The 56,367-nt window shown below is 66.4% G+C and carries 58 protein-coding genes (1 of these 58 only partly in view); 21 read left to right on the top strand and 37 right to left on the bottom strand.

Annotation, left to right across the window (positions count from 1 at the left end):
* Positions 1–436, bottom strand: the 5' portion of a protein-coding gene (locus HF877_RS19650) for a DUF6319 family protein (protein ID WP_169622880.1). 398 nt of this gene lie to the left of the window's left edge; only the first 436 of its 834 coding nucleotides appear in the window; it begins with the start codon at positions 434–436; its stop codon lies beyond the left edge, outside the window.
* A 137-nt stretch (positions 437–573) separates the two neighbouring features.
* On the opposite strand from HF877_RS19650, the gene HF877_RS19645 reads away from it, so the two are divergent.
* The 4 genes from HF877_RS19645 to HF877_RS19630 all read left to right on the top strand — a co-directional run bounded on the left by HF877_RS19645 (position 574) and on the right by HF877_RS19630 (position 5,169).
* Positions 574–1,662 (top strand): adenylate/guanylate cyclase domain-containing protein, encoded by a 1,089-nt coding sequence (locus HF877_RS19645; RefSeq protein WP_346765248.1) that lies wholly within the window; start codon positions 574–576, stop codon positions 1,660–1,662.
* Positions 1,663–1,762: 100 nt separating this feature from the next.
* Positions 1,763–3,280 (top strand): MFS transporter, encoded by a 1,518-nt coding sequence (locus HF877_RS19640; protein ID WP_346765247.1) that lies wholly within the window; start codon positions 1,763–1,765, stop codon positions 3,278–3,280.
* 117 nt (positions 3,281–3,397) lie between these two features.
* Positions 3,398–4,330 carry a diiron oxygenase gene (locus HF877_RS19635; RefSeq protein WP_169622879.1) on the top strand — a complete coding sequence of 311 codons (933 nt, stop codon included), beginning with the start codon at positions 3,398–3,400 and terminating at the stop codon, positions 4,328–4,330.
* A 59-nt stretch (positions 4,331–4,389) separates the two neighbouring features.
* Complete coding sequence (locus tag HF877_RS19630; protein WP_169622878.1) at positions 4,390–5,169, top strand: SDR family oxidoreductase; 780 nt, start codon at positions 4,390–4,392, stop codon at positions 5,167–5,169.
* A 55-nt stretch (positions 5,170–5,224) separates the two neighbouring features.
* Here HF877_RS19630 and HF877_RS19625 read toward each other — a convergent pair whose 3' ends face one another.
* Positions 5,225–6,094, bottom strand: a complete 870-nt coding sequence (locus HF877_RS19625) for an IclR family transcriptional regulator (protein WP_240952787.1) — start codon at positions 6,092–6,094, stop codon at positions 5,225–5,227.
* Between the two features lie 398 nt (positions 6,095–6,492).
* Here HF877_RS19625 and HF877_RS19620 point away from each other — a divergent pair, with 398 nt between their 5' ends.
* Positions 6,493–7,806: a bifunctional o-acetylhomoserine/o-acetylserine sulfhydrylase gene (locus HF877_RS19620; RefSeq protein WP_169622877.1), complete on the top strand. Its 1,314-nt coding sequence runs from the start codon at positions 6,493–6,495 to the stop codon at positions 7,804–7,806.
* A 91-nt stretch (positions 7,807–7,897) separates the two neighbouring features.
* Here HF877_RS19620 and HF877_RS19615 read toward each other — a convergent pair whose 3' ends face one another.
* The 5 genes from HF877_RS19615 to HF877_RS19595 form a co-directional block, all read right to left on the bottom strand.
* Positions 7,898–8,266 (bottom strand): hypothetical protein, encoded by a 369-nt coding sequence (locus tag HF877_RS19615; RefSeq protein WP_206037392.1) that lies wholly within the window; start codon positions 8,264–8,266, stop codon positions 7,898–7,900.
* Positions 8,263–8,967: an ABC transporter ATP-binding protein gene (locus tag HF877_RS19610; RefSeq protein ID WP_169622875.1), complete on the bottom strand. Its 705-nt coding sequence runs from the start codon at positions 8,965–8,967 to the stop codon at positions 8,263–8,265. Before HF877_RS19610 ends, HF877_RS19615 begins: the two co-directional genes overlap by 4 nt.
* Complete coding sequence (locus HF877_RS19605) at positions 8,964–9,707, bottom strand: ABC transporter ATP-binding protein (protein WP_169622874.1); 744 nt, start codon at positions 9,705–9,707, stop codon at positions 8,964–8,966. Before HF877_RS19605 ends, HF877_RS19610 begins: the two co-directional genes overlap by 4 nt.
* A complete protein-coding gene (locus HF877_RS19600) occupies positions 9,700–11,970 on the bottom strand; it encodes an ABC transporter permease (RefSeq protein WP_169622873.1) in 2,271 nt (756 codons plus the stop codon). Before HF877_RS19600 ends, HF877_RS19605 begins: the two co-directional genes overlap by 8 nt.
* Before the next feature lie 64 nt (positions 11,971–12,034).
* Complete coding sequence (locus HF877_RS19595) at positions 12,035–13,453, bottom strand: ABC transporter substrate-binding protein (RefSeq protein ID WP_169622872.1); 1,419 nt, start codon at positions 13,451–13,453, stop codon at positions 12,035–12,037.
* Between the two features lie 266 nt (positions 13,454–13,719).
* Between HF877_RS19595 and HF877_RS19590 the strand changes: the two genes are divergently transcribed.
* Positions 13,720–15,384, top strand: a complete 1,665-nt coding sequence (locus tag HF877_RS19590) for a class I adenylate-forming enzyme family protein (RefSeq protein ID WP_169622871.1) — start codon at positions 13,720–13,722, stop codon at positions 15,382–15,384.
* On the opposite strand, the gene HF877_RS19585 is transcribed toward HF877_RS19590, so the two are convergent.
* Both HF877_RS19585 and HF877_RS19580 read right to left on the bottom strand, forming a co-directional pair.
* On the bottom strand, positions 15,381–16,307 hold the full coding sequence (locus HF877_RS19585) for an amidohydrolase family protein (protein ID WP_169622870.1): 927 nt from the start codon (positions 16,305–16,307) through the stop codon (positions 15,381–15,383). The two genes, HF877_RS19590 and HF877_RS19585, sit on opposite strands and share 4 nt — an antisense overlap.
* 52 nt (positions 16,308–16,359) lie before the next feature.
* Positions 16,360–16,884 (bottom strand): ribonuclease H, encoded by a 525-nt coding sequence (locus tag HF877_RS19580; protein ID WP_169622869.1) that lies wholly within the window; start codon positions 16,882–16,884, stop codon positions 16,360–16,362.
* An 87-nt stretch (positions 16,885–16,971) separates the two neighbouring features.
* On the opposite strand from HF877_RS19580, the gene HF877_RS19575 reads away from it, so the two are divergent.
* From HF877_RS19575 to HF877_RS19565, 3 genes are all read left to right on the top strand, one after another.
* Entirely contained in the window at positions 16,972–17,907 is a 936-nt protein-coding gene (locus tag HF877_RS19575; RefSeq protein ID WP_169622868.1) for a DNA-3-methyladenine glycosylase 2 family protein, read from the top strand.
* Positions 17,908–17,998: 91 nt separating this feature from the next.
* The gene (locus tag HF877_RS19570) at positions 17,999–18,472 is read left to right on the top strand and encodes a MarR family transcriptional regulator (protein ID WP_169622867.1); all 474 of its coding nucleotides are present in this window, start codon (positions 17,999–18,001) and stop codon (positions 18,470–18,472) included.
* Positions 18,473–18,553: 81 nt separating this feature from the next.
* Positions 18,554–19,063, top strand: a complete 510-nt coding sequence (locus HF877_RS19565) for an acyl-CoA thioesterase (RefSeq protein ID WP_169622866.1) — start codon at positions 18,554–18,556, stop codon at positions 19,061–19,063.
* 37 nt (positions 19,064–19,100) lie between these two features.
* Here the strand turns inward: HF877_RS19565 and HF877_RS19560 are convergent, their stop codons facing one another.
* The 4 genes from HF877_RS19560 to HF877_RS19545 all read right to left on the bottom strand — a co-directional run bounded on the left by HF877_RS19560 (position 19,101) and on the right by HF877_RS19545 (position 23,718).
* Positions 19,101–20,249, bottom strand: coding sequence for an acyl-CoA dehydrogenase family protein (locus tag HF877_RS19560; RefSeq protein ID WP_169622865.1), 1,149 nt, complete (start codon positions 20,247–20,249; stop codon positions 19,101–19,103).
* Between the two features lie 76 nt (positions 20,250–20,325).
* Positions 20,326–21,843, bottom strand: a complete 1,518-nt coding sequence (locus HF877_RS19555) for an acyl-CoA synthetase (RefSeq protein WP_169622864.1) — start codon at positions 21,841–21,843, stop codon at positions 20,326–20,328.
* 62 nt (positions 21,844–21,905) lie between these two features.
* The gene (locus tag HF877_RS19550; protein WP_169622863.1) at positions 21,906–22,691 is read right to left on the bottom strand and encodes an enoyl-CoA hydratase; all 786 of its coding nucleotides are present in this window, start codon (positions 22,689–22,691) and stop codon (positions 21,906–21,908) included.
* A 55-nt stretch (positions 22,692–22,746) separates the two neighbouring features.
* The gene (locus HF877_RS19545; RefSeq protein ID WP_169622862.1) at positions 22,747–23,718 is read right to left on the bottom strand and encodes an LLM class F420-dependent oxidoreductase; all 972 of its coding nucleotides are present in this window, start codon (positions 23,716–23,718) and stop codon (positions 22,747–22,749) included.
* A 38-nt stretch (positions 23,719–23,756) separates the two neighbouring features.
* On the opposite strand from HF877_RS19545, the gene HF877_RS19540 reads away from it, so the two are divergent.
* The 3 genes from HF877_RS19540 (at position 23,757) to HF877_RS19530 (ending at position 25,508) form a co-directional block, all read left to right on the top strand.
* Positions 23,757–24,533 carry an MOSC N-terminal beta barrel domain-containing protein gene (locus tag HF877_RS19540; RefSeq protein ID WP_346765246.1) on the top strand — a complete coding sequence of 259 codons (777 nt, stop codon included), beginning with the start codon at positions 23,757–23,759 and terminating at the stop codon, positions 24,531–24,533.
* 85 nt (positions 24,534–24,618) lie between these two features.
* Positions 24,619–25,260 carry a hypothetical protein gene (locus tag HF877_RS19535; RefSeq protein ID WP_240952783.1) on the top strand — a complete coding sequence of 214 codons (642 nt, stop codon included), beginning with the start codon at positions 24,619–24,621 and terminating at the stop codon, positions 25,258–25,260.
* A complete protein-coding gene (locus HF877_RS19530; protein ID WP_169622859.1) occupies positions 25,260–25,508 on the top strand; it encodes a helix-turn-helix domain-containing protein in 249 nt (82 codons plus the stop codon). Before HF877_RS19535 ends, HF877_RS19530 begins: the two co-directional genes overlap by 1 nt.
* A 7-nt stretch (positions 25,509–25,515) precedes the next feature.
* Here HF877_RS19530 and fahA read toward each other — a convergent pair whose 3' ends face one another.
* The 9 genes from fahA to HF877_RS19485 all read right to left on the bottom strand — a co-directional run bounded on the left by fahA (position 25,516) and on the right by HF877_RS19485 (position 34,455).
* Positions 25,516–26,703: a fumarylacetoacetase gene (fahA, locus tag HF877_RS19525; RefSeq protein WP_169622858.1), complete on the bottom strand. Its 1,188-nt coding sequence runs from the start codon at positions 26,701–26,703 to the stop codon at positions 25,516–25,518.
* Positions 26,700–27,581, bottom strand: coding sequence for a hypothetical protein (locus HF877_RS19520; RefSeq protein WP_169622857.1), 882 nt, complete (start codon positions 27,579–27,581; stop codon positions 26,700–26,702). Before HF877_RS19520 ends, fahA begins: the two co-directional genes overlap by 4 nt.
* Entirely contained in the window at positions 27,578–28,780 is a 1,203-nt protein-coding gene (locus HF877_RS19515; RefSeq protein ID WP_169622856.1) for a homogentisate 1,2-dioxygenase, read from the bottom strand. Before HF877_RS19515 ends, HF877_RS19520 begins: the two co-directional genes overlap by 4 nt.
* 115 nt (positions 28,781–28,895) lie before the next feature.
* Complete coding sequence (locus HF877_RS19510) at positions 28,896–29,423, bottom strand: MarR family winged helix-turn-helix transcriptional regulator (RefSeq protein WP_169622855.1); 528 nt, start codon at positions 29,421–29,423, stop codon at positions 28,896–28,898.
* Between the two features lie 99 nt (positions 29,424–29,522).
* Positions 29,523–30,854 (bottom strand): MFS transporter, encoded by a 1,332-nt coding sequence (locus HF877_RS19505; protein ID WP_169622854.1) that lies wholly within the window; start codon positions 30,852–30,854, stop codon positions 29,523–29,525.
* 34 nt (positions 30,855–30,888) lie between these two features.
* Positions 30,889–32,343 carry an FAD-dependent oxidoreductase gene (locus HF877_RS19500; RefSeq protein ID WP_169622903.1) on the bottom strand — a complete coding sequence of 485 codons (1,455 nt, stop codon included), beginning with the start codon at positions 32,341–32,343 and terminating at the stop codon, positions 30,889–30,891.
* A complete protein-coding gene (locus HF877_RS19495) occupies positions 32,343–33,140 on the bottom strand; it encodes an SDR family oxidoreductase (RefSeq protein WP_169622853.1) in 798 nt (265 codons plus the stop codon). The genes HF877_RS19500 and HF877_RS19495 overlap by 1 nt, the downstream gene beginning before the upstream one ends.
* Positions 33,133–33,963: an SDR family oxidoreductase gene (locus HF877_RS19490; protein WP_169622852.1), complete on the bottom strand. Its 831-nt coding sequence runs from the start codon at positions 33,961–33,963 to the stop codon at positions 33,133–33,135. The genes HF877_RS19495 and HF877_RS19490 overlap by 8 nt, the downstream gene beginning before the upstream one ends.
* Before the next feature lie 57 nt (positions 33,964–34,020).
* Positions 34,021–34,455, bottom strand: a complete 435-nt coding sequence (locus HF877_RS19485; protein ID WP_169622851.1) for a nuclear transport factor 2 family protein — start codon at positions 34,453–34,455, stop codon at positions 34,021–34,023.
* 169 nt (positions 34,456–34,624) lie between these two features.
* Between HF877_RS19485 and HF877_RS19480 the strand changes: the two genes are divergently transcribed.
* From HF877_RS19480 to HF877_RS19465, 4 genes are all read left to right on the top strand, one after another.
* Complete coding sequence (locus HF877_RS19480; protein ID WP_169622902.1) at positions 34,625–35,287, top strand: helix-turn-helix domain-containing protein; 663 nt, start codon at positions 34,625–34,627, stop codon at positions 35,285–35,287.
* A 133-nt stretch (positions 35,288–35,420) separates the two neighbouring features.
* A complete protein-coding gene (locus HF877_RS19475; RefSeq protein WP_169622850.1) occupies positions 35,421–36,764 on the top strand; it encodes a DUF3533 domain-containing protein in 1,344 nt (447 codons plus the stop codon).
* A 187-nt stretch (positions 36,765–36,951) separates the two neighbouring features.
* Positions 36,952–38,511 carry a bifunctional 3'-5' exonuclease/DNA polymerase gene (locus tag HF877_RS19470; protein WP_169622849.1) on the top strand — a complete coding sequence of 520 codons (1,560 nt, stop codon included), beginning with the start codon at positions 36,952–36,954 and terminating at the stop codon, positions 38,509–38,511.
* Between the two features lie 140 nt (positions 38,512–38,651).
* Complete coding sequence (locus HF877_RS19465; RefSeq protein WP_169622848.1) at positions 38,652–39,098, top strand: nitroreductase/quinone reductase family protein; 447 nt, start codon at positions 38,652–38,654, stop codon at positions 39,096–39,098.
* A 39-nt stretch (positions 39,099–39,137) separates the two neighbouring features.
* On the opposite strand, the gene HF877_RS19460 is transcribed toward HF877_RS19465, so the two are convergent.
* The 5 genes from HF877_RS19460 to HF877_RS19440 form a co-directional block, all read right to left on the bottom strand.
* Positions 39,138–40,355, bottom strand: coding sequence for a lipase family protein (locus HF877_RS19460; RefSeq protein WP_240952806.1), 1,218 nt, complete (start codon positions 40,353–40,355; stop codon positions 39,138–39,140).
* 158 nt (positions 40,356–40,513) lie between these two features.
* Positions 40,514–41,371 (bottom strand): DNA-3-methyladenine glycosylase 2 family protein, encoded by an 858-nt coding sequence (locus HF877_RS19455; protein ID WP_169622846.1) that lies wholly within the window; start codon positions 41,369–41,371, stop codon positions 40,514–40,516.
* The gene (locus HF877_RS19450) at positions 41,368–41,955 is read right to left on the bottom strand and encodes a methylated-DNA--[protein]-cysteine S-methyltransferase (protein ID WP_169622845.1); all 588 of its coding nucleotides are present in this window, start codon (positions 41,953–41,955) and stop codon (positions 41,368–41,370) included. The genes HF877_RS19455 and HF877_RS19450 overlap by 4 nt, the downstream gene beginning before the upstream one ends.
* The gene (locus HF877_RS19445; protein WP_169622844.1) at positions 41,952–42,467 is read right to left on the bottom strand and encodes an RNA polymerase sigma factor; all 516 of its coding nucleotides are present in this window, start codon (positions 42,465–42,467) and stop codon (positions 41,952–41,954) included. Before HF877_RS19445 ends, HF877_RS19450 begins: the two co-directional genes overlap by 4 nt.
* Complete coding sequence (locus tag HF877_RS19440; protein ID WP_169622843.1) at positions 42,454–42,966, bottom strand: methylated-DNA--[protein]-cysteine S-methyltransferase; 513 nt, start codon at positions 42,964–42,966, stop codon at positions 42,454–42,456. Before HF877_RS19440 ends, HF877_RS19445 begins: the two co-directional genes overlap by 14 nt.
* A gap of 90 nt (positions 42,967–43,056) precedes the next feature.
* Here HF877_RS19440 and HF877_RS19435 point away from each other — a divergent pair, with 90 nt between their 5' ends.
* Positions 43,057–43,806 (top strand): ribulose 1,5-bisphosphate carboxylase large subunit, encoded by a 750-nt coding sequence (locus HF877_RS19435; RefSeq protein ID WP_346765245.1) that lies wholly within the window; start codon positions 43,057–43,059, stop codon positions 43,804–43,806.
* Between the two features lie 16 nt (positions 43,807–43,822).
* On the opposite strand, the gene HF877_RS19430 is transcribed toward HF877_RS19435, so the two are convergent.
* The 5 genes from HF877_RS19430 to HF877_RS19410 form a co-directional block, all read right to left on the bottom strand.
* A complete protein-coding gene (locus HF877_RS19430; protein ID WP_169622842.1) occupies positions 43,823–44,560 on the bottom strand; it encodes an SDR family oxidoreductase in 738 nt (245 codons plus the stop codon).
* A complete protein-coding gene (locus HF877_RS19425) occupies positions 44,557–45,585 on the bottom strand; it encodes a phosphotransferase family protein (RefSeq protein WP_169622841.1) in 1,029 nt (342 codons plus the stop codon). Before HF877_RS19425 ends, HF877_RS19430 begins: the two co-directional genes overlap by 4 nt.
* A complete protein-coding gene (locus HF877_RS19420; protein WP_169622840.1) occupies positions 45,582–46,799 on the bottom strand; it encodes an acyl-CoA dehydrogenase family protein in 1,218 nt (405 codons plus the stop codon). Before HF877_RS19420 ends, HF877_RS19425 begins: the two co-directional genes overlap by 4 nt.
* A gap of 87 nt (positions 46,800–46,886) precedes the next feature.
* Positions 46,887–47,513 carry a TetR/AcrR family transcriptional regulator gene (locus tag HF877_RS19415; protein WP_169622839.1) on the bottom strand — a complete coding sequence of 209 codons (627 nt, stop codon included), beginning with the start codon at positions 47,511–47,513 and terminating at the stop codon, positions 46,887–46,889.
* 48 nt (positions 47,514–47,561) lie between these two features.
* Complete coding sequence (locus tag HF877_RS19410; RefSeq protein ID WP_169622838.1) at positions 47,562–48,689, bottom strand: NDMA-dependent alcohol dehydrogenase; 1,128 nt, start codon at positions 48,687–48,689, stop codon at positions 47,562–47,564.
* A gap of 148 nt (positions 48,690–48,837) precedes the next feature.
* Here HF877_RS19410 and HF877_RS19405 point away from each other — a divergent pair, with 148 nt between their 5' ends.
* The 3 genes from HF877_RS19405 to HF877_RS19395 all read left to right on the top strand — a co-directional run bounded on the left by HF877_RS19405 (position 48,838) and on the right by HF877_RS19395 (position 50,740).
* On the top strand, positions 48,838–49,281 hold the full coding sequence (locus HF877_RS19405; RefSeq protein ID WP_169622837.1) for an SRPBCC family protein: 444 nt from the start codon (positions 48,838–48,840) through the stop codon (positions 49,279–49,281).
* Positions 49,282–49,423: 142 nt separating this feature from the next.
* Positions 49,424–50,086: an enoyl-CoA hydratase/isomerase family protein gene (locus HF877_RS19400; protein ID WP_169622836.1), complete on the top strand. Its 663-nt coding sequence runs from the start codon at positions 49,424–49,426 to the stop codon at positions 50,084–50,086.
* Positions 50,087–50,128: 42 nt separating this feature from the next.
* Positions 50,129–50,740, top strand: coding sequence for a TetR/AcrR family transcriptional regulator (locus HF877_RS19395; protein ID WP_169622835.1), 612 nt, complete (start codon positions 50,129–50,131; stop codon positions 50,738–50,740).
* 12 nt (positions 50,741–50,752) lie between these two features.
* Here the strand turns inward: HF877_RS19395 and hppD are convergent, their stop codons facing one another.
* Positions 50,753–51,958: a 4-hydroxyphenylpyruvate dioxygenase gene (gene hppD / locus HF877_RS19390; protein WP_169622834.1), complete on the bottom strand. Its 1,206-nt coding sequence runs from the start codon at positions 51,956–51,958 to the stop codon at positions 50,753–50,755.
* A 180-nt stretch (positions 51,959–52,138) separates the two neighbouring features.
* On the opposite strand from hppD, the gene HF877_RS19385 reads away from it, so the two are divergent.
* The gene (locus HF877_RS19385) at positions 52,139–52,675 is read left to right on the top strand and encodes an Lrp/AsnC family transcriptional regulator (protein WP_169622833.1); all 537 of its coding nucleotides are present in this window, start codon (positions 52,139–52,141) and stop codon (positions 52,673–52,675) included.
* A 111-nt stretch (positions 52,676–52,786) separates the two neighbouring features.
* Here the strand turns inward: HF877_RS19385 and HF877_RS19380 are convergent, their stop codons facing one another.
* The 4 genes from HF877_RS19380 to HF877_RS19365 all read right to left on the bottom strand — a co-directional run bounded on the left by HF877_RS19380 (position 52,787) and on the right by HF877_RS19365 (position 56,138).
* The gene (locus HF877_RS19380) at positions 52,787–53,314 is read right to left on the bottom strand and encodes a polyketide cyclase (RefSeq protein ID WP_169622832.1); all 528 of its coding nucleotides are present in this window, start codon (positions 53,312–53,314) and stop codon (positions 52,787–52,789) included.
* Between the two features lie 82 nt (positions 53,315–53,396).
* A complete protein-coding gene (locus tag HF877_RS19375; RefSeq protein WP_346765244.1) occupies positions 53,397–54,239 on the bottom strand; it encodes an SGNH/GDSL hydrolase family protein in 843 nt (280 codons plus the stop codon).
* 335 nt (positions 54,240–54,574) lie between these two features.
* Positions 54,575–55,333, bottom strand: a complete 759-nt coding sequence (fabG, locus tag HF877_RS19370) for a 3-oxoacyl-ACP reductase FabG (RefSeq protein WP_169622830.1) — start codon at positions 55,331–55,333, stop codon at positions 54,575–54,577.
* 43 nt (positions 55,334–55,376) lie between these two features.
* Positions 55,377–56,138, bottom strand: coding sequence for a glucose 1-dehydrogenase (locus tag HF877_RS19365; protein WP_169622829.1), 762 nt, complete (start codon positions 56,136–56,138; stop codon positions 55,377–55,379).
* Positions 56,139–56,367 lie beyond the last annotated feature (229 nt).

Here is a 56,367-nt window from a genome sequence, read left to right as displayed (position 1 = left end):
GGGCACCACGCACCGGAGGAGCAGGCCTCGACGCGGGCTTGGCGGCAGCGGGACCGGCGGCGCCAGGCTGGGGTGCAGCAGGCTTGGTGGCAGCAGGCCTCCCGGCAGAAGGGGTCACAGCCGGGGACGTCGACGCTGCCGCCTTCGCGGGAGCGGACTTCGTGGCCGCCGTCTTCTTCGCAGGCGCCCCGGCGGGTTGCCGCGTCAGGCGCAGTTCGTCGGACTCGAAGGGCAACTCGTCGTCGACCCCTTTCGGCCGCACCATGACGGTGGTGCCGGAAACGGACACCACCCGCGCCGACGCGCCGGGTTCGATGCCGAGGCTCGGAATGCCGTCGATGAGATATACAGTCGCGCGACGACCCTCCGCGAGTGCATTACTCAGCTCGCCGAGTTGCTCCTCCGTCAGATGGTCCGCGCGTGTGCGGGGCGGCATGCCATGTCCTTTCTCGGCTCGCTGGATTGTCCGGCGCTTTTTCGACGCCCACTGTCGCACATGTGTACGACACGACACCGAGCGCCGGTGGCGGAATCTACAGCCTCGCCAACCGAAGTACAGGTAAGGATGGTCTCGTGACCCCGCCCGATGAACGGTCGCAGGCCACCCCCGAGGTGCTTGCGACGATCCGCGCCGAGCTCGAACGCACCCTGCTCGGCGTTCGCCGCTACACCTTGCGCGAGGTCGCGGACCTCGCCGGGCTGGAGCCGACCCGTGTCCGCCAGTTGTGGCAGGCCCTGGGATTCACGGTCGACCCCGACCCGGGCGCGGTCATGTTCACCGACGGGGATCTCGGCGCCCTGCGCAATCTCGCGGCGATCCTCGGCAGCGGCGCCATCGACCCCTCCGCCGAGATATCCGCGGCGCGTTCGCTGGGACAGTCGATGTCGCGGCTGAGCGAATGGCAGTTCGCCCTCTTGAGCAGCCACGTCGTCTCCCAGCTCTCCACCGCGTACGGCACGGCATCGGCACCCCCGGAAGAAGAGGAGATCCGCGAGTTCGTCGACGACATCCTCCGCCGCGTGGCGAACCGTGCCGAGAGCCTCCAGGGTTACATGTGGCGTCGGCACCTGGTCGCCACGACCAACCGCACCGCCGTCCGCGTCCAAGGGGACGCACAGACCCGTCCGCTCGTCGTCGGATTCGCCGACATGGTGGGTTACACCCAGTTGACCCGGCGTATCGACGCCGACGAACTCAACGTGTTGCTCGATCACTTCGAGGCCGCGGTATCCGGCGTGATCACCCGCCACGCCGGCTGGGTGATCAAGACCGTCGGCGACGAGGTGATGTTCGCCGCCGAGGATGCGGTCGACGCCGCGCGGATCGCGCTCGAACTGCAGCAAGCGTTCGCCGCGTTCGAAGACACACCCGCCCTGCGGATCGGTCTGGCCTCGGGCCCGGCACTGGCCCGTTTCGGCGACCTGTTCGGATCGGTGGTCAACATCGCCGCACGGTTGACCGGTGCCGCTCGCCCCGGTTCGATCCTGATCGACCAGCAGCTCGCCGCGGAACTCGAGGACCACCCCGAATTCCGGCTTCATGTCGTGCGGAACCTGCGGGTCAAGGACTTCCGTCACTCGCGCGCGTACGTGCTGCGCCGAGGGCGGGACACGGAGGCGCGCACGGAGACCCCCACGGCCCCACCCGACCCCGCGGCCTGACGCGGCCGGGGTCGCGGTGACCGGTCCCGCACCGCCGGTTCGGCTACGATGCCGACAGTCTTTTTCCTACTCCGGCACCACGTTCGTCCGGAAGGCGCCCGTGTCCGAATCAGCTTCGCTCGCCGCGCAGAAGACCCGCATGACCGGGTCTCAGTTATGGCTGCTCACCGTCGCGTGCGCAGCGGTCGCCGCCGTCATCGCGGCAATGGCGTCGCTCAACACGGCACTACCGGATATCGCGGTCGAGACCGGCGCGACCCAGGCCCAGCTCACGTGGATCGTCGACGGATACACGCTCGCCCTTGCGGCACTGCTGCTCCCGGCGGGCGCGCTCGGAGACAGGTTCGGCCGGCGCGGAGTCATGCTGGCGGGCCTGGTCGTCTTCGGGATCGGGTCGGCGCTTCCCCTGTTCCTGTCCGATCCGAACTGGGTGATCGCGGCGCGCGCCGTGGCCGGGGTCGGTGCGGCGCTCGTCATGCCTGCGACGCTGTCCCTCATCACCGCGGCGTTCACCGAGGAGCATCGTTCCCGGGGCATCGGGATCTGGGCGGGGGTCGCCGGATCCGGCGCGGTCATCGGCATGCTCGGGTCGGGCGTCATTCTCGAATACGGGTCGTGGAAGCTCATCTTCGCCGCGTTCGCCGTGATCTCGGCCGTGCTCGTCGTCGCGGGCGCCACGATCATGTCCTCCCGCGCGGCGGAACCGGCGCGGTTCGACATCGTCGGAGCCGTGCTCGTCGTGGCGGCGGTCGGGCTGTTCGTCCTCGGCGTGATGGAGGGCCCGCAGCGCGGATGGATCGACGCACTCACCGTCGGCGCGCTGGTCACGGGAGTGGCCGCAGGAGTGGCGTTCGTGCTCGTCGAGCGGCGCTCACCAGCACCCCTGCTCGACGTACGGCTGTTCTCCCAGCGCGCCTTCGCGGTCGGAGCAGGCGGCCTCACACTGCAGTATCTCGCCGGATTCGGCGTCTTCTATCTCATCGTGCAATACCTGCAACTCGTGCTCGGGTATTCGCCGCTGATGTCGGCCGTGGCCCTCACCCCGATCTTCCTGGTGGTGATGGTGCTCTCGGTCGGGGTGCCGATGTTGTTGCGGTGGTTCGGACTCCGTGTCCTCATGAGCGTCGGGCTCGCCCTGATCGGGGTGTCGATGATCGTCATGAGTCTGCTGGACGCGGACTCGTCGTACGCCGACGTCGCCATCGCGATGTCGATCGCCGGTATCGGGATCGGTGTCTGCACCGCGCCCGCGACCCACGCGATCGTCACCAACACGCCGGAGGACCAACTGGGTGTCGCGTCGGCCGTCAACGACGCGACTCGCGAGGTGGGCGCTGCTATCGGCGTCGCCCTCGCGGGCAGTGTGCTCGCGGCCGCGTACGGGCACCGGATCGATCCGATCGCACCGTCGATTCCCGAACCGGCACGAGGCGCAGTGCAGGATTCGCTGGCCGCGGCAGTCGAGGTCGCCGAACAGGCGGGTCCCCAGGGCGACGTGCTCGCGGAGTTCGCGCGGGACGCGTTCCTGGCAGGCATGCAGCAGGGCTTGTGGGCGATGGCCGCGATTCTGCTGGTCGGCGCGATCGCATCGGCACTCTGGGCACCCGCGCGCTCGTAACTGTCGCGGAACTCCTCCCTGCGTCCGACACGGAGTCGGACGCAGACGTTGTGCTGTGCGCGCGATCACGCTAACCTCACTTAACAGTTACCCGTCGTCACACTAAAAGGTGGAGACATGACCGCATCGCTCACCCGCGAATCCAGCAAGGGTTTCGTACCCGGCATCCGGCTTTCCGATCGTGAGGAAACTGCCGGTCGCCTGCTCGCTTCGTCCGCCCGCAAGTCGTACGACCCCGTCGTCGAAGTGGACTGGGTGGCCCCCGTCCCCGACGACAAGTTCGGCATGACCCCCGAGTGGAGCACGCTCTACGGCACCGCCCTGTGGGACGAACTCACCGACGAACAGCGCATCGAACTCACCAAGAACGAAGCCGCGAGTGTGTCCAGCACCGGCCTGTGGTTCGAAATCCTGCTCATGCAGATGCTTCTGCGCGACGTCTACGATCGCGACAAGCACAGCCGGCACGTCCAGTTCGCGCTCACCGAGATCGCCGACGAGTGCCGCCACTCCGTGATGTTCGCCCGGGCCGGCGAACGGCTGAACATGCCCAGCTACGGGCCGCCCCGCTACATCCACCACCTCGGCCGCCTGTGGGGCCACTTCTTCAAGGGCGCCAACGCGTACGCCGCGGTCATGGCCGCAGAAGAAATCCTCGACATGATGCAACGCGACTTCATGCGCGACGAACGCGTCCAGCCCGTCACACGTGCGGTCTCGAAGATCCACGTCCTCGAGGAGGCGCGCCACATCCGGTTCGCCCGTGAAGAAGTGGGACGCCGACTGAACGGTGCGAGCCGCCTGCGGCTCGCAATCGAACGGATCAACACCGCGGTCGTCGTGTTTTTCGTCGTCAAGAGCATGATCCACCCGGACGTCTACGCCAACGCGGGCCTCGACACCGAGCGCGCCCTCGAAGAAGCCCGGAACAACACGCACCACCACGACCGGGTGCGCAAGTCCGGCGCCAAGCTCATGACCTTCCTCGACAACGTGGGCCTGATCGGCGGACCGTCGAAGATCCTCTACAAGAAGGTGCACCTGCTGTAGGCACCTGCTGAGCGGGAACGTCGGGGCACCGGCGCACATTTCGTCATAGTCTCCGCGGCATGTTCTTCGACAATCCTGCCGATTTCACCGGTCGCGCGGTCCTCGTCACCGGCGGCACCAAGGGCATCGGGTACGTCATCGCCGAGACCTTCCTGGCCGCCGGCGCGGACGTACTCGTATGCGGTCGCACCGCGCCCGACACGCTGCCCACAGTGGATTCCCGTTCCGCCGCGTTCACCGCTGCCGACATCCGCGATGCCGGGCAGGCGAAGTCTCTCGTCGAGACGGCCGTCGAAAAATTCGGCCGTCTCGACGTTCTCGTGAACAACGCCGGTGGGTCGCCCGATTCTGACGCCGCGACCGTCTCGACACGCTTCTTCGACAAGATCGTCGCACTCAACCTGCTCGCCCCGTTCTACGTCGCCCAGGCGGCGAATGCCGTCATGTGCCGGCAGGACGACGGCGGGTCGATCATCAACATCGGGAGCGTGTCGGCACACGACCCGCAGCCCGGTACCGCCGCGTACACGGCCGCGAAGGCAGGACTGCTCGCGCTGACGAAGGCGCTCGCCCTCGAGTGGGCTCCGGCAGTGCGGGTCAACCACATCACCACCGGCCTGATCCGGACCGAAGCCGCAGCGGAGGTGTACGGGGCAGACGGCGGTGCCGCCGTGACGAAGACACTGCCGATGCAGCGCATGGCCGTGCCCTCCGACATCGCGGGTGCATGCCTGTTTCTCGCCGGCCCGCTGGCGTCGTACGTGAACGGAGCGGACCTCGCCGTGCACGGCGGCGGAGAACTGCCCGCGCGGTACATGGCGCTGCACCCGGAACGCTGACGTCGCCCGCCCGCCTTCCGCGGCGAAGTCGCCCTTCCGCCCGGAGTTCTCTGCCCTACCGGCTTCCGGCAGCTTTGGCGACGACCCGGTCGAGCGAGCCTGACGCCGGCAGTGCCGTGCCGGGCGTCTCTTCCCGGTCGTGATCCGGAAAGAGGGTGCGGGTGATCTTGCGGGCCGCGTCGGCGACGATCGGCGCCACCCATTCGAGGCGGGTCGAACGTGCGTCTGCGGCCAGGGACAGCGCCGCGACAGGGCCGTCGACGCCGCGCAGCGCTACGCCCACACATCCGATGCCGGACGCGGCTTCCTCGCGTTCGAAAGCGACACCCCGGCGCTTGCGGATGCGGTTCAGTTCCTGGTGGAGCGTCGCGTTGTCGCCGATGGTGCGATCGGTGCACGGCGGCAGACGCTTGCCGTAGAGAGCGTCGACGCGCTCGGGCTCGAGCCAGGCGAGGATCGCTTTGCCGGATGCGGTGGCATATGCGGGAAAACGTCCGCCGACACGCGACGGGACACTCGACGCGAATTGCCCCCCGACCTTGTCGAGGTAGAGGACCTCGTTGCCGTCGAGGACGGTCAGATGCACGACCGCGCCCGTCTGCAGCGCGAGTTCATGGAGATGCGGCGCTGCCGCCTCTCGGATACGCCGATGCCCTGTGTCGCTACCGCCGAGTCCGAGCGCGCGTGCTCCCAGGCAGTATCCGAACGACGCGTGGTCGATCCACCCGCGCCCGACCAGCTGGTCGAGGATGCGGTGCACCGTCGAGCGGGGAAGCCCCGAACGGCAGGTGACCTCTTCGAGCGTGAGCGCTCCCCTGCTGTCGAAACTCTCGAGGATGAGCGTCATCCGATCGATCATCGAAGGTGGTAGTTCGCGCTTCGCGGGAGTGGGTGCATGCCCGAGCGAGAAGTCGACGGCGGTCAAATTTACCTCCAAAAGCACTGGCCACGACCCTGCGCGCCCCACGAAACTAGAATCTGTTCCAGCACGTTAGCAGGATCACACACGGCTCCGAAAGGGCAACACACAGGCTGTAGGTAGCGTTCACCGGCCACACCCCCTGACCTGCCCCCGGTTTCCTATGGGCCTGGTCGGAATCGTCGCCAGCCGTTATTGTCGAAGCCGTGAGCAAGACGTACGAGCGGTCGGCACAGCGACCGCACCGTCATGCCTGTCGCCTGTGTATGTGCGGGTGCCCGGCCGGCTGACCGCCCGCACCCACCCCGGCCCCCGCGGACCGCATTCGACGGCGTCGCGCGCGGAGCCGCAAGGTCAGCGTCACGACGACCCGTTCACCTCACCGAATCCGGAGCAGTAGACCCATGAGTGACAACACCCCCGAAGCAGTCGATCCCAGCGCGTCGTGGAGCTTCGAGACCAAACAGATCCACGTCGGTCAGCCTGCCGGGGGCGACACCAAGGCCCGCGCGCTGCCGATCTACCAGACCACCAGCTACACCTTCGACAACACCGATCACGCGGCAGCGCTCTTCGGTCTCGCCGAGCCGGGCAACATCTACACGCGCATCATGAACCCGACCCAGGACGCGGTCGAGCAGCGCATCGCCTCGCTGGAAGGTGGCGTCGCCGCGCTGCTCCTGTCCTCCGGGCAGGCTGCCGAGACGTTCGCGATTCTCAACCTCGCCGGCTCCGGTGACCACATCGTCTCGAGCCCGTACCTGTACGGCGGCACCTACAACCTCTTCCACTACACGTTGCCCAAGCTCGGGATCGAGGTCTCGTTCGTCGAGGATCCTGACGATCTCGACCAGTGGCGCGACGCCGTGCGTCCCACCACGCGGGCGTTCTACGGCGAAACCATCGCCAACCCGAAGAACCACATCCTCGATATCTCCGGCATCTCGGGCGTCGCCCACGACAACGGCCTGCCTCTGATCGTGGACAACACGGTCGCGACCCCGTACCTGCTGCGTCCCCTCGAGCACGGCGCCGACATCGTCGTGCACTCGGCGACCAAGTACCTCGGCGGTCACGGCACGGCAATCGCCGGCGTCATCGTCGACGGCGGCACCTTCGACTGGACGCAGGGCCGGCACCCCGGTTTCACCACGCCCGACCCCAGCTACCACGGTGTGGTCTTCGCCGATCTCGGCGCTCCCGCGTACGCCCTCAAGGCACGCGTGCAGTTGCTGCGCGACCTCGGCTCGGCGGTCTCGCCCTTCAACGCGTTCCTCATCTCGCAGGGCATCGAAACCCTGAGCCTGCGGATGGAACGCCACGTCGCCAACGCGCAGAAGGTCGCCGAGTTCCTCGAAGCCCGGCCCGAGGTCACCTCGGTGGCATATGCGGGCCTGGAGTCCTCGCCCTGGCACGATCGGGCCGAGCAGCTCACGCCGAAGGGGCCCGGCGCCATCGTGGTGTTCGAACTCGCGGGCGGTATCGACGCCGGTAAGAAGTTCGTCAACGCGCTGACCTTGCACAGCCACGTCGCCAACATCGGCGACGTCCGTTCGCTGGTGATCCATCCGGCATCCACCACCCACTCGCAGCTCACCGCTGAAGAGCAGCTGGCAGCGGGCGTCACCCCCGGCCTGGTCCGCCTGGCCGTCGGCATCGAGAACATCGACGACATCCTCGCCGACATCACCACCGGCCTCGAGGCAGCGGGTTCCTGACACCCTCCGCTCGAACCCACGGCAGGCCCGGCCTCGACGAACCGAGGCCGGGCCTGCCGTTTCGGGCGCCGGGTGTGCCCGGCTCACCGCGTCAGATCTTGTCGCGCGACATGGCCTCGACGATTCGCTCGGTCTGCGCGTTGCCCTCCAGGAGCTGACGCACGAGCCACAACCTCAGAACCTTTGCAACCACCGACGCCACGTAGACAGCCGCGCCGACCAGCGTGAGCGCGATGAATCCCATGCTCAGCAGCTGATACGAGGCGATGTCTCGCAGGTCCGACAGCGTCAGCGACGCGATGTAGACGACGAATGCGGCTGCCACCCCGATGATCATCAGCACCATGCCGGCAATCCGGCCCTTCCCGCCGGATCCGTTGCTCGTGGTGCCCAGCCCCAGGGCAGCCACATCCTGCTTGAATTGCTCACGTCGTTCGTCGACCGCAGTGGTCATCGTCATCCTCCTAGGTAGCTGGTAGACAGTTCTTCTTCGATCTCCGCCGGATCGCCCGCGCGCACCACGCGTCCCTGCAGCATCAGCGCGGCGCTGGTGGCGATGGGCAGGACGGCCCGAGCGAACTGTTCCGCAACGAGAATCGAGACCCCTTCCGCCGCAAGCTCCCCCACGATGTCGTAGATCTGCGAGACGATCCGGGGTGCTAGGCCCATGGACAGTTCGTCGAGCAGCAACACCGTGGGATTCGTCCCGAGCGCCCGCGACAACGCAAGCATCTGCTGTTCTCCGCCCGACATCGATCCCGCCAGCTGAGTCCGGCGTTCACCGAGAATGGGGAACCGTGCGTAGGCCACGTCCTCGAGTTCGGCGAGCGTGACACCCGTGCCGGTGGCGATCCACAGGTTCTCTCGCACCGTCAGGTTGGGGAAGACCCCTCGCCCCTCCGGAATCGAGCAGACCCCCAGGCGGGCCAACTCGGCTGCCGATGCCCCGTTCACGACATGTCCGCCGAGCCGGAACTCACCGGACGACACCGGGTGGATGCCGGAGCACACCTTCAGCGTCGTCGTCTTGCCGCCACCGTTGGGTCCGAGCAGCGCGACGACCGCTCCCGGTGCGAGGGCGAGGTCCACACCGTGCAGGACCTCGATGGAACCGTATCCCGCACGTACACCGATCAGTTCGAGCAAGGGTTCGGGACTCATACCGCCTCCTTCTCGGTTCCGATGTAGGCGTTGATCACCGCGGGATCGTTCTTGATCTCGTCGGGAACCCCACTTGCCAGCACTGCGCCGTAATCGAGCACATGGATCGTGGAGCAGATCTTCATCACCAGCGGAATGTCGTGTTCTACCAAGCAGATCGCGAGCCCGTCGTCGGCCAGACCGGTGAGCAACGCGGCGAACTCCTCGGTTTCCTGCTCCGTCTGACCGGATGCCGGTTCGTCGAGCAACAGGATCTGCGGATCGGTCATCAGTGCCCGCGCCACCTCGACGACACGAGCCCGCCCGGTGGGGATGTCGGACACATCCTGATCCGCGATGTCGCTCAGACCCGTAAGTCGAAGCAGCCGACCGGCTTCCGCTTCTACGTCGATCCGCCCGCGCGAGTTCGCATTGTGGATGTCGCCGGCCACCCGCAGGTTGTCCCGCACCGACAGCGACACGAACAGTTCGAGACGCTGGAAGGTGCGCGCGAGCCCCATTCGTGCCCGCTTGTACGGCGGCAGGGTGGTCACATCGCGACCGTCGACGAACACTCGGCCCGCGGTCGGCTTCTGCAGGCCGGTGACGGTGTTGAACAGCGTGGTCTTGCCGGCGCCGTTCGGTCCGATCAATCCGGTCACGGTGCCGCGCCCGATTTCGATACTCACGTCCTTCACGGCGACGTGGCCACCGAATCGGACGGTGATACCGCGTGTTTCGAGGATCGGCGTGTCAGCCATTGGTGACCAGCTCCTTGTCCGCCCGGACAGGCGGGGTCGACAGGTAATCCGAGATCCCGAGTTCACGATCGATCTCGTCACGTGCCTCGGCGCTGTACGGCTCGTCGACACCCACCCGTTCCGGGATCAGCGGGCGGCGTCGCGCGGCTTCTTCTTCACCGAGCACCGCTTCGGGCATCAACCACTGCCCCATCACCGGGAGCATGAACACCGTCACGATCGTGATCGACGCGAACCACCAGTTGTCGAGCACTCCCACAAGGGCGAGCAGGTACGACACCAGGACCACCGCGGCGCCGCCCACCAGGACGGGTTTCGCATTGGCGAGATGGCGGTAGCCCTCGACGACCTGGTGGACACTGCCGCTGGGATTGGCCGCGACACCGATGCCGATCAGCGCCGGGCTCACCGCCGCGACGTGGCCGAGGAACGTCCACATTCCCGCGAGTTCCGGTTGGTCTGCCGCGAGATTCGCGAACGAGGTCATGATGACCGCGAATCCGACCCCCGACATCAGGCCGCCGAAGAGGGCCCCCGATACGTAGCCGATACCGGCCACCACGGTGAGCATCAGCAACGACAGGCTGACCATGATCGAGAAGCTCTCGTTGGACACCGATCCCATCGCGCTCGCCATGAACAGGCCACCAAGGCCGGCGATACCGGCCGAGAGCGTGAACACACCGAGCTTGAGCCGGACGAGGCTCTGGCCGAGCATCGCCGACGCGGCGGGACTGTCCTTCATCGCGGCGAGCCGACGACCGTAACCGCTGTTGCGCAGAGCGATGACGCCGACGCCGAGCACCGCGAAGATCACCGTGACCGTCATCAGGAAGGTGGTGTCGTCGCGCAGGTCGAGCGGCCCCACCTTCAGCGGCGGAATAGCGATGTTCCCGTCCGTGAAGATGGAGAACTTGATACCGAACAGCTCGTGCACGGTGGTGTCGCGCAGCACCATGTTGGAAAGGAACACCCCGAACGCCATGGTGGCCAATGCCAGATAGAGTCCCCGGAGCCGCAGGGCCGGCAGGGCGATGAGGCCGCCGACCACCGCCGTCGCCGCGACACCGAGGGCGATGCCCCACAGGTTCAGATGGGCGGCGAGCCCGCTGCCGGAAATCCCGAAGTGGAAGGCGACGATGGTGGCGATCGCGCCGAAGGACACCGGTGCCAGGTTCATCTCGCCTGCGTAGCCCGTCAGCAGGGTCAGCGACAGCGCGATGATCGCGAAGGTCATGCCGATCGTGAGCGTGGTGATCGCCGACGTGACCATCAGAAGCCGGATCGCGTAGACGATCACCACCAGAGCCACCGCCCACGCGACAGCCTTGCGGACCGACGGCACGTGGTAGCGCTCCCTGGTTCGGGTGACCGCTCCGCGCAGACGGTCCTGCGGCAGCACGATGAGCACGACGAACAGCGCGATCATGGGCAGGGACACCCGCAGGTTCGACGTCCACGTCCACGCCGTCGGGAAGTACGCGAGCACGTAGGTCGCGGCCAGGCCGAGGAACAGAGCACCGGCGAAGGTCCGCGGAATACTCCGCAACCGGCCGAACATCGCGGCGGCGAACGCATCGATCACCAGCAGCGTCAGCATGTTCGCCTCGAGGGTGCCGCCGTTGATCGGGGTCACCAGGATGCCGGCGAGCACGGCGAGCGTCGAGCCCAGCATCCACGACAGTGCGGCGAGCCGGTCCGGGTCGTGTCCGTTGAGCCGCAACAGATCCGGATCGTCGACCACGCCGCGCATGGCCACACCGGAGCGGGTGCGGGTGAACATGACCCGCAACCCGATCGCGATGAGGACAGCGACCGCGATGCAGATCAGTTCGTGGTATCGGATTCCCACCCCGAAGATGTCGATCTTGGCTTGGTCGCCGAAGAACATCGTCATCGTCCGGGCTTGCTCGGGATGCCAGAACCAATGTGACACCGACAGCATGCCGAGCAGAATCGAGACCGTGACGACGATCTTGGTGACCTCTGCCGTGTTGCGCATGCCGCGCATGATGAGGACGTAGAGCGCCAGCCCCATCAATGGTCCGAGGACTCCGAGCACGAGAAGCAGCGCCACCGGGGTGGGCAGTCCCCAGCCGTAGCGGAATTGCCAGTATGCGAACGCCCCGAGCATGGCCTGCGCACCGTGTGCGAAGTTGAAGATGCCCGACGTGTTGTAGGTGAGAACGAGGCCCGACGCGGCGATGGCGTACACCGATCCGAGCACCAACCCCACGATCGTGAAGGTCAGGAAGGTATCCATGCAAGTACCTCTGCTCGAGGGTACCGGCGGTCGCGAATCACGCCGCCGGCACCGGTCGAACGGATCAGGCGGTCGGCCTGATGACGTTCGGGTTCAGGTATTTCGTGGAGATGCGGTCCGGGCCCAGGTCGGTGCCCCATGTCTTCGCGTCGGTGGCGACGAGATACCGGTCGTCACATTTGAATTCGGCGGCTTCCGCGGGGAACGCCTGTGAGTACTCAGCGCCCTTCAGGGACACGACGAGACCGCACGTGGCGGGCATGTTGTTGCCCGGATCGGTGACGGCGTGCAGCCCGCCGCCGTCCCACTCGTGGATCTGCGAGAGTTGGTCGACCATGCACTGGCGGGTCAGGTCCGATCCGCATTCCTTCGCGGCCGTCGCCCACAGCAGGAACGACGAGGTGGCCTGCATACCGAGGAGTGCGGTCTTGCCGCCGGCTTCGGCGACGAGTTCGGTGTACTTCTTCACCGCCGGGACGGCGTCCGTGTTCTCGAGCATCTGGAACGTCATGCCGGCATGCATGTTGTCGAGCAGTCCGGTCTCACCGTTCCAGGTGGGAACGGCATTGGCGTACCAGGTGGCCTCGCCGAGGAGGATCGGATCGATGCCGACCTGGTCGAGCGCCTTGACGAAGTTGAACTCGGCGGGCACCGGCGAACGTGAGGTCCACAAGCCCTTGGCACCGCACTGCTTGATCTTCTCGGCGAACGGGACGTAGCTCGATTCGCCGTCGTAGTTGAGGGTGACACCGCAGTTCTTCAGCGTGAATCCGGCCGCTGCGGCGATCGAGCGAGCCTTGGTGTTCGCGGTGATGATCGTGGGCATCGTGCTGTCGATGACATCGAATTCACCGACGAGTTCGGGGTACATCTCCGCGATCTGGAACCACTGCGACCCGTTCGCGTAGTCGACGGGGAACGGAACACCCTGATAGGTCATCGGTCCGTTCGCCGCGTCGGGCGAGACGGTGAATGCCGGGACGGCCGCGAGGTTGCAGGCGACCCGGGTCTGTTCCGAGGTCTGATCCATCGCGAACCCGTGGCCCACCAGCATGAACTCGGAGGCGCATGCGTTCTGCATGACAGCGTTGGCCTGCGTCATCGCGGCATCGAAATGGGTGCCCACGATCCGGCGGCCGTTGATGCCGCCCTGCTCGTTGCACCAGTCGATCATGGCGGCGACGGCGTCGCCCATCTCCTTGTTCAGGCCGGGGCTCTTCGCGAACCCACGGTCGTCTCCGTAACCGATACGGATTTCGGTATCGCTCACACCCTGGTCGGTGGACCCGCCGGCATCACCTGCACCACAGGGCGATTCGAGAGTTCCGAAGGTCGCCTCCGATGCCGCGGCCGACTGGCCGGCGACAGTAGGCGATCCGGCGGACACGACTGCCTCGCCTTCCCGGTCGGAGGCACAGGCGGACGTCACCACCATCGCGGCCGCCAAGGCCGCCACCAGTTTCGTAGTAGAACTGCGTTTCACTGCGAGGTCTCCTTGGTCTCGACCGAGCCCCGCTCGAATACAGTGGACGGCGAGGGCCGAAGCATCACATCGGCGTGTCGGGTGACGCGAAGGTAGCCAGCGCATCGTGCCCGACCTCGGGCACTCCCGGTGAGTGAGACCTGATAGTGACCGTCACCACAGGTCCATCCACTCAGTGGTACGGCTCACTTCCGGGAAGGTGGGCGGCGTGGCATCTTGTGCGTCACGTGACACGAGTAGTCGTCGGCAACCGGAAAGGCTCGTCCATGACAGCACCCGCAGATCTCCAACAGATGCTGATTCAAGTCACTTCGAAACTCACCGGGCCCGGTGGACGATTCGAGGTCGTCGAAGAGAACGTGCGCGGAAACCGGATGCCGGTGATCCGGAATCGGGACCGGAAGGTCGGCGATCTCGTCGCCGCGTCGAGGGCGTGGGGTGACCGGGACTACCTGATCACGCTCGATCGACGGATGTCGTTCGCCGAGCACGCCGACGCTGTGGCGGCGGTGGCCACCGCGATGCGCGACGAGTACGGCGTCGGCAAAGGCGACCGGGTCGCGCTCCTCGGCGCCAACTCCCCCGAGTGGATCGTCGCCTTCTGGGCGTCGCAATGCCTGGGTGCCGTCGCCGTCGGCCTCAACTCCTGGTGGACGGCGTCCGAACTCGCCTACGGTGTCGACCTCGTGCGGCCGAAGGTCGTCGTGACGGACGCCAAGCGTGCCGACGTGCTCGCCCAGACGGGCCTGTCGGGGTTCACGGTCCTCACCGTGGAAGACGACCTGCCACGGCTGGTCGCCGAGCGGACCGGAGCAGAACTTCCCACGTCCGACGTCGACGAGGACGACCCCGCCGTCATCCTGTTCACGAGCGGGACGAGCGGACGCCCCAAGGGAGCTCTGCATTCTCAGCGCAACCTGCTGGCCGTGGTGGACTACCACCGCTACTCGGACGCGATGGTCGCGCACATGTACGGCCGGACCTACGACGACTCCGTGCCCAGCGACAACCGGTATCTCCTGACCTCGCCGTTGTTCCACATCGCGAGCCTCCACAACCTCGCGGTGCCCAGGCTGGCCACGGGCAGTGCCGTCGTGATGACCGAGGGCCGCTTCGACGTCGATCAGGTCTTCGGGTTGATCGAGCGCGAGAAGGTCACCAACTGGGGTGCGGTGCCGACCATGGCCGCACGCATGCTCGAGCACAAGGACACCGACCGTTACGACCTGTCGTCGCTGTCTGCGTTCGCACTGGCCTCCGCGCCCTCGTCGCCGGCGTTCAAGAAGCGGCTGCGCGAGAAGTTCCCGTTTGCGGACCAGGCTCTGGTGGACAGCTACGGCCTCACCGAGTGCAGCACCGCGGTCGCCGTAGCCACCGCGGGTGAGCTCGAGGCGTTCCCCGGGACCCTCGGACGACCGATCCTCACCGTCGCGATGGAAATCCGCGATCCTCTCGGTGATGTGGTGCCCGAGGGCGTCGAAGGCGAAGTCTGCGTTCGCAGCCCGTTCGTGATGCTGGGGTACTGGGAGGACGAGGCGGCGACCGCCGCGGCGATCACGCAGGGCGGCTGGTTGCGCACCGGAGACTTCGGTGTACTCGAGCAGGGACGACTGAGGCTGACCGGCCGACGCTCGGATCTGATCCTTCGCGGCGGGGAGAACGTGTACCCCACCGAGATCGAGCAGGTGCTCGACGAGCATCCCGCAGTCCAGGAATGCGCGGTGGTCGGCGTCGATCACGAGGATCTGGGGCAGGAGGTGGCGGCAGTGGTCGTGCTCCGTCCGGGCTCCGACGTCAGTGAACAGGACCTGCGCGACTTCTGCGCGGAACGGCTCTCGTACTACAAGGTGCCCGCACACTGGCGGATCACCGGCGACGCACTCCCCCGAAACGCGACCGGGAAGATCCGGAGACGCGATGTGACCGTCTAGGAACGGGACGGCCGGCCACGGTCACCCTGCCCCGGCGAGCGGCCGCGTTGTTCGATTCCGAACAGCGCGGCCGCGTTGTCGTGGCACACCGCCCGAAGCCAGTCCGAATCCGGTGCGACACGTGCGAGTGCCTCCAGTTGATGGAGATACGTGTAGGGAATATTGGGGAAGTCGCTTCCGAGAAGGATTTTCGACCGCAGGACGTCGAGCCTCGGCAGAGCCTCCCGAGGAAACGGCGTGTCCTCCTCGACGAAGTCGGTGAACGCCATCGTGGTGTCCAGGTGGACCCGCTCGTACCTCTCCGCGAGATCGAGGAAGTCGACGTATTCGGGTAGCCCCATGTGCGCCACGATCACCGTGAGTTTCGGGTGCCGCCGCAACAATTCCGCCATCGGCCCCGGTCCCGTATGGGTGCCGGGCGCCGGTCCCGACCCGCAGTGCACCACGATCGGCACCTCGGCGTCCTCGAGCAGGCCCCACACCTCGGTCAGCAGCGGATCGAAGGGTGTGTAGTCGCCGACCTGCAGGTGCGACTTGAACACCTTCGTCCCCGCGTCGAGCGCGGAGGTGACATACGCGCCCGCCTCTGGTTCGGGATAGAAGGTCGAGGTATGGAGGCAGCCGGGAGTGCGGGCGGCGAAATCGGCTGCCCACGAGTTGAGCCACGCCGCCATGTCGGGCTTGTGCGGGTACACCATCGAGGTGAAGCACCGCACCCCGAACGCCCGCAGTCGCTCGACCCGCTCTTCTTCGCTGGTCCGGTACGAAATCGGCCAATGCCGGCCCACCAACGGCCCGGCCGAGTCGAAATATGCCCACACCTTGTCCATGACGCTGGTGGGCATGAAGTGGGTGTGCACGTCGACGAGTTCGTCGAGGCCGTGTTCCCGCCGGAACCGCGCGATCTGATCAACCTCGCTCATGCCGCGACCGTACCCGAGCGGCCTCGAGCGACGTGCCGGGCCGCACACCTCGTCAGAAGAGCGTGAGTTCGACGTCTCCGGCTCTGGCCGTCTCTGCCCGCGCCACCGCGCGCGGCAGCGGATCGGGTACCTCGATGGGCCCGGGCCGGGCCGCGACTTCCCGGGCCGCCTCGCCGGCGAGCGTGTCGGCGACTTCGTTGAAGTGGTTGCCGACATGACCGCGTACCCAGCGGAACCGCACCGGTCCGGCGCGTTCGACGAGTTCGCGGTCGATGGCACGCACGAGTTCGATGTTCTTCACCGGCGATCCCGTGGACGTCTTCCAGCCCTTGCGTTTCCATCCGGGCAGCCACTCGGACGCACATTTGATGGCGTACTGCGAGTCGGATTCGATGATCATGGGTTCGGTACCGGGATGCGCACGCAGTGCCTCGAGCACCGCACGGAGTTCGGCGATCTGGTTGGTACCGGAGCGTTCACCCCCCGATGCACTCGGTCCTTCGTGATTGACCCACGCCCATCCGATGGCGCCACCTGGATTACGCAGGCAGGATCCGTCGGTGCTCACGATGATCATGTCGCCGACCATAGCCTTTCCGTCCGACACCGGGAAACCGTCGCGGCCGTCACAGAAGTCCGACCGCTACAGAGGTACGGTAGGTCGGTGACCGCGTCCGTCAACGATGCCGCACCTGTCGACACTCTCGTGAGGGTGCCCGGGCCCGTCGACGTCGCACAAACCCTACGCCCGCTGCAGCACGGACCCCGCGACCCCTGCCACCGCCGTGACGGAAGTGCCCTCTGGCGTGTGTCGCGCATGGAGACGGGTCCTGTGACCTACCGGATCACGCAGGCCGGGACCGATTCCGTCCGCTGCCTCGTGTGGGGCCCCGGCTCCGGGGAACTGCTCGATCGGCTTCCCGCTCTCCTCGGCGCCCACGACGACCCGTCCGGATTCGCTCCCGCTCACCCTGCGCTCGCCGAGGCGCACCGCCGCATGCCCGGTCTGCGTATCACCCGCACGGGCCGCGTACTCGAAGCACTCGTCCCCGCCGTCCTCGAGCAGCGGGTGCACGGCATCGCGGCGTTCGCCTCCTGGCGTCACCTGGTCACCCGCTTCGGGGAGCCCGCACCCGGTCCCGCACCGCAGGGCATGCGGGTGCCGCCGAGCGCGGAGTCGTGGCGGCGGATCCCCTCGTGGGAGTTCCATCGCGCGAACGTCGACCCCGCAAGGGCCAAGACGATCGTGCGGTGCGCCCAGCTGGCCGACTCGCTCGAGCGTCTCGTCGACGACGATCCAGCGCGAGCGCGTCGCGCGCTGCGTTCGGTGCCCGGCATCGGGGTCTGGACGGCCGCCGAAGTCGCGCAGCGGGCCTTCGGCGACGCCGACGCCCTGTCTGTCGGCGACTATCACCTCGCCACGGTCGTCGGCTGGGCACTGCTCGGTTCGCCGCTCGACGACGCCGGCATGGTCGAGTACCTCGAACCCCTTCGGCCGCATCGGTATCGAGCCGTGCGGCTGCTCGTCGAATCCGGAGGATATTCGAGCGTCCCGCGGCGAGGCCCGCGTACCGCGGTCACCGATCACCGCCGTCACTGATCGTCAGCGCTGTCACAGCCGCCACGACCACAGCCGTCACCGATCGGCACGATTCCCGCCGCCAGATTGCCGACCTCAGGGAGGTGTACGAATGTCCGACCCCGACAACTATCCCGTGCCGACCCGGCTCGACCATCTCCCGAGCTTTCTGCTGACGCAGTCCGCCATGCGGGTGCACCGCGTGGTGTTCGACCGTCTCGATGCGGCCGGCGCACGCGGCCATCACTACCGGATGCTCTCCGCCCTCGACGAATTCGGCCCGTCCAGCCAGGTCGAACTCGGACGCCGATGTGGTCTCGACCGGAGCGACGTCGTTGCATGCATCGACGCACTGGCCGACCGCATGTACGTCCGGCGCGCCTCCGACCCCAAGGATCGCCGGCGCAACATCGTCAGTCTCACGCGGAAAGGCCGCGACCGCCTGGCAGAACTCGAACGCGTGCTCACCGCCGTGCAGGACGAAGCTTTCGCGCCGCTCGACGCCGACGAACGCGAGCAACTCGTCGCCATGCTGACGAAGATCATCGACCACCACGTCCACCTCACATCCGAGCGGCGGCCGTAGGCGCGCACACCGGCGACAGTCGTACGCTGGATAGGTGCGATCGGCAGAGATCCTGCAGGTCCCGCGCTCGAAAGGATCCCGGTGGAAGCAAAAACCTGCAGCGAATCACGAGTTGTCAAGACCAATAGGGTCTTTCCCAACGACGTCAACGATCACAACACCCTCTTCGGCGGGAAGTTGATGAGTGATATCGACATGACCGCGTCGATTTCGGCGACCCGCCACAGCCGCGCATCCGTGGTTACGGCCTCGACCGACTCTGTGGCGTTCCTCGCACCTGTGCACCAGACCGACTCGGTGTGCCTCGAGTCGTTCGTCACCTGGACCGGTCACAGCTCGATGGAAGTGTTCGTGAAGGTGACCGCCGAGAATCTGCGCAGCGGAGACCGCCGCATCGCAGCGACTGCCTTCCTGACGTTCGTGGCGATCGACGACGACGGGCGACCCACCGCGGTGCCGCCGGTGATCCCGGAATCCGACGAGGAGCGAAAGCTCAACGCCTCCGGAGAGGCGCGCGCCGAACATCGCCGGGCGCACCGTCGCCAGAGTCAGGAAATGGCTGCGTACCTCACCACGAGAAGGCCGTGGTGAGGTAACTCGCCCATCGAGACAACCACGCGGCCCGCTGCTACAGCGACCGTGCGATGAGCACCTTCATGACTTCGTTCGCACCTGCGTAGATGCGCTGTACCCGGGCGTCTTCGTACATCCGGGCGATGAGGTACTCCCGCATGTAGCCGTAGCCGCCGTGCAGCTGGACACACCGGTCGACGACCTCGCACTGCTTGTCGGTGAGCCAGTACTTGACCATCGCCGCATCGGCGGGGTCGAGGCGGCCGCGCAGGTGCTGCTCGATGCAGTGGTCGAGGAAGATGCGGCTGGTGCGGGCGATGGTCTGACACTCGGCAAGCTCGAACGCCGTGTTCTGGAATTCGAAGAGGCTGTGCCCGAACGCTTGTCGCGCCTTGGTGTACCGAACGGTCTCGTCGACCGCGCGCTGCATGGCGCCGGCCGCCTGCGCGCCGATGATCAGACGTTCCTGCACGAGTTGCGCCATGAGCTGCGCGAAGCCCTGTCCTTCTTCGCCGAGCAGGTTCGACACCGGCACCCGCACGTCCGTGAACGACAGTTCCGACGTGTCGGCGGCATGCTGCCCCACCTTGTCGAGCACGCGCCCGACCGCGAAGCCCTCACAGTCGCGCAGATCGACGATGAGCAGCGAGACGCCCTTGGCACCGGCCTTCGGGTCGGTCTTGACGGCGAGGACGATGACGTCGGCCGACGACCCGTTGGTGATGAACGTCTTCGACCCGTTGACGACGTACTCGTCGCCGTCGCGGATCGCGCTGGTCTTGATCGCCTTGAGATCCGAACCGGCTCCCGGCTCGGTCATGCCGATCGCACCGAGGATCTCGCCGGTTGCCATCCCGGGCAACCAGGTCCGCTTCTGCTCCTCCGTGCCGTACTCCAGGATGTAGTGCGCAACGATGCCGCTGTGCACGGAGATGCCGAGCGCGAGGTCGCCGGAGTATCCCTGCGCTTCGAACACGGCGAGGTCGTGCGCGAACGTGCCGCCGCCACCGCCGTACTCTTCCGGAACCGAGCACAGCAGCAGCCCCAGCTTGCCTGCCTCGAGCCATACGTGGCGGTCGATGCAACGCTGCTCGTCCCACTTCTCCGCGTGCGCCATGACCTCGCGTTCGAAGAAATCGCCCGCCAGTTCCGACAGTGCCCGCACCTCGTCGTCGTGCCACGACGGCACGTGCTTGTTCCTCATGTGTCCCCTTCGTTGATGACCCGCCGGAACGGCTGGATGTCACAGTGTCGCCCGGCGTGCCCGACGCGGCCTCCGGTCAGACCGCGCGCAGTTCCCGCTTGAGCAGCTTGCCGCTCTGGTTGCGCGGGAGAGTATCGACGAAACGGACGATCTTGGGCACCTTGAATGCCGCGAGCCGGTTCCGCACGTGGTCGACGAGTTCGCGCTCGGTGACCGTGTGACCGTCCTTGAGCACGACCACCGCGGTGACCGCCTCGATCCACTTCTCGTCGGGGGTCCCGATGACGGCGACCTCCGCAACGGACCCGTGCGTGTAGAGGGCGTCCTCCACCTCACGGGAGGCGACGAGGATGCCGCCGGTGTTGATCACGTCCTTGATCCGGTCCACGACGGTGATGTACCCCTCCGGATCGCGCGTGACGAGGTCACCGGAGTGGAACCAGCCGTCGCGGAAGGCTTCCGCGGTCGCATCCGGGTTCTCCCAGTAGCCGAGGCACAACTGCGGCGACCGGTAGAGCACTTCACCCGGTTCGCCGTCGGGAACGTCGTTCCCTTCGGCGTCGACGACGCGGGTCTCGACGAACAGCACCGCGCGCCCGCACGACGAGGGGCGGTCGGCGTGCTCGTCGGGCCCGAGCACGCAGGCCAGGGGGCCGATCTCGGACTGGCCGAAGCAGTTGTAGAAGCTCAGGTCGGGGTAGCGCTCGCGCAACCGGTTGAGCACCGTGACCGGCATGATCGACGCGCCGTACTGCGCTTTGCGCAGCGACGAGAGATCGCGCGTGTCCAGATCGGGATGGTTGGCCAGGGGGACCCACACGGTGGGGGCGAGGAACAGCGATCCGATCCGCTCGGATTCGACCAGGCGCAGGATCTCCGGGATGTCCGGGGCCGGCAGCAGGGTGATCGTCGCGCCGACCGCGAGGTACGGCAGCAGGAACACGTGCATGGCCGCCGAGTGGTACAGCGGCATGCAGATCAGCGGGTTGTCGTCGGCGCGCAAGTCGAGGGCGACGATCGACGACGTGTACTCGTGTACCAGTGCGCCGTGAGTCATCATGGCGCCCTTGGGCTTCGACGTGGTTCCCGAGGTGTACAGCAGTTGCACGAGATCGTCGGCGGACGGCGCGGCGTCGAGTGCCGGCACGGGACCGTCCGTCGCCTCGCTCAGCAGCGACGCGTCCTCGTCGCGCAGTGCGAGCACGTGCTCGGCGGGAACGTCGGGCAGAACGCGGTCGAGTTCGCCGCGCAGCGCCGGATCGACGAGCACAGCCTTGGCCCCGGACTGCGCGAGGAGATAGGACAACTCTTCGCCGCGCAGCGCGTAATTGATCGGCACGTGCACGAGACCGGCGCGCGCCGCCCCGAGGTAACCCAGCACATACGCGTCGGAATTGGTGCCGTACCCGGCCACGCGATCGCCGGCGGTGAGGCCGAGGGACAGCAGACGCGCGGCGGTCCGGGACACGGCGGCGTCGAGTTCCCGGTAGGTGAGGCTGCGATCGGCGAACCGCAACGCCACACGGTCGGGGAACCGGGCGGCGGAACGGTGCACTACAGCGTCGACGGTGTTCGCACGGGGATCGGAACTCATGCGGGCAACGTTATAGGACGTCCAACAATTGGTCGAGACCTAGCGCTCGATAAGCGCCGCGGTCACCGTCCCGTCCACACCGGCGCACGCTTGTCGACGAACGCGGACATACCCTCCTGCGCGTCGTCGAGGACGGCGTTGGTCGCCATCGTCTCCGCCATCGCCTCGTACGCGGCGTCTTGAGGGAGTTCGATCTGCCGGTAGAACGCCTCCTTGCCGATCCGCACCGTCACCGGCGACGCGGCCGCGATCTTCACCGCGAGTGCCGTCGTCTCGGTGTCCAGCGCCTCCGCCTCCACGACGAAGTTGACCAGGCCCCAGTCCGCCGCCGTCCGGGCATCGATCATGTCGCCCGTGAGCAGCATCTGCAGTGCGCGTTTCCGCCCGACGGCCCGGCTGACCGCGACCATCGGTGTCGAGCAGAACAACCCGATCCGTACGCCGGGTGTTCCGAACTCCGCACTGTCCGCAGCCACCGCGAGGTCGCATGCGGCGACCAGTTGACAGCCCGCCGCCAACGCGGGCCCCTGCACCGACGCGATCACCGGCTGAGGGATCGCCTGCACGGTCTTCATCATCTCGTTGCAGGTGTCGAAGATGGCGCGCTCTTCTTCGAGGGTGCGCCCGATCATGTCCCGCAGATTGTGGCCCGCGGAGAACGCCGGCCCCTCCGCACGGATCACGATCACCTTCGTATCCGAGGACAGTGCGATCAGCCCCGCGATCACCTCGCGCATCGTGTTCACGGACAACGTATTGCGCTGCCGGGCGTTGTTCAGGGTGAGCACGCCGATTCCACTGGCCTCGTCGACGGCGACGAGTACGGGCGCGGTACTGGTGTCGGTCATGCTCCCAGCCTGCCGGACCGGCCCGGCCCGCACCACCGCGACACTCGGTGAGAACTCAGCGCGGGGCGAGAGCGCGGATCATCGGCGCGGGATCCTCGGAGGGCAGAAGCGCGATCGCCGGCGTCGTCACGCCGTTGTCCATGTAGCGCTCCACGTGCTCACGGCATGCTTCCGGAGGACCGTGCACCACGAGATCGTCCACGACCCGGTCCGGGATCGCCTCGAGTGCCCCCTTGCGGTCACCTTCGGCCCACAGCCGCCACATTCCCGCGAAATCGTCGGACCGTCCGAGGAATTCGTGAAAGGCGCGGTAGACCGGAACGTTCATGTACGCGGCGATCATGCGGCGCCCGATCGCGCGGGAAGTCTCTGCATCCATGCCGGGGAGCACGAAGATCCGCGCGACGATCTCCTTACCGGCGCCGCCTTCGTCGACATACGGGGCAACGGTGCGCACGTCGTCGGCCGACAACCAGTTCACGATCGCACCGTCCGCTTCCCTACCCGCCAGCCTGAGCATGCCCGGACGCAACGCAGCGAGCAGAACCGGCGGCGCGGGGTCCGGGACGAGGCCCGCACGGAAGCCCTGGACCGAGAAGGTGTCGTACTCGTGGCTCACCTTCTCACCGGCGAGGGCGGACCGCAGGAACCGCAGGGTGTCGCGGGCGCGCTTGAACGGTTCTTCGAACGGGATCCCGTTCCACTTCCCGACGATCACGTCGGAGGACGTACCTACCCCCAGCACGAACCTGCCGGGCGCCGCGGCCGCGAGAGTCGCGGCAGACATCGCGAGCGTGGCCGGCCCGCGGGTGTACACCGGCACGATCGCGGTGCCCAGGCGGAGGGACGGGGCCCAGGTGCTCGCCAGCGCGAGGGGCGTGAAGGCGTCCGCAGCCCCCGCCTCCGACGACCAGACGTCGGTGTAACCGAGATCCGGCAACTCCTCGATCACCCGTCGTTGCTCGGAGAAGGGAATGCCGTCGAGCGGAATGGTGAGGCCCCACCGCCGTGTCGTGTTGTCCGTCATGGGCGACACCCTAGTCATCATGTGGCCCCTGTCACCCGGTGAGCTGTCCTCCCCGGTCACACGGCCGCGCCGTATGCTGGCATGTTGTGCGAATCGGTCAGCTCTGGCGTTATCCGGTGAAGTCGTTCGGTGGAGAGCGCATGGACGCAGCCACCGTCGAGTCGGACGGACTGCGCGGAGACCATGTGTGGGCGGTCGTCGATCCGGAGACCGGCGATGTCGCAAGCGCAAAGCGGTTCCGCCGCTGGGGTTCTTTGCTGTCGTGCCGTGCGCGACTGCTCGACGAAGTCGATCCGCGCGACCCTGCCGCCCTGGAGATCACCCTGCCCGACGGCACTGTGGTGCACGGCAACGACCCCGCTGTGGAGGATCTGTTGTCGGACACGACCGGACGGCCCGTCCGGCTGGAGACCCGCCCGCGCACCTACGACGAAGCGCCACTCCACCTGGTGTCCACGTCCGCGGTCGATGCGCTCGGCACCGGGGACGCATCGGAGATCGCGCTGCGTCGTTTCCGGCCACAGATCGTCGTGGCGGCGGACGAGGATGCGGGATTCCTCGAAGACGGCTGGGTCGGGAAGCAGGTCGGGATCGGCTCCGCGACGGTCGAACCGAACAAGCTCACCTCACGGTGCGTGATGGTGACGCTCGCACACCAGGAGGTGCCCGCGCGGCGCGACATGCTCCGCACGGTGATGGCGCGGCCGGTCGCACCGGGACTCACGGACGATAAACCAGGTGCGTACGTCGGGGTCTACGCGACCGTCACCCGGTGCGGCCTGATCGCGGTCGGGGACACACTCGAGATCCGGTAGTCCGCCCGAGACCGATAGACATATCGTTTTTCGATATGTATAACGAATATCGATATTATCGACTTTCGTTATGCTGGCAGGCCCCATGCGCACGGTCGAAGACGCACCATCGATCACTCCTACCGAGACGTCGAACAAGGACCGGAGGGACCTCTGGGCGTCGATCACAGTGTTCGCGGCCACGGCCCTCGTCGTCGTGGTCAACTATGTCGTCGGACTCCTCGACGACCTGGAGAACCGGACCGTGACGGCGCGGTTCTCCTTCGAGCACACGCCTCCGCCGAACATGTTCTCTCCCAATGGAACTCCAGTCTCCGTCGCAGGAACATCGAACATCGACATTCCGACCGGGGACGTGTCGCCCGTGACCGTCGGCTTCCTCCGCAGCGCCGACGCACTGGAAACAATCGGCTACCTGGCGGTTCTGGCTCTTCTCACCTGGGTCATGGTGAGGTTCGTGCGCGGGCGGTTGTTCGACAAAGGGGTCATCCGCGGAGTCACCGCCGCGTCGGTCGCCGCCGTCATCACCATCATTGCGCCGACGTTTCCCCGCGTTCTCGGCTCCAATCTCGCCATTCGGGATCTCGCCTGGGACGACGGTGTCGGCGCGCAGGGAATCGGACCGGAGTTCTGGTACGCGTACGTCTTCTGCATGGCGCTGTCCGCCGTCGCCGTCGTACTGCGCATCGGTAGCCGTGTGGCCCGCGACAACGAGGGACTCGTCTGATGCCGCCCGACAACGATCACGCCGTGCAGTGCCACCTGGACGAGTTGCTCGAGGCACGCGGCATGACGCTGGCACACCTCGCCGACCAGGTCGGTGTGAGCGTCGTCAATCTTTCGGTGCTCAAGAACGGGCGCGCCCGCGCGATCAGATTCTCCACCCTCACCGCGGTATGCCGGGTCTTGAACTGCACTGTCGGGGAACTTCTCTCGGTCGACGAAGAGCCCGAAGCCCACGATCGACGGGCATGAGTGCCGGTCAGTTCACCGCGCCCGTGGCCGGCAGAATACGAGTGCGGACCTCGCCGAATCCGATACGGGTGCCGTTGGGGCCCGGTGCGGTGGCCGAGATGGCGATTTCGTCGCCGTCCTCTACGAACGTGCGGGTGTCATCTCCGACCTGCACGGGTTCCTTGCCACCCCACGTGAGTTCGATGAAGGCGCCGCGCTGGTCCTTCTCCGCCCCGGAGACGGTGCCGGAACCGAACAGATCGCCGGTCCTCGTGGCCGCCCCGTTGACCGACGTGTGGGCGAGCATCTGCGCCGGCGACCAATACATCTGCGCGTACGGGGGACGCGACACGATATGGCCGTTCCATTCGACGGCGAGATCGATGTCCAGACCCCACTTCTCGTTGCCCGTCAGATAGGGCAGCGGTTCCGGGTCCTGCACCGGCGTGTCGATCCGCGCGGCCTCGAGAGCGGCAAGCGGCACCACCCACGGAGAGATCGACGTCGCGAACGACTTTCCGAGATTGGGGCCGAGCGGGACGTACTCCCACGCCTGGATGTCGCGGGCCGACCAGTCGTTGAGGATCACCGCGCCGAAGCAGTGGTCGGCGAACTCGTCGGGAGCGATCTGTGAGCCCATCGGCGAACCGACGCCCACGACGAACCCCATTTCCGCTTCGATGTCGAGCCGGATCGACGGGCCGAAGACCGGCACCTCGTCGTTCGGTCCCTTGCGCTGACCGCACGGGCGCACAATATCCACACCCGAGGTCACGACGGTGCTCGACCTGCCGTGATACCCCACCGGCAGGTGCTTCCAGTTGGGCATGAGCGGGTCGGGGTTCTGGGGACGGAACAACCGGCCCAGGTTCGAGGCATGATTCTCGGAGGCGTAGAAGTCGACGTAATCGGCGACCTCGATCGGAAGATGCATCGTGACGTCGTCGATCGTGAATACCGCGTCGTCGTCGAGGTCACCGGTGATCGCGTCCTGGATTGCGGCACGGACCTCGTCCCACCGCGTGCGTCCCTGTGCCATGAATGCGTTGAGTGACGGTTCGGCGAAGACGATGTCGTCGAACAGCCGGCTCAGGTCGAGAACCGAATCACCCACGCGCACACCGACGCGCGGTTCGGTATCCGCGGTGGAGAAGACGCCGTAGGGCAGGTTGTCCGGTCCGAAGAGTGAGCCCTCGGGGATTGCGATGACGGTCATGCGGCAGTTCCTTCTGAGTTCGGGGAATCGGTGGACGGCACGAGACCGAGGGCACGGAGGTCGGCGAGCGGCTCGGCGATACTGCACGTGCCGTAGGAAAGGAATCGGGCTCGCACCTCGGCAGCGCGTTCCTCGGGTAGGACTGCGAGCCGAGCAGCGAGCGCGGCGCCGTCCCGTTCGGCGAAAATCCCGACGACAGTGTGTGCGTCCGCACCCTCGAGAACAGCCGCGACCGCCGCCAGCACGTTCACGAAACCGTGTTGTTCGAAGCCGGTGTCGCGCGCGGTGTTACGGACAGCGTGGTGGAGCCCTGCCGTCGCCTTGAATGCAATCCCGGCCACGACAGCGGTGGTGATTGCCTCGGCGAGTTCGGCTTCGTCGGGGTATGCCTCCGCGACCACACCGCCGGTGCGGAACTTGGCCGCATACGGACCTCCGGCGAGACGTTGCAGGATGACCGCACGCCGCGTGTCCCGGGGAACTTCCACGAAGATCGTGATGTCCGGATGCGACGTCGAGATTTGCCCGAGCGCGGCGAACAAGTCGTCGACCGCGCAGTCTGCGGGAACCGCGGTTTCCAGAGCGACGACGGTCACGGAATCCAGCACGGCTGCATGCTCGAGTGCGGACTGCATTGCCGACGGTGCCGGTACCGTCAAGCTCAGCATCAACTCACCGGGGTGCGGGCACCGCGTGAGCAACTCTGCTAGTTCGCCCAGCCGAGCTGCCGGAAAGACAAACGATCCGACAAGTGCTGCGTGGGAAGCCTTTTTGTGCTCCGCGTGTGCGGACACAGCTTCGGGGAGAGGTGCGTTGCCGGGCGGAAACAACGCGGCGTCGTCACACAATCCGGTCAGGAGCGGCCCGTAACTGCTCACTTCGCCGCTCCTGCATTGCGGTTCCAACTACTCGTGTACGACGGGTCCTCACAGGCAAGTGCACCTTCGCCGAGTTCGAGTGGGCGGAACGTGTCGACCATGACCGCCAATTCGTCGAAGAACTCGGCACCGATGCTGCGCTCGTAGGCGCCGGGCTGCGGACCGTGGGCGTGGCCTCCGGGATGGACGGATATCGACCCTTGTCCGATGCCCGAGCCCTTGCGGGCTTCGTAGTCGCCGCCGCAATAGAACATCACCTCGTCCGAATCGACGTTCGAGTGGTAGTACGGCACCGGAATCGCGAGCGGGTGGTAGTCCACCTTGCGGGGAACGAAGTTGCAGATCACGAAGTTGTTGCCTTCGAACGCCTGGTGTACAGGTGGCGGCTGATGGACACGGCCGGTGATCGGCTCGAAATCATGAACGGAGAACGTGTACGGGTACAGGCAGCCGTCCCACCCGACGACGTCGAAGGGATGATGCGCCATCACGTATCGCGTGCCGACGATGCCGTGTGACGTGCGGTGCTTGACGAGGACTTCGACGTTCTCCTCCTCGACCTGTACCAGTTCCGCGGGACCGTGCAGATCGCGCTCGCAGAAGGGAGCATGCTCGAGGAACTGTCCGTACTTCGACAGGTAGCGCTTCGGCGGAACGATGTGGCTGTTCGCCTCGATGACGTAGGCGCGCAACGGCTCGTCACCGGTTGGCACCCAACGATGCGTGGTCGCCATCGGCAGCAGCACATAGTCGCCGGACTTGGCCGAGAGAGTACCGAAAACCGTGTGGACGTCGGCAGTTCCGGATTCGACGTACACCATCTCGTCGCCGACCACGTTGCGGTACAGCGGCGACTCCTTCGACGAGACGACGTAGGAGATCCGCACGTCCGGATTTCCGAGGATCAGGCGCCGGCCGGTGACCACGTCGGTCTCCGACCAGACCTCCCGGGGGAACAGCTTGTGGAGTTCGAGATGCCGCGGTGTGAGCGGGTGGTTCGGCGTGGTGTTCTGGTCGCCGAGTTCCCATTTCGTGGCGTCGGCGATCGCCGACGGAATGTGCCGGTGGTAGAGCAGCGACGAGTCGGAGGAGAACCCCTCCTCGCCCATCAATTCCTCGTAGTAGAGGTTGCCGTCGTCGTCGCGGTGCTGGGTGTGGCGCTTGGGTGGGATGACGCCGAGTTGTCGGTAGAACGCCATGATTCGAGCTCCTCGCATGTTCTCGAGCTGTCGCGAGCGACCCGCCTCGCATTAGTAAATACATTAACTAATTACGGATCGTGAGCGCAACCACTCGAACATGTCGGATCTCGGGTCAGTTGCGTCCGCGCACGTCGAACTGGTCGCGGTTCGTGATCAACTTGTTCAGAAGCATCACGAGGATCTGCTGTTCCGTCTCGGACAGCACGTCCACCCACGCCGCTTCACGTTCGTTCTGCGCGGCGAAGACCTCGACAATTTCCTCTTCGCCCTCGGGCGTGAGCGACAGCTGGACGGATCGCGCGTCGTGTGCGACCGGGGCCTTCCGGAGATGACCCGAGTCCACCAGCGGTTTTGCGAGATTCGATACGGCCGCCCTGCTCATGCCCGTCAGCCGGGCGGCCGTGTTCGGCTCGATGGGACCGGCCAGCCAGATCACGAACATGAGCCTGTATGCCGACCACGACCTCCCGCGAGGCCGATGGACGGTGGATTCGAGATCGTACGTGACAATGTCCGAGGCACGGTTGAGCGTGAGGAGAACCTCGGTCGCACTGCGATGGTGATCGCCGAACTTGCTGTTCAGACGATCCTGCGCGAGTTCGACAAAGGACCAGTAGTCGAGGTCCCGGGGAGCTGACATGCGGTTACAGTACCGCAGACACCATATTGTTCATGCATATATCAAATAGGCGACCTGAACGCCGGATCCGAAGTGGATGCCGGCGTCCAGGTCGATCCGTCAATCGGTCCGCAACTCGATTCCCTTGGTCTCCTTGATGGTGAAGACCGCAGCCAGACTGAGCAACGCACAGAAGACGAAGTACCCGGCAGGCGCCAAGGAATTCCCGGTCAGGTCGATGAGGTAGGTCGCGATGAACGGCGCGGTGCCGCCGAGGCACATGTTCGTGATGTTGTTGCCCAGCGCGATGCCGCTGTAGCGCACGGAGGCCTTGAGCATCTCGACGTAGACGACGAACGACGCACCGTTCACGACGGACACGCAGATGAACAGTACCGACTGGCCGAGCACGGCCTGCCAGATCGTTCCGCCCGCCATCAACATGAACATCGGAACGCCCAGCACAGCCGAAGCCGCACTACCCGCGAACAGCACCGGCTTGCGTCCGAACTTGTCGGCCATGTAGCCGGCGATCGGAAGGGTGATCACACCGAGCACCAGTGCGAGCGAAGTCGACAGGAAGGAAACCGACTTCGTCTGCCCACCTTCGGTCTGCAGGTAGGTCGCCGCGTACACCGAGGCGATGTAGTAGCCACCGACGATGAGCGCGCCGAGCATGACGATCTTGACGACGCTGCCACCCGAGGTCTTCAGCAGTTCGACGAACGGAAGCTTCTTGGTCTCACCTTTGTCCGCGAGTTCCTCGAACTGCGGCGTGTCCTCGAGATGGTTCCGGATCCAGACACCGACCACGCCGATGACGACGCTGAGCAGGAACGGAACACGCCAGGCCCATTCTAGGATCTGCTCCTCGGTGAATGCCGACGTGATACCCAGTGCGACAAGGGAAGCGACGAGGGACCCGAGATAGGTACCGGAGTTGACGAGCGATGTCTGCGTCGCACGCCAGCGAGCCGGGGCGGACTCGGAGACGAACGCGTTGGCGCCGCTGAGTTCGCCGCCCGCGGCGAAGCCCTGCAGACACCGGGCGAGCACCAGCAGCGCCGTGGCCCATACGCCGAGCGTCGCGTACGTGGGCATCAAGCCCATGGCGGCGGTGGCCACGACCATCAGCAGGATCGTCCAGGACAGCGCCGTCTTCCGGCCGTACTTGTCGCCGATGTGTCCGAAGAAGATTCCACCCGGTACCCGGAGGAAGAACGCGACGGCAAAGGCGGCGAACGTTCCGAGCAGTGCCGCGGTTTCGTTCTCGGAGACGAAGAACAAGGTGGCAACCATCGTCGCCATGTAACCGTAGATACCGAAGTCGTAGTACTCGACGACGGTGCCGACCACGGCAGCCCGGATGACCTTCGCCGTCGACTGCTTGGGCTGAGCGGGCTCTGCGACCGGGGGACTTTCCACGGCAGATGCCGCGTCGGATCCGAGCATGGTGTGTCCTTTGTAATTCGGGGGATAGCCGGCGTCAGACGCCGGCTGCGCCCAGTTCGGGGGATGTCGCAGCGGCGGAGGCGCCTGCTGCGTTGCGGCCCGCGATGCGGCCCATGGTCAAGGCGTTGGCGATGGCGTTACCGCCGCCGACGTAGCGGAGACCGAGGATCCCGGCTCCCGCTTCACCGGCCGCGTAGAGGCCGGGTACGACGTTCCCGATTGTGTCGAGAACTTCCGCATTGCTGTTGATTTCGAGTCCTGCGTGAGTGCAGACGAGTTCGGCCGGAAGCATCCGCACTGCGTAGAAGGGCGGATGCGCGATCGGGTCGGGATGTGACGTCGAGCCCTTGTTGGCGAGTGTCCGATGCCGCAGAAAGTCGTCGTCGATACCGACGGGCAACTGGGTGTTCCAGCGCTCCACCGTCCTGGCCAATGCTGCGTCCGGCACGTCGGTCAGCCGCGCGAGCTCCTCGAGAGTATCGGCACGCAGGGTTCGCCCGGCGTCCGCCTCTTCGGCGATGCGGTCGGCATCCCAGTCCGCGTATCCGGTGGGCAGTTCCGTTCGGGCCTTTTCATCGAACACCGCCCAGACCGGCCCGTCCTGACGGTCCATGATGCCGCCGGACACCGCATAGGACGCATCCTCGTCCATGAACCGCCGGCCCGCCTTGTTGACGTAGAGCCGGGACTTGGGCGGAAACCCCGCCTGCCAGTGGTGAAGATGCTGGAAGTACGCGGTCGGAAGCATCAATCCCCAGCCGTCACCGGCGATCGAGGAACCGACCTGCTCGCCGAAAAGCAGGTGGTCACCGCGACTACCCGGCGCGGCGACAACGAAGAGCGACTCGCCGGCCCGCAAGGCATACGGGTAGTAACGCTGTAGCAGGTCCGGGTCCTGGGCGAAACCACCGGACGCGACGACGACGGCGTGCGCCCGCACTTCGATGTCGTCCGCGACGACACCGGCCACACGCCCGTCGTCGACAAGGAGGCGCTGCACTCGGGTACCGAGGATCGCTTCGACCCCCTGCGCACGTCGCGCACGATCGAGGGTCTGCACCAAGCCGTATCCCTGATCCTTCGGGACATGTCCGCGCCAGACGTCCTCGACCCCGGCCTGACACAGCCCGGGCATGTGGGCGTTCGAGGACACCCGCGCCGGAATCTCCAGTCCCAGGCCGAGAAGCCACTCGAGGGTGGGGCCGGCGTTGTCGCAGAAGGCGCGGACCAAGCCTGGGTTGAGCACCCAGTGATTGAGATCCATGTAGTGCTGGAAGAACTTCTCGGCGCTGTCCTCGATACCGAGCCCGCGCTGCACGCTGGTGCCTGCCGCAGTGAACAGCCCGGCCGACAACTGTGTCGAGCCGCCCAACTCCGTCTCCGACTCGAAGAGCAACACACTCGCGCCGGCCTCGGCAGCGGACACTGCTGCGGCAAGCCCCGCGCCGCCGCCGCCGATCACCACCACGTCGATGACGTCGTCGTCGATCATGACAGTTGGTCTCCCGTTTCCTTGATGATGCGGTGGTACAGCCCGTTCGAGGTCAGACCGCCGTCGACAGTGAGTTCGCTCCCGGTCATGTAGCTGGAGCGGTCGGAGAGCAGGAACAGGACGGCGTCGGTCACCTCGTCGGCCGTGGCTGTCCGTCCCGCCGGGATGCTCTCGAGAGCTGCGCCGACGAATGTGTCGGCACCTTCGAGAAGCGACGTGCGGACGAGGCCGGGGTGCACCGAGTTCACCCGGATACCCCACTTCGCGAAGTTGCCCGCTGCGGACTTCGACAATCCCCGCAGTCCCCACTTGCTTGACGAATAGGCAGGAGAGAAGTAACCGATCTGCCCTGCGATCGAAGAGATGTTGACGATCGCACCGCCGCCTCCGTCGCGCATCAGGGGTGCAACTGCCTTGATCCCGTAGAACGGTCCGAACAGGTTGATACGCATGGTGGTTTCCCACACGTCGTCAGGGGTGTCCATGAACTCGAGCCTGCGCGAGATCCCGGCGTTGTTGACGAGTCCACCGAGTTCACCACGCAGCGAACGGATCTCGCCGACAACACGGTCCCATGCGGCGGCGTCGGTCACGTCGAGCGTATGCGCCGACGCGGACCCTCCGGCTGATCTGATCTCTTCGGCTACGGGCTCCGCATCCACCACATCTGCGAGGCACACATGAACACCGCGGGCCGCGAGCGCACGGGAGTGGTTGGCTCCCATACCTCCTGCCGCACCGGTGACGAGTACGACCGAGGGGTAGGTCGTAGCGTCGGCCACTGTGTCAGACATGCCGAGACCCACCGTCCACTGCAATGGAGTGACCGGTGACGTAACGCGCACTGTCCGAGAGCAGGAACAGCAGCGGGCCGAAGACCTCTTCGGGAGCACCGAGGCGGTGGAGCGGGACCGAGTCCAGAGCGTGCGCCAGTGCGGCGGGATCCTCCTGGACCCAACGAGTCATCTCGGTGTCGATATACCCGGGCGCAATCGAATTGACGCGAATACCCTTGTCGCCCAGTTCGACTGCGAGCGATTCGGTGAGGTGGGCAACGGCCGCCTTCGACGTGCAGTACGCACCACGGCCCTTACGGACACGCAGGGCAGAGACCGAGGACATGTTGACGATCGCTCCGCCCTGTTCCATGTGCCGCGACGCCGCCTGCGCTCCGAACAGCACACCCTCGACGTTGACCTCCAAGGTCATGGCGATCTGCTCGCGGGTGATGTCGTCGACGAGGGCGAACGGGAAGACGCCGGCGTTGTTGATCCAGAAGTCGATCCGGCCGAACTCCCGGAGTGCAACCTGCGCAAGCGCTTCGTGCTCGTCGGGATCGGTGACGTCCACGCGGGCACCGACGACCGTACCCGGCCGGGCCGCGAGGGACTCCGCCGCCAGTTCTGCGTTGATCTGCTGAGCGGTCTCCTTCATCTGCGTGTCGTTGATGTCGCCGCCGACGACGTTCACGCCGCGCGTCGCCAGACCGCGGGCGAACTGGGCGCCCATGCCGCGTGCGGCCCCGGTGATGACGGCGGTCTTACCGGCCATCTCGGGGTACGCGGCCGCGATAGGAGTCGTCACGGTGCGGCCCGGGTTCTGAGCGTCAACGGTCATGGTGCGTGATCCTTCGAAAGAGTGAAACGGGTGTGGTCCGACGTGCACAGGGGCGTGTCAGGAGTCGTCGCGTCGGACGGTGCGTCGTGCAATCAGCCATGAAGCGCCCTGCCGGACAACGCGGTCGGCGATCGTGGTGAATCTGACCAGGCGGGAGTCTCCGCCACGCGCCGTCGCCACGATCTGCAGGTAGGCGCGTACGTCCAGGGTCTCGTCGTCGAGGGCGACGACGTCAACGTTGGTGATCACGTGGCGATGGACTTCTCCGGCGTCTCGCGCACGCTCGAAGAAGAGCTGTGCGAAGCGCGTGAGTTCGTCCGCGCCGACGACGGGAGCCGGATAGCTGGGCGAGTGGAACTCCCCGTCCGCTGCGAATGTCTCTGCCCATTCGCGCGCCGATCCCCCGTCGATGAGGTGGCTCTGCCGGCCGTAGAGCTGGTGGACCTCCGCGAGCACTGTCGCGGCGACCTCCTGGCAACTGCGTGAAACCACCTGAACCGTCCTTGTGTGCGATAATCGCACGTCGTGTGCGATTAATGAAGATGCTAAGTGTTACAGTTCACAAACGTCAAGGGAGGTAACCGGGGACATGTCGGGCGCAGGGCAACAGACCGCAGATCCGCAGGCACTGGGGCGATCCCCGGTGGAACTCGATGCAGGAATGTCGAAGACGCTTCACAACGGTCTATCGATCCTGGAGTTGCTCGCCGCTCATCCGCACGGGATGTCGATCACTGAAATCGCCGAGGGCATCGGCGTACACCGCACGGTGGCACACCGGCTCCTCCGCACTCTCGAAGCGCACCGGCTGTGCCGACGCGACGACCACAAGGTCATCTCGCTGGGCGCAGGCCTGGTCACTCTGGCGGAATCGGTCGAGCAGGATCTGCGCACGCTGGCCCGGCCGATCCTCGAAGAACTCGCCGACACCGTCGGTGCGACGGCACACCTCGTCGTTCGGGAATCGGACACGCATGTGCGAGCGATGATGGTGGTCGAACCCCGGCGATCCGACGTACACATCGCGTTTCGGCCCGGTCAACTCGACCCGATCGACCGCGGGTCCGCCGGGATGGCGATCCTCGCGGCCCTGCCTCCGAAGGAAGGCGAACGGCCGGAGGTGACCGCGGCTCGCCGTGCCGGATATGCGATCTCGGCAGGCGAGATCATCTCGGCGACGATAGGCATTTCCGCTGCGCTGTCCAGGCGGCCCGGCAACACCCAGGCCGCAATCGGTATCTCCGTGTTCGACGCGACCGAGGAAGAACGGCTCGCCGGTGCGGTGACCACAGCAGCGCGAACCCTCGGGAACCTGCTCCGCTGACCGGCGGCAGGCCCGGACGCGGTACCGCACCGTCGGCGACGGCGCATATGCCTGTGCGCCCTCGTTCAGCCCCCACGTGTGTGCTCGAGCACTCGGTTCCACGAATCAGCACACAGGTGTGCACAATCGACGGGTGAGTTTTTCCGACATCTCGGTCGATCCACATCGACACACCCTGCGGGGCGCCCGGTTCTGGCTGGCACCACTCGTGGTGGTCACTGCGGTGATGGCTGCGTTGGGCTATTTCTACCTGGGCAGCATGCTCGAGCCGTCCGAGAATCTCCGCGAGTTCCCGATGGCGATCGTCAACCAGGATGTCGGCGACGTCATGCCGGGAGCCGATGCGCGCCGCAACCTCGGATCCGAGATCACCGCCGCGGTGCTCGACGGCGTCGATTCCGAGCGCATCGCTCTCCAGGAAATGGGGATAGCCGCAGCGCACCGCGGCCTCGACACCGGCGAACTGTACGGCGCGATCGTGATTCCGAGCGATTTCACGAAGCGAACGTCGATCCTCGCGCAAGCCAGCGTCGTCCCGGGTGACATCGAGAAACCCGTCATCACCCTCTACAGCAACCCCCGCACCGGAACGTTCGCGTCAGCCATCGTCGGGATCATCGGTGACGAGGCGCTGACCGCAGTCAACAAATCGGTGGGTGAAGAACTCACGAAGACCGTCCGTACGACACTTGCGGAGACCGCGCCCGATCTCCAGCTCTCGGGCGGTAGCGCGCTCACACTTGCTGAGCCCATCAACGTCCTGGACGTCGAGCACAAACCCCTGCCTGCCCACACCGGTTCCGGACTGTCCGCGTTCTACTACACGCTGCTTCTGATCCTGGCGGGCTTCACCGGCGCGACCATCGTCAGTTCCATCGTCGATTCCGCGCTGGGGTTCGTGCCCACCGAATACGGACCGTTGTACATCACCAAGGAAACCACCAGGATGTCGCGACTTCAGGTGCTGTTCCTCAAGTGGGGCATCCTGGTCGTCCTCGCACTGGTCGTGTCCGCGCTGTACCTGGGGATCGGCACGGCGCTCGGGATGCCCGTGCCGCGCCCGCTGTTGCTCTGGGAGTACGGCGCCCTCGCCATCTCCGCGGTCGGCATCACCTCGCTCTCGGTGATGTCCGTGTTCGGACCCGCCGGACTGATCGTGAACCTGATGCTGTTCATCGTGCTGGGACTGCCGTCCTCCGGCGGCACGATTCCGATCGAGGCGTCGCCGCCGCTCTTCGAGTGGCTCGCCACCTTCGAACCGATGCATCAGATCTACCTCGCGGTGCGCGCCATCCTCTACTTCGACGGCAACCTTTCCGCGGGCCTCGCCGAAGGCACGAAGATGACCCTCGTGGGTCTGGGTGTCGGCCTGTTGATCGGTGTGGTGGTCACCTGGATCTACGATCGGCGCGGATTCCACCGTCTCGAGGATGCGCCTGCGACCACACGCGTCCTGGAGAGCGTCAAGATCGGATAGTCCCGGCACAACGGAACCCCACCGCATGTCGGGGTTGCGGCGGGGCTCCGCACGACCACCGTAGCCGCGCTGCGGAGCCCGGGGCCGCCGGTCTTGGGTGAAACGGGGGGTGAAGACGATCTTGGGCCCGACGGGCCGGAGGCCGGGCGGCGGAGAAGAGCCACACCTCGAGAGGCACACTTGAGCGGTGCGCACGGTTGTCGTTCCTCATCCATCCGGTAGCGGTGCCGTACGCGGCGCCAGTACCGTCACCGTCGACGAGAACGGAACCCCCGACGCAGCGGTGCGACAGCATCGCGACCTCGCGGCCGCGGTGGCCGACATCGAAGCCACCGATCGTCCCCGATGGGTGTGGACGTCCACTTCGTCGGTGTACGGCGAACTCCTTCGTGCCGGCGTGCGCGTCCAGCGATGCCACGACCTGGCGACGACGGGCGCAATCCTGAGCATGCGCGAGGGGCTACCCCCTCCGCCCGCCGACGACCCGGTCGACGAGCGCCCCGGCTTGTTCGACGCAGCACCGGCCGTGGACCTCGACACCGTGATCTCCCGGTTCGCCGACCAGCGCCGCCGCATCGCCGGTGATCCCCGTCTGGAGTTACTCGTGGCCGCGGAGTCGGCGGGGACGTTGGCCGCTGCCGAAATGGGGTTCGGCGGACTGCCGTTCTCGGCCGAATCCCATCGACGCCACCTCGAACGCACTCTCGGACCACGGCCCACCGGCTACGAGATGCCCGCCGGCATCGTCGCCGTGACCGAGGAGATCGGGTCGGCGTTCGGCCGCCCGGTCAATCCCGCCTCGCATACCGAGGTACTCGACGCCTTCCGGCGCGAAGGCATCGAAGTGCAGTCCACGCGCAAGCACATCCTGCAGGAGATCGACCATCCTGCGGTGCCGCTGCTTCTCCGGCACCGCGACCTGGCGAAACTGTTCAGCACCAACGGGTGGCACTGGCTCGATACTTGGGTGCACGGCAACAGGTTCCGGCCGGTCTATGTCCCCGGCGCCGTCGTCTCGGGCCGCTGGGCAAGCCGCGGCGGCGGTGCACTTCAGATCCCGAAAGCGCTCCGCTCGAGTGTGGTTGCCGACCCCGGGTGGACGTTCGTCGTCGCCGATGCGGGGCAACTCGAGCCGCGGATCCTCGCGGCGATGTCCGGTGATCCCCGGATGGTCGCCGCCGCGGGCGAGGACGACCTGTACGCACCCGTTGCCGCCACCGCGTTCGCCGGCGACCGCGCGAAGGCGAAAGTCGCGGTGCTCGGAGTGCTGTACGGCGCGACCTCCGGTGACTCCCGGTCGCTGCTCGCGGTCCTTCGAAAGAGCTTTCCCGACGCGGTGGAATTCGTCGAGCGTGCAGCGAAGGCCGGTGAACGCGGGGAGGTCGTGCATTCGTGGCTCGGGCGCGCCTGCCCGCCCGCACCGCCGGGTTTTCAGTCCGGGCCCGACGTCCGTGCCCGCGGCCGCTTCACCCGGAACTTCGTCGTGCAGGCCACTGCCGCCGAGTGGGCGCTGTGCCTCCTCGCCGAACTGCGGCGACGGCTGACCACCGATCCCGACCCGACCGCAGGCGAGCTCGTGTTCTTCCAGCACGACGAAGTCGTGGTGCACACCCGCAACCCCGCGCTCGCGTCCGCGCACATCTCCGCGTCGGTCGACGTCGCCACCCGATTGATGTTCGGCAATACGCGGGTCCGCTTTCCGATGAAGACAGCCGTGCGCACGACCTACGCCGACGACCCGGAGTAAGCGTCTCGCAGTGGTGACGGGCCGGTCCCGGGCAGGCGACACGGCAACAGAGAGCACTGCTCTTGACTCTGCCCCGCCAACCGGCGCACACTGGCTCTCAACAGAGAGCACCGCTCTCTGAATGAGAGTGAGGAAACGTCATGGATGCCTCCACCCGCTACATCGGTCCCACCGGACTGGACTCGATCATGAACCGGTTCTTCAACACACTTCCCAAGCTCGGAATCAGCGTCGCGGGCTCTCGCCTGCTTGCAGTGCGCGGCAGGAAAAGCGGCGAATGGCGCACCACCATGGTCAATGTGCTGACCACCTCCGACGGCAGGCGCTACCTCGTCGCCCCGCGCGGCCACACGCAATGGGTGCGCAATCTGCGGGTAGCCGGCACCGGGGAACTTCGCCTCGGGCGTCGCGTCGAAGAATTCAGCGCCTCCGAAGTTGCGGACGCCGACAAGATCCCGGTGCTGCGCGAGTATCTGCAACGGTGGGGCTGGGAAGTCGGGAAATTTTTCGACGGTGTCACCAAAAACTCCAGCGATGACGAGTTGGCGGCTATCGCACCAGGTTTCCCGGTCTTCGCACTCGCCTAGTCGCACGCGGTACGGTCCGGAGGAACCTGGGCCCCGACATCAGCCTGCGGGCACCGGAACAGGCGCGAGCGAATTTCCGACTCCGATCGAGGCACAGTCGTTTCGGACGTTGTCGCCGGCGAAGCGACTGTTCAGGAACTCGGCCGCCTGCGCCTGGAACGGAACGAATGCCTCCTCGTGGTCGAGGCCGTCGTACTGGGAATAGGCCACCGCGACTCCGCGAGTGCAGTACGTATGGGCAAGCCCTTCGACGTCGCCGGTCACCATGATGGTGTCGCCGATGGGGTCGCTGTGGCCGACAGCCAGGAACATCGGAACAATCGGAGTACCGGCGGTGCCCATGATGTTGTCGTTGATCGCGATCGCCACTTCTCGGACGTCGAGCAACGACCGGTAGGGCGCACGAACCATATCCGCGTCGGTGAGCCCCGGATAGTCGGACGCGAACTCCGCAATGCACCGGTTGGCAACCTCGGCGACGACCTGCTTGCCCCGGTCGGAGAGAAACGCGTCCGTGTCGAGGTCGTATGTACGCTGATAGGCCACAACCAAAGCCGGAATCACGCCCGCCCATTTCGCGCTACCGCTGACGTAGGGCAGGTTGTGTGCGAGATCGACCGGCACGCCGCCGGCGGCAGCGCCGATGATATTCAGTTCGGGCGCGTAACTCGGCGCCACCTCGGCGCCCCACTGGGTCGGTACCGATCCGCCGGAGTAGCCGATCAGGCCGACGGGCGTCGAATCGGGAAGCGACAGCAGTTCTTCGGTAGCCCTGATCCCGTCGAGTGCCGCGTACGCCGATTCGCGTCCGACCGTCCACTCCAGTTCCGGCCCTTCGTAATCGGGAGCCACAACGGTGTATCCCGCGGCGATATATCCGGCGATGACGGTCTGCTCCGCAAGCGACACACCACTGTCAGCGCTCCCGGTCAACGTATAGGAGGGATCGCACTCGGATCCGAGTGCGTCGTACGCCATGTGGAACGAAATGAGCTTGGTGGGCCCCGGTGCGAGCGGTTGAAGCACAGTCGCAACGGTGTCGGTCGGCTCGCCCTGCTGGTCGGTCGTACGGTAGAGGACCTGTGTGCTGGTGACCGGCGTGGTGACACCCGGTGCGGCAAACACCGAGGGCCTGGAGCGAAGAATCGTGCCCGGAGCGAAATCCGCCAGCGGACCGTCATAGGTGTAGAACGGATCCTGCGAAGGCAGGGGCTCCGGGATCGGCTGTGCCACACTGCTGCCCGCGCCGAGAACCATGGCCGTGACGGCAACTGTCACGCACGCGATACACCGCCACAACAGACCGGACGTGACGCGTGGCTTCGTCGACATGGCGGTCTACACCCCCGTCTCGGGTACTGCTGACGGACTGCTGGCACATTCCGGACTGGTCGAAGAATACGTGCGTTCGGGCGTTACGGGTGCCGATTCAATGTTGCATGCGCCCACAGATGAGCAACCGCGTAGGCACGCCACGGTTGCCACTGTGCCGCGAGCGCAGTCGCTTCGCGTGCGGTGCCGACCTCGAGGGCGCGCCGGAGCACAAGGTCACCGGCGGGGTACGCATCGCGGTCGCCGGTTCGCAGGGCGAGATAGTCGACGGTCCACGGCCCGATTCCGGGCAGCGCGAGCAGATCACGGGAAAAGGACGCCGACGCGGGATCGAGGCCGTCGGATACCGCTCGGGCCAAGACCAGCAGGGTGTTCGCCCGAGACCGTGTGGTGCCGATCGCCGCACGCAGATCTTCCGGCGCGAGGGCAGCGATCCGTTGCGGTGTCGGAGAGCACCGCAATCCACCTGGCGCGTCGTCGCCGAACGCCGCGACGAGCCGCCCCGCGAAAGTGGCTGCTGCCGCGACACTCACCTGTTGCCCGAGGATCGTCTGCACGGCCGTGGTGAACCAGTCGGTACTGCCGAGCACCCGCAGGCCTGGCCGGGCTCGCACCAATGGAGCAAGGACAGGATCGGCGGCAAGCGCGGCGTCGACGACGGTGGGGTCGGCGTCGAGGTCGAGCCAACGGCGCACCGCCGCTTCGACATCTGCGATGTCGGCCCGGCGCGGCGCATCGATCCGCGCCACCACGCTGCCGGTATCGGCGCGGAGTGTCACGGCCGCGCTCGCAATACCGTGCGCGGTGCGCAGCGCAATACAGTGCGTTCCGGTGGCTACATCGTGACGTTCGTGCCCCGGAACCGCATGGCTCCGCATGGTGGCGAGCAGTGGACGCACCGAAAATGGGAGCGCCACCGGGAGCCGGGCGACAGTGATCACGCGGCGGCTTCGAGCCGCAGCAGGATCTGTTTGGCTTCCACACCGCCCGCGTACTGCCCGAGTCCTCCGTCGGTGCGGACGACGCGATGACACGGGAGAACCACCGGCAAGGGGTTTTTCGCGCATGCCGTCCCCACGGCACGCACCGCTCGAGGACTTCCCGCTGATGCGGCAACGTCCGCGTAGCTGGCGGTACGTCCGTACTCGATGTCGGCAAGCCGCGAGATCACCTCCCGCCGAAAGCCTGTCGCGAGACGAAAGTCGAGAGGGAGATCGAACGCGGTGCGAGTGCCGCCGAAGTATTCGTCGAGCTGACGTACCGCGTCGTCGAACCGGGCGGGTGCGTCGAGGATGCGTGGCCCGATCTGCCGGGCGAGTTCGTCGAGCACGGCGTCCTCGCCCTCCGCGACGAAGGCCACCTTCACGAGCCCCACCGTGGTGGACGCCAACAGCAGCGGACCCACCGGAGTATCGACGACGCGGTAGGCGACATCCAGCAACCCTGCGGCTTCGGCGTCGAGGACGAGTTTGTCGTGCAGCCAGGCCAGATCGGAAGTAGACACCGACGGGATAGGAAAGTTCATGAGCGGCTTCCTGTTTCGGCGTGATAGGAGCGGCGCAACGCTTCCCGGCCGTCGGCGGCGGCTCGCCGGGACGCGTCGGCGCTGTTGCCGAGAATCGCGCCGATCTCGGCATACGGCAACCCGCCCACGTAGTGATACACCAGCACTGCGCGCTGCGTGAACGGCAGCGCCGCCACCGCCGACCACAGTTGGTCGTCGCCTGATCCCGGCAATCCCGCTGTTGCGGGGCGTTCGGGGACGATCTCCGTCGGCACAGGCGCACGACCACGCAGCCTGTGCACGTCGATCGCCTTGCGGTGGGCGATGGTGACCAGCCACGCTTCGATATTGCTGCCCGGCCGCAGGGCGGGGTACGCACGCAACGCCGCGAGAAACGTCTCGGACCACGCGTCGTCTGCGTCGGTGGGACCCAGCAGAGCCCTGCACACCCTCGATACCGTCGGACCGTGGTCGGCGACCACCCGTTCGAACGGGGGTAGATGTGTGGGCTCCGTCGTGTCAGACCGGGGCATGAGTGGCCTTTGCCCTCCGGAACGCCGCTTCCCGATCGAGCAGCAGGCGCTTGCGGTCGAGACCCCCGGCATATCCGGTGAGCTTGCCGCTGCTCCCGATCACCCGATGACACGGGACCACGATGCACAACGGGTTCCTCGCGTTCGCCGCGGCCACCGCGCGAACCGCGGTGGGCCGTCCCACCGCGGCCGCAACGGCGGTGTAGGTGCAGGTTGTGCCGTATTCGATCTCCGCCAACGCGGCCCACACCGTCCGTTGGAAGTCGGTGCCGGCCGGTGCGAGCGGAAGAGTGAAGCGGGTGCGTTCACCTGCGAAGTACTCGTCCAACTGTGTCCGCGCCTCGTCGAACCCTTCGGTGGTCCGGGACCCGAAGGAAGTGCGATCGGGGGAAGGACGGTGCTCCACCATGTACAGGCCCGACAGGACGCCGTCGGTATTGACCAACGTCAACTCACCGATCGGGGTGTCGATCAGGGTGTGCGTGCGCGATGCGGTCACGGGTTCGATCCTTCCATCCGATGCAAGGTTCACATCGAGTAGACGCACGGGACGACCGAAACGTGAGGTTGCTGTCGCACCGTGGCCGCCGTGGTGAAAGATGGCGAGATGATCGCCTTACCCGCTGTCCCTCTCGTCGGTTCCCTTCTCGGTGCCACGCGCACGGTGGTCGAGCGCACAGTCGCCACCGCCACCTTCGCGGTGTCGGTGCCCGCCCGTGCCGAGGCGCTGCTCGACAATGTCGAATCGCTGATCCGCCGCGTCGACGCCGTGGTCGACGATGCCGCAGTGGCGGTCGCTCGGATCGAGGCGATCATCGCGTCGACGACTTCGGTCGTCGCGGACGCCGACGCGGTCGCCGGACAAGCGCGCACCATCGTCGGCCAGGTCGGCACCGTCGCCACGCAAGCCGAGGCCATCGTCGGAGATGTCGGCACCGTCGCCGGGCAGGCCCGGACGGTCGTCGGAGAGGTCGCTCTCGTCGCCGGGGAAGCCCGCACGATCATCGACTCCGCCGGACGAAGTGCCGACATCGCGAGCGAACTCCTCGAGACCTACGAGCCCCTCGCACGTCAGGCTGCGCCCCTCGCGGCCCAGTTCATCGAGGAACTGTCGCCGGAGGAAGTGCACGCGGCAATCCTCATGCTCGACCGGCTTCCCGAGCTGTCCGAGCGAATGAACATGATCATGCCGATCCTCGGCACGCTCGACACGGTCGCGCCGGAGATCCACGAGTTGCTCTGCGTCGTGAAGGACCTCCGTCAGGCGATCACCGGCGTGCCCGGGTTCAACTTCCTTCGCCGGCGAGGCGAAGAAAAGGAGAACTCGGACGACGAGTGATGCGCAGGCGGGAAGGTCAGGCGCTGTAGAGACTCGCTCCCGCGCGGCTGAGCACCAGCCGGGGCAGGACCGCGCGCGACGACAACTTCAGCAGTGCGTCGACGAGCTCGACGACGTCGCCGACCTCGAGCATGTCCTCCGCCGGGATCCGGTCTTTGATCCACTCGGACATGTCGGTGTCGACATACCCGGGAGCGATTGCGGACGCCGAGACGCCGTTACCCGATTCCTCGGCGTTGAGGGTTTCCACCAGCGACACGAGTGCGGCCTTCGTCGCGCCGTACGCTGCGAGACCGGCTTCGGCATACACACCGGCGATGGACGCGAGCGCGATCACCTTCGCGCCGCGACCCGGATCGTTCCGCGCACCGGACCGCAGCAGCGGCAGTGCCGCCTGTATCAAAGCGAACGGCGCGTTGAGGTTGACTGCCACCGTCTTGTCGAACCGGCGGGAGGGGAACTCCGCGATGGTGCCGGCGGTGCCGACACCCGCGTTGAGTACCAGGGCCTTCATCGCGCCGAACGCGTCGGCGTGTGCGGCGACCACCCTGCCCGCGGCGTCGGGGTCCGCCAGATCGGCGGCGACGGTGCGGACGTCCGTCGCACCCGCATCCCGCAACAGAGCGGCGACCTCGTCGAGCCGGGTTGCGTCCCGGGCGGAGATGGTCAGCGCGAATCCGCGCTCCGCGAGGCGGGTGGCGACGCCGAGGCCGATGCCCCGTGTCGCCCCGGTGACGAGGGCGCTCGCGATCACGAACCTGCTCCCGTCACGAAGTCGAGTCCTGCGGCGACGAGCGCGGGCACCGCGTCACCCGCGCGGTCGAACCCGTCGCCGACGGTCGCGCCGGCCCGCCAGCGATGATTGATGCCCTCGGCGATGACGGCGAGCTTGAAGTGGGCGAGGCCCATGTAGAAACTCCAGTGGGCGATGTCGCGTCCCGAGACGGTGGCGTATCGCTCGACGAGGTCGTCCGCCGACGGCAGCCTGTTGCTGGTCCAGGCTGCGGGGAACCCGAGCACCTGGTCGAGCGCGGGATGCCGGTACACGCACATCATGGCGAGGTCGGTCAGCGGGTCGCCGAGAGTGGACAGCTCCCAGTCGACCACGGCTGCAACGCTTCCCACGTCGTCGTGGGAGAGAATCGTATTGTCGATACGGTAGTCACCGTGCACGATCGACGGGGTGGGCGACTCCGGGATCGAGTCCGCGAGTGCGGCGTGCAGCCGCTCGACATCGGGAAGTTCCCGGGTTTTCACCCTGTCCCACTGGCTCTGCCACAGCTTCACCTGGCGGGTGACGTACCCGTCGGGCCGTCCGAACCCGCCCAGCCCCACGGCTTCGTAGTCGACGGCGTGGAGCTCGGCGATCACGCGCACGAGTTCGCTTGTGCAGCGGTCGATGTCGGTATCGGACAGCGAATCGAGGTCGTCCTTGCTGCGTACGACGCGCCCCCCGACGTACTCCACCACCGTGAACGGTGCGCCCATCACGGAGTCGTCCTCGCACAGCGCGACGGTGCGCGCGACCGGCACCGCACTGCCCTGCAGCGCGGACGTGATGCGGTATTCACGGGCGACGTCGTGTGCCGACGGTGTCAGTCCCGCCGTGGGTGGTCGCCGCAGGACCCAATGGGATGTGTCGTCGAGGATGCCGTAGGTGAGATTGGATTTCCCGCCGGAGATGAGCTCTGCCCGCAGTTCGCCGTCGACCGCAACCCCGGATCGACGCAAGAATCGGTCGAGCGCGACGAGGTCGAGCCCTTTGTGCACCGCGGTCACTTCGCTGCGTCTTCGGCTGCGGCGGCCTTGCGGGCCGCACCGACGGCACGCTTTGCGATGGCCCAGCGGTGCACCTCGGACGGTCCGTCGTAGATGCGGAACGGGCGGACCTCGCGCGAGAGCCTGGCGAGGGGAAGATCTTCGGAAACCCCGAGACCACCGCACATCTGGACCGAGCGATCGACGATGCGGAAGATGGCCTCGGCGGCGAAGGTCTTGGCGATGGACGTGGCGTTCGCGGCGTGCGATCCCCGGTCGAGTTCCCAGCATGCCTGCACCAGCAGAGCCCGGGTCGCTGCGATGTCGATCTCGTTGTCGGCGACCATCTTCTGGATCATGCCGAGATCACCGAGCTTGGAGCCGAATCCTTCACGTCCTGCCACGTACCGGAGCGCGGTGTCGTGACCACGCCGGGCGGCACCGAGCCAGCGCATGACGTGTGTCATGCGCGCCGGGCCGAGCCGGACCTGCGCGTAGGCGAATCCCTGATCCACTTCACCGAGCACTGCGGTGTCCGGGACGTACAGATCCTCGAAGTCGACCTCGCAGTGTCCGCCGATCATCGACTTGTCGAGCGTCTCGATGTGACGACCGACCTTCAGCCCGTCGGAGTCCGCGGGAGCGAGGAACATCGTCGCTCCGCCGCGCTGCCCCGGCTCCCCGGAGGTGCGGGCCATGATGATGAAGAATCCGGCGCCGTCCGCCCCTGTGATGAAGTGCTTGCGGCCGTTGATCTTCCAGCCTCCCGTCGCCTTCTCGGCGCGGGTCGTGAGTGCGTTGGGGTCGGCGCCGGCGCCGGGTGCCGGTTCGGTCATCGCGAAGGCCGAGCGCATGTCGCCCGCAGCGAGAGGAGCCAGGTATCGGCTCTTCTGTTCGTCGCTCGCAATATGCGCGAGCATGTGCACGTTGCCTTCGTCGGGAGCGGCGATGTTCAGGGCCACGGGGCCGAACAGGGAGTAGCCGGCCGCCTCGAACACGGGAGCTCGGTCCACCATCCCGAGGCCCTGGCCGCCGTACTCGACCGGCGCATGGGGGGCGAAGACACCCGCTGCCTTGGCGGCGCTCTGCAGTGCCACCCGTACGGAATCGCCACCCGCTGCGGCGATGTCGCCCCGATGGGCGTCCTCGACGGGAAGCACTTCGTCGCGAACGAACGCTTCGGTTCGAGCCACGAGATCCTGCACGTGCTCGGGGTAGGCCAGGTCGACCGCCATGCTGATACTCCTTCCAGACCAACCGACCGATCGATCGCTCGGTGACCGCTACGGTGGCATATCCCGGAGAGTGGGTCAACCCCGGCTCTACCGCGCCCCGACGGTGCTCCGTGCAATGACCAGGTACCGATGGACGATGTCATCGGGACTCGACGGGCCGTCCGGGCGATACCAGCTCGCGACACCGACACACATCGTCGTCACCGCGCGGCTGGCGTCCTTGGGATACGGAGTCGTGAACTCCCCGGTCGCCACCCCGCCTTCGACGATCCCGTCGAGCATGCGCTGCTGTTCGTCGCGCAAGGCGACGAAGGCCGCACGGCTCGCGGGTTCCATACTGCGCATCTCGGTGGATGCCACGAACGCCTGATCCCGCCGGACCATATGGAAACGCAGGAGCGATTCGACCACGGCGTCGAACTGCTCCGACGGTGTCGGGCCGGCCTCGGCGAGCGCCCGGCGGCTGCGGTCGAGCAGGTCGTGCATCACGGTGGTGGTGAGCGAGACGAGCAGGGCCTGCTTCGACGGGTAGTGGTGGTACAGCCCCGGCACCGACAATCCAGCCCTCGACGCGATCTCCCGGATCGAGGTGCCGTCGTACCCGCGTTCGGCGAACGCTTCGAGGGCCGCCGCAAGAGGTTTCGGCAAGGTCGGGGGGCCGTAACGCCGCCACGACCCGACGTCGCCGGAGACCGGATCCTCATGCATGTCCATGGACAACACCGTAGGGGACGGTCCCCGGCCACCTCACCCGAGCGGAGGTCAGTAGTCGTCGTCTCCGTAGACGACGAGGCCGCGCAGGTTCTTGCCCGCGTGCATATCTTCGTACCCCTGGTTGATGTCCTCGAGTTTGTAGGTGTTGGTGACGAGGCCGTCGAGATCGAGTTGTTTGTTGCGGTAGAGGTCGAGCAGTTTCGGGATCTGCGAACGCGGACCTGTGCCGCCGAAAATGGCCCCCTGCAGTCTCTTTTGGAGAAGCGTCAGTTCGAACAGACTCAGAGTGACCTGCGTGTCGGTTGCGTTGCCCATGCCGACGACGACGACCTGCCCACCCTTGGCCGTGACCGAGAGCGCGGGCGCGATGATGTCCCCGTGGATCTCCCCCACAGTGATGATCGTGACATCGGCCATTGCGCCCCAGGTGATCTCACCGATCACCGGCGCCGCCTCCTCGAGTGACGAGAACGTGTGACTTGCGCCGAATTCTTTCGCCTTCTGCCTCTTGTACTCGACGGGATCGATTGCGACGACGAACCGGGCGCCCGCGTGAGCCGCGCCCTGAACCGAGTTGATGCCGACGCCGCCGATACCGACGACCACGACGGTGTCGCCGAGCTTGGTTCCGCCGATTTCCGTGGCCGAACCCCATCCCGTAGCGACCCCGCAGCCGAGGAGTGCGGCCTTCTCGAGCGGAATGTCTTTCTCGATCTTTATCACCGAGGCTTCGTTGACCGTGACGTACGGGGCGAAAGTGCCGAGCAGGCACATCTGCAGGACCGGGTCGCCGTTCAAGCTCGCGCGATAAGTCTTGTCCGAGATCGCCTGCCCGGTGAGCAGGCCCGCTCCCTCGTCGCAGATGTTCTGCAAGCCCTTGGCGCACGATCGGCAGCGGCCGCACGCGGGGATGAATGCGAGGACGACGTGGTCACCCTCCTCGAGGGTCGTCACTCCCGGACCGACTTTGGTGACCACGCCGGCACCCTCGTGTCCGCCCAGAACCGGGAAGAACGGAAGCGGAGTTGCGCCCGTGCGGAGATGCTCGTCCGAGTGGCACAGGCCCGAGGCAGCCAAACGGACCTGCACCTCACCCGCCACCGGGTCGCCGAGGTCGATCTCCTCGATCTCCCACGGGCGGTCGATTCCCTTGATCACTGCCGCTTTCGTCTTCACCGGGCCTCCTGAGCAGGATAATTGTGATGTGCGTCACGCCGAATTCAAGCACTGCGCGGACGATCGGGCAATGGGTTCGGGAATCCCCCTGTCCCGGCGCTGCGGTTCCCCGTACCCTCCGTCGCACTTACCTCGAAGGACCGGTGACATGATCCATCTCCGCCACAGCGCGACAGCCGAGATTCCGGCCGACGTCGCCTTCGCCTACGTCGACGACCACCGGACCGTTCCCGAGTGGATGTTCGGAATGACCCGATTCCAGCCCGTGGGCACGCAGGTCAGCGGCCTGGGAACCGTCTACGACGCAACAATGCGCGTGGGACCCAAGACTCTCGACTCGCGGGTCGAGGTCGTCGAATGGGAATTCGGCCGCTCCCTCGCCCTCGAGTCCGTGGCGGGCATGCGGTCGGCCTCGACGTGGCGCTTCATCGAGATCGGCGACGAAAGGACCCGGCTCGACGTCGATTTCGCATACCAATTGCCGGGCGGTCTGGCAGGAATGGCATTGGGCAAGCTGATCGAGCCGATCGTGGGCACCGCCGTCCGGCACACCGAGCAGGCCCTGCGCAGTCAGCTTCGCGACCTGGCCTGACCAGGACCCCTATTCGCGGCACCCTTCAGCTCCGCCCGGAACCCGGCATGCACGAGGCAGATCCGTTTTAGAGCACTTGCTCTGTTAAGGTCGGCGCTGTTCCGCCACCTCGTTGCGGACCTGCCTACGAAAGGGGTCACACATGCCATCGATCACTCAGGACGGCCCGATCTGGACGCTGAACCTCGGTGACGACGAGAACCGCTTCGGCCCGGAGTGGCTCACCGCCGTCGAGAAGTGCCTCGACGAACTCGAGGCCGGCACCGACGCGGCCGCACTGGTCACGATCGGTTCCGGAAAGTTCTACTCCAACGGCCTGGATCTCGACTGGCTCGGGCAGCACCTGGACGAGTACACGTCCTACGTGGACCGCGTCCATGCTCTGTTCGCGCGCGTCCTGACCCTGCCCGTGCCGACGGTCGCGGCCCTGAACGGACACGCCTTCGGAGCAGGGGCGATGCTGGCGATGGCACACGATTACCGAATCATGCGAGACGACCGCGGCTACCTGTGCTTCCCGGAAGTCGACATCCACATCCCGTTCACACCCGGCATGTCCTCCCTGATCACCAGCAAGCTCACTCCCCGGACGGCAGTCACCGCGATGACCACCGGACATCGCTACCCCGGACCGCAGGCCCTCCAGGACGGTCTCGTGGACGCCGTCGCCGGCCTCGACGATCTGCAGACCGGTGCGGCCGACATCGTCCGGCCTCTCGCAGGCAAGGACCGCAAGACGCTGGGTGCGATCAAGCAGACGATGTTCACCTCGGCCGTCGCAGCCCTCCAGCAGCCGATGGGCTGACCGTCACCACACCTGCACACCCCGCCGACCGATAGGGACACCGTGGGACGACCTCGCCGGCACGACCTCGACGATCTGCTCGATCACGCGCGCCACCTGTGGGTACGGCGAGGCACACCCGGCGTGACGATCCGGGCACTCAGCGACGTCTCGGGAGCATCGAACGGTGCGATCTACAACGCGTTCGGCTCCCGGGACGGTCTGCTGGCGTCCGTGTGGGCACGCGAGGCCACCCGATTCCTCGAGTTCCAGCGCGACATCGCCGACAGCACCCTGACGGCCTCCGGCCCCACGGAAGCGATCGTCGCGGCAGCGCTCGCGCCGGCCACCTATGCGGAGCGCGACGAGTTCGGCGCGCAACTGCTGCTCGCGGTCACCCTCGACGATCTGCGCACCCCGGACCTCGCAGAGTCTCAGCGCGACCAGCTGGGCGGACTGCGACGCACCCTGACCACCCTGCTCACCGTGCTCGCCGTCGAACAGTGGGGCAGGGAGGATGCGACCGCACTCACCCTCGTGAAGTACTGCGTCGTCGACCTGCCCGGGGCGCTCCTGCTCGGGTCCGGCAACGTGTCCGATCCACTCGCACGTCACGCACTCTCGCTCGCGGTGCGCGGAATCGTCTCGGAGTCGCCGCCGGCACCGGACCGATGACCGTGCGCGTCGTCAGAAGTTGCCGCGCGCCGCCTGCTCCCGCTCGATAGCTTCGAACAAGGCCTTGAAATTGCCCTTGCCGAATCCGGCGGAACCGTGTCGCTCGATGAGTTCGAAGAACACCGTGGGGCGATCCCCTACCGGCTTGGTGAAGATCTGCAGCAGGTATCCGTCCTCGTCACGATCGACGAGGATGCCGCGCTTCTTCAATTCCTCGACCGGAACCCGTACGGCCCCGATGCGTGCACGCAATTCCGGGTCCTCGTAATACGCATCGGGTGTGGGCAGGAATTCGATGCCCTGATCTCGCATGCGGTCCACCGCGGCAAGGATGTCGCGGGTCGCCAGCGCGAGGTGCTGCGCTCCGGGACCGCGGTAGAAGTCGAGATACTCGTCGATCTGCGAACGCTTCTTCGCGACCGCCGGTTCGTTGAGCGGGAACTTCACACGATGGTTGCCGTTGCACACCACCTTGCTCATCAGTGCCGAGTAATCGGTGGCGATGTCGTCCCCGATGAACTCCGCCATGTTCGTGAAACCCATGACCCGCCGGTAGAAATCGACCCACTCGTCCATCCGGCCGAGTTCGACGTTGCCGACCACGTGGTCGAGTGCCTCGAACATCCGCGCCCCCGCGTCGCCGTGTCGGCGGTAGGAGGAGACACGTTCGACATATCCGGGCAGATAGACGCCCGAGTATCGCGACCGGTCGACCAGCGTGTGCCGGGTGTCGCCGTACGTGGCGAGCGCGGCAAGGCGTACCGTGCCGTACTCGTCGGAGACGTCGTGCGGTTCGTCGAGGATCGTGGCACCCTGTGCGCGAGCATGTTCCACGCACGCGTCGACATCGGGAACCTGCAACGCGATGTCGGCGACACCGTCTCCGTGCACCCGATGGTGATCGGCAAGTGGACTGTCCGGGTCGACAGCTCCCTTGATCACGAAACGCACCGCGCCGCTGCACAATACGTAGGCGTGATGGTCACTGTTTCCCGTCGTGGGCCCGGAGTACGCGACGAGATCCATACCGAAGGCGGATTGGTAGAAGTGCACCGCCTGAGTGGCGTTGCCGACCACCCACGACACCGCGTCCCAGCCGCTGACCGGAAACGGATCGTGTGCCGCGTCGTACTCGACGGCTCCGACGAGCCTGCGTAATTCGTCCGGGTCCAGGCGAGCGAGTCGCTCGGTATCGGTGAGGTCCCGTTCGAGAGTCATAGCGATCTCCTGCCGCGAGTGCGAGGTGGTTCGTCGTCGGATGTCACCAGGAGAAACCCGTCGGGAGCCGGTGGCAATCTGTTCTCGCAGAACTGGTCGACCGGACCGGAATACACCGGCATCCGACCGTTCAGCTATACAATCGGCCTACATTCCGAGACCCGGCGGGAAGGAACGATCGTGCGTGACGTCCTGCAACTCGACAAACTGGATTTCGCGCTCCTCGAAGTCCTCCACTCGGATCCCAAGATCGGAGTACTCGAACTGTCCCGGCGACTCCGCGTCGCTCGTGCCACCGGCGCTGCCCGGTTGCGACGACTCGAAGACGGCGGCCTCATCGCCGGATACGGGCCACAGGTCGATCTCGCCGCCGCAGGATTCGATGTCCAGGCGTTCGTCACGATGGAGATCGCCCAGGGGGCACTCGCCACCATTCGCGAAGTACTGGAATCCATTCCCGGCGTGCTGGAAGCATTTTCGACCACGGGAACCGGTGACATCCTGTGCCGCATCGCCGCCGACTCCCACCTCGGACTACAACACACCCTCATCGAGTTGAACCGGTCGTCGATCATCACCCGCTCGACGAGCGTGATGGTGCTGTCGAACGTCGTGCCCTTCCGGGTGATGCCGCTGTTGCGCACACTCCAACCCAGCGGGTCGGCGAAGGCACCCGCGTATCGCCCACCGCAGACGACAGCGGTGCCGGAACGGTGATGCGGCACGGTGGAAGATGTTGTGTGGCGGAACACTCGGTACGGGACGGCGGAGGTCGAGTGAAAAGTTTGGTGACAAAGTGCCCGGATAGCGGGCACTATCCCACCAAAGCTAGATCGCCGTGGACCCATGTGCGTCGTCCGGCGGCGACGTGTGCTCGGCGAGCCTTGCGAGATTGAGCAGTTGCCTTCTCGCCATGACGAGGTCGCCGACACAGATCGCCGGAGCCAGCACGCCGGCCCCGCTCATCACGAGCTTCAACAGCAACCTCGTGTGCGGGCCCGCGGGGACGAGCACATACGACATGACAGCGCCCATGATCCGTCCCGTGTAGTGCACCTGCGTTTCGACCGCGAGCAACCGTCCTTGCGGGTGGTTCGCCGTGCGCGTGAAGGGCCGGCCGGGCTCCGGTGGAGGGATATCGAGCAGTCTCTGCGGAGAACGACGGCCACCGTTGTCTATCCAGTCGTACGAATACGGCGCCATCTGGAGCTGGGTGACCCAAGGCCAGACGACAGCCGGAGCGGCGCGCACGGTGACGCCCCTCCACGCCTGAAGAGTCGGATCGGGGACGAAGTCGTCACACGGGTAGCGGCGGGCGACCTCGGCGTCGGTCACACCCCAGCGGTCGCCGAACATGGGCCCTCCCCACGCGACCCTGCGCGGTCGCACAGGGACTACTCTTCCCGATCCGCCTCGGGACTGTGGGAGATCGGGCCTGCTACCACGCAGCCACGACACGTCCCGCGATATGACGCATCCCGGCCGTGGTCGGATGCATCGGTGCTGCAAAAGACAGCGACTGCTGTCCCTCGAACCAGCGCTGGTCGGGAGCGGCGCACGCGTCGTGCCCCTCCGAACCCCCGGCGACATCCACGAATTCGGCACCGGTGTTCGCGGCTGCACCGGCGAGTACCTGGTTCATCCGGCCGAAGAACCCCTTGACGAAGGAGGCGTCGGCGTCGCTGGTGGGGATGTTCGGCCAGCACCCGCGGTCGCCGAAGATGCCGCCGTGCCCGACGAGCAGGACCCTCGCACCGGGCGCCTTCTGCCGGATCTTGCCGAGCGTCGCCGTCACTTTCGGACCCAGCGCGTCGAGTGCGGCGGCCATTCGAGTCGCCACGTTCGGATTGGACCGGCAGTGCGCATCTCCGCCCGGAAGATCGGTGTAACAGGCGGAGACCAGGGTGCGCCATCCGACGTCGTTGCCGCCGATGCTGAGGGTCACCAGGGTGGTGTCTGCTGCGAGCAGGTCTATCTGGCGCGGTACCTGTCCGGTCTTCGTGTCCTGCGGGATTCTGGTGACGTTGTCGGTGCGGGCGGCTGCGCACGACACATTGATGAACGACGCGGGACGCAGTGCGTGCGCCACCAGCGCCGGGTATCCCACATCGGAACGGGCACATCCACCGATCATTGCGGCTGCGTCGAGGTACGGTCCCGCGGCCCGCGAATCACCGAGCGCGACGTACCGAACACCTTGATCCACCACCGTGTCGCTCATCGCCGACCCGGGCCACACCATACTCACAGTCGCGACGGCGGCCACCAGAGTTGCCCGCACACCGGCGCGCCTTCTCATTTGACCCTGCACTGCGGGACAACGACATTCATGCTTCCTCCGATGGAGCTCTACAGCTGTGGCAGGCGTCGGCGCGTACCGCGGAAATCTCCGCAGTACGCGCCGCGCGTGCCTTCACCGTGTGAAATCGGAACCGCCGGCATTGCCGTTACGACTGTACGGAAAGCGCGCCCGGTTCAGCCGTGTTTCAGAAGAGTCGGGGGTCGTTGCTCGTGGCCGGACGGGGTCTCGTCACCCGGTCGGCAGGCCACATACAACGGCGGCGCCGCGATCCCCGAGAGCTTCAGGGATCGCGGCGCCGCCGACTGCGGTGTGCCTCAGTCCTTGGGTCCACCTGCCACGTAGATGACCTGCCCGGAGACGAACCCCGCACCCTCGGATGCGAGGAACGAGGCGGTGTGTGCGATGTCGTCGGGCTTGCCGACGCGCGCGACCGGGATCTGTGCCGCGGCGGCCTTCTTGTAATCCTCGAACGGCACCCCGACGCGCTCTGCGGTAGCGGCGGTCATCTCGGTCTCGATGAAGCCCGGCGCAATCGCGTTGGCGGTGACACCGAACTTGCCCAGTTCGATGGAGAGTGTCTTGGTGAAGCCCTGAATGCCCGCCTTGGCCGCAGAGTAGTTGACCTGTCCGCGATTTCCCTGCGCCGACGTGCTCGACAGATTGACGATACGTCCGAACTTGTTGTCGACCATGTACTTCTGCGTTGCGCGCGACATCAGGAACGCACCGCGCAGGTGCACAGCCATGACGGAATCCCACTCGTCGACCGTCATCTTGAACAGGAGATTGTCGCGGGTGATCCCGGCGTTGTTGATCAGCACGGTGGGCTCGCCGAGTTCCGTGGCAACCTTCTCCACGGCCGCAGCGACGGATTCTTCGTCGGCGACGTTCGCGCCCACGGCGAGCGCCTTGCCGCCGGCCGCCTCGATGGCGGAGACCGTGTCGGCGCAGGCGTCGGCGTCGAGGTCGAGAACAGCGACCTGGAGGCCGTCCTGGGCGAGTCGCTTGGCGACGGCAGCACCGATACCGCGTGCGGCTCCGGTGACGATGGCGGTGCGGACTGTTGAGCTCACTGCAAACCTCCGTGGGGGTGGATCGTCGGGATGGGTGGAGCGGTCAGTTGATGGTGAGGCCGCCGTCGACCGCGATGGTCTGACCGGTCACGTACGCGGCCGCCTCCGAGACCAGCCACACGGCAGTGGCGGCGATTTCCGCCGGGTCTCCGGTGCGGCCCAGGATGATTCGGGATTTCATGGTTTCGAGGTATCCCGGCTGGTATTCGTCGGTCATCTCGGTCCGGAAGAACCCCGGCGCAAGTGCGTTGACGCGGATGCCCTTCCGGGTGCCCCACTGCTGCGCGAGGTCGCGGGTGAGGCCGATGATGCCGGCTTTGCTGGCGGCGTAGGCGGCCTGCGGAAGACCCGCCGTGGTCAGGCCCAGCACCGACGAAATGTTCAGGACGGAGCTTCCGGGCTGCATGACGCGGCCGGCGGCCTGTGCCGCCCAGTACGACCCGTTGAGATTGATGTCGATGACGCGGCGGAACTGGTCGGGGGTTTCCTTGGTCGCGGGTACCGCGGTGCCGATCCCTGCGTTGTTGATGAGAATGTCGACCTTGCCGAGCTGCTCGACAGCCGTGTCGACCATGCGTTGCGCCTGGTCGGGATCGGCGATATCGGTCTCGACGGTTACCGCGCGGCGCCCGGCGGCACGGACGAGTTCGGCGGTCTGCTCGAGCCTGTCGACGCGGCGCGCCGCAAGAACGACGTCCGCCCCGGCCTCGGCGAGCGCCTGCGCGAACGCGACACCGAGGCCCGAGGATGCGCCGGTGACGATGGCGACGCGGTCGTCGAGACGGAATCTGTCGAGCACAGACATGCGATGATCTCCTCGGTGTGACGGGGCCTACACAAGATGTATAGCCCAGTTCTGGCGGTTTTACAAAGCAGAAAGCTCTTGAAACCCGTTAGGCCGCATGTCTTTTCAGACATGCGGCCTAACGGTGGAATAGCTGGGGCCTATATCGGCGAGATCAGCTCAGGCGTTCGAGCACCATCGCCATACCCTGACCACCACCGACACACATCGTCTCCACACCGAACTGCTT

The organism is Rhodococcus sp. BL-253-APC-6A1W (assembly GCF_012843405.1).
In the GTDB taxonomy this organism is placed as follows: Bacteria; Actinomycetota; Actinomycetes; order Mycobacteriales; family Mycobacteriaceae; genus Rhodococcus.
Note: the sequence above shows the minus strand (reverse complement) of the source record. Positions and strands in the feature narration are given on the sequence as shown.

Excerpts from the sequence above, each read along its gene's own strand:
- HF877_RS19635 (WP_169622879.1), top strand. The coding sequence starts at position 3,398 with ATGACCGCATCGCTCACCCGCGAATCCAGCAAGGGTTTCGTACCCGGC.
- HF877_RS19630 (WP_169622878.1), top strand. The coding sequence starts at position 4,390 with ATGTTCTTCGACAATCCTGCCGATTTCACCGGTCGCGCGGTCCTCGTC.
- HF877_RS19620 (WP_169622877.1), top strand. The coding sequence starts at position 6,493 with ATGAGTGACAACACCCCCGAAGCAGTCGATCCCAGCGCGTCGTGGAGC.
- HF877_RS19615 (WP_206037392.1), bottom strand. The coding sequence starts at position 8,266 with ATGACGATGACCACTGCGGTCGACGAACGACGTGAGCAATTCAAGCAG.
- HF877_RS19610 (WP_169622875.1), bottom strand. The coding sequence starts at position 8,967 with ATGAGTCCCGAACCCTTGCTCGAACTGATCGGTGTACGTGCGGGATAC.
- HF877_RS19605 (WP_169622874.1), bottom strand. The coding sequence starts at position 9,707 with ATGGCTGACACGCCGATCCTCGAAACACGCGGTATCACCGTCCGATTC.
- HF877_RS19600 (WP_169622873.1), bottom strand. The coding sequence starts at position 11,970 with ATGGATACCTTCCTGACCTTCACGATCGTGGGGTTGGTGCTCGGATCG.
- HF877_RS19590 (WP_169622871.1), top strand. The coding sequence starts at position 13,720 with ATGACAGCACCCGCAGATCTCCAACAGATGCTGATTCAAGTCACTTCG.
- HF877_RS19585 (WP_169622870.1), bottom strand. The coding sequence starts at position 16,307 with ATGAGCGAGGTTGATCAGATCGCGCGGTTCCGGCGGGAACACGGCCTC.
- HF877_RS19580 (WP_169622869.1), bottom strand. The coding sequence starts at position 16,884 with ATGATCATCGTGAGCACCGACGGATCCTGCCTGCGTAATCCAGGTGGC.
- HF877_RS19570 (WP_169622867.1), top strand. The coding sequence starts at position 17,999 with ATGTCCGACCCCGACAACTATCCCGTGCCGACCCGGCTCGACCATCTC.
- HF877_RS19560 (WP_169622865.1), bottom strand. The coding sequence starts at position 20,249 with ATGAGGAACAAGCACGTGCCGTCGTGGCACGACGACGAGGTGCGGGCA.
- HF877_RS19555 (WP_169622864.1), bottom strand. The coding sequence starts at position 21,843 with ATGAGTTCCGATCCCCGTGCGAACACCGTCGACGCTGTAGTGCACCGT.
- HF877_RS19550 (WP_169622863.1), bottom strand. The coding sequence starts at position 22,691 with ATGACCGACACCAGTACCGCGCCCGTACTCGTCGCCGTCGACGAGGCC.
- HF877_RS19545 (WP_169622862.1), bottom strand. The coding sequence starts at position 23,718 with ATGACGGACAACACGACACGGCGGTGGGGCCTCACCATTCCGCTCGAC.
- HF877_RS19535 (WP_240952783.1), top strand. The coding sequence starts at position 24,619 with ATGCGCACGGTCGAAGACGCACCATCGATCACTCCTACCGAGACGTCG.
- HF877_RS19530 (WP_169622859.1), top strand. The coding sequence starts at position 25,260 with ATGCCGCCCGACAACGATCACGCCGTGCAGTGCCACCTGGACGAGTTG.
- fahA (WP_169622858.1), bottom strand. The coding sequence starts at position 26,703 with ATGACCGTCATCGCAATCCCCGAGGGCTCACTCTTCGGACCGGACAAC.
- HF877_RS19515 (WP_169622856.1), bottom strand. The coding sequence starts at position 28,780 with ATGGCGTTCTACCGACAACTCGGCGTCATCCCACCCAAGCGCCACACC.
- HF877_RS19510 (WP_169622855.1), bottom strand. The coding sequence starts at position 29,423 with ATGTCAGCTCCCCGGGACCTCGACTACTGGTCCTTTGTCGAACTCGCG.
- HF877_RS19505 (WP_169622854.1), bottom strand. The coding sequence starts at position 30,854 with ATGCTCGGATCCGACGCGGCATCTGCCGTGGAAAGTCCCCCGGTCGCA.
- HF877_RS19495 (WP_169622853.1), bottom strand. The coding sequence starts at position 33,140 with ATGTCTGACACAGTGGCCGACGCTACGACCTACCCCTCGGTCGTACTC.
- HF877_RS19490 (WP_169622852.1), bottom strand. The coding sequence starts at position 33,963 with ATGACCGTTGACGCTCAGAACCCGGGCCGCACCGTGACGACTCCTATC.
- HF877_RS19480 (WP_169622902.1), top strand. The coding sequence starts at position 34,625 with ATGTCGAAGACGCTTCACAACGGTCTATCGATCCTGGAGTTGCTCGCC.
- HF877_RS19465 (WP_169622848.1), top strand. The coding sequence starts at position 38,652 with ATGGATGCCTCCACCCGCTACATCGGTCCCACCGGACTGGACTCGATC.
- HF877_RS19460 (WP_240952806.1), bottom strand. The coding sequence starts at position 40,355 with ATGGTTCTCGGCGCGGGCAGCAGTGTGGCACAGCCGATCCCGGAGCCC.
- HF877_RS19450 (WP_169622845.1), bottom strand. The coding sequence starts at position 41,955 with ATGAACTTTCCTATCCCGTCGGTGTCTACTTCCGATCTGGCCTGGCTG.
- HF877_RS19445 (WP_169622844.1), bottom strand. The coding sequence starts at position 42,467 with ATGCCCCGGTCTGACACGACGGAGCCCACACATCTACCCCCGTTCGAA.
- HF877_RS19420 (WP_169622840.1), bottom strand. The coding sequence starts at position 46,799 with ATGGCGGTCGACCTGGCCTACCCCGAGCACGTGCAGGATCTCGTGGCT.
- HF877_RS19415 (WP_169622839.1), bottom strand. The coding sequence starts at position 47,513 with ATGGACATGCATGAGGATCCGGTCTCCGGCGACGTCGGGTCGTGGCGG.
- HF877_RS19405 (WP_169622837.1), top strand. The coding sequence starts at position 48,838 with ATGATCCATCTCCGCCACAGCGCGACAGCCGAGATTCCGGCCGACGTC.
- HF877_RS19400 (WP_169622836.1), top strand. The coding sequence starts at position 49,424 with ATGCCATCGATCACTCAGGACGGCCCGATCTGGACGCTGAACCTCGGT.
- hppD (WP_169622834.1), bottom strand. The coding sequence starts at position 51,958 with ATGACTCTCGAACGGGACCTCACCGATACCGAGCGACTCGCTCGCCTG.
- HF877_RS19380 (WP_169622832.1), bottom strand. The coding sequence starts at position 53,314 with ATGTTCGGCGACCGCTGGGGTGTGACCGACGCCGAGGTCGCCCGCCGC.
- HF877_RS19365 (WP_169622829.1), bottom strand. The coding sequence starts at position 56,138 with ATGTCTGTGCTCGACAGATTCCGTCTCGACGACCGCGTCGCCATCGTC.